The organism is Calidifontibacter indicus, assembly GCF_003386865.1.
In the GTDB taxonomy this organism is placed as follows: Bacteria; Actinomycetota; Actinomycetes; order Actinomycetales; family Dermatophilaceae; genus Yimella; species Yimella indica.
Genome location: NZ_QTUA01000001.1, coordinates 1758267 through 1814596, shown reverse-complemented (window position 1 = coordinate 1814596; position 56330 = coordinate 1758267). Strand labels below are relative to the sequence as shown.

The 56330-nt window shown below is 68.8% G+C and carries 58 protein-coding genes, 1 pseudogene and 1 riboswitch (2 of these 60 cut by a window edge); of the genes and pseudogenes, 19 read left to right on the top strand and 40 right to left on the bottom strand.

Translation table 11 applies throughout. The annotated features are described in order from the left end of the window. The 4 genes from nusA to DFJ65_RS08645 form a co-directional block, all read right to left on the bottom strand. Positions 1-199: the beginning of a transcription termination factor NusA gene (gene nusA, locus DFJ65_RS08660; RefSeq protein WP_115922681.1), read on the bottom strand. The gene continues 830 nt to the left of window position 1, outside the view; only the first 199 of its 1029 coding nucleotides appear in the window; the start codon lies at positions 197-199; the stop codon falls past the left edge of the window. Further along, positions 199-807 carry a ribosome maturation factor RimP gene (gene rimP / locus DFJ65_RS08655; protein WP_115922680.1) on the bottom strand — a complete coding sequence of 203 codons (609 nt, stop codon included), beginning with the start codon at positions 805-807 and terminating at the stop codon, positions 199-201. Before rimP ends, nusA begins: the two co-directional genes overlap by 1 nt. A gap of 117 nt (positions 808-924) precedes the next feature. Further along, the gene (locus DFJ65_RS08650) at positions 925-1629 is read right to left on the bottom strand and encodes a phosphoadenylyl-sulfate reductase (RefSeq protein WP_115922679.1); all 705 of its coding nucleotides are present in this window, start codon (positions 1627-1629) and stop codon (positions 925-927) included. Beyond that, positions 1626-3269, bottom strand: a complete 1644-nt coding sequence (locus tag DFJ65_RS08645; RefSeq protein ID WP_245950125.1) for a nitrite/sulfite reductase — start codon at positions 3267-3269, stop codon at positions 1626-1628. The genes DFJ65_RS08650 and DFJ65_RS08645 overlap by 4 nt, the downstream gene beginning before the upstream one ends. Positions 3270-3382: 113 nt before the next feature. Here DFJ65_RS08645 and DFJ65_RS08640 point away from each other — a divergent pair, with 113 nt between their 5' ends. Both DFJ65_RS08640 and DFJ65_RS08635 read left to right on the top strand, forming a co-directional pair. Continuing rightward, a complete protein-coding gene (locus DFJ65_RS08640; protein WP_115922677.1) occupies positions 3383-4402 on the top strand; it encodes a hypothetical protein in 1020 nt (339 codons plus the stop codon). Between the two features lie 34 nt (positions 4403-4436). Continuing rightward, the gene (locus DFJ65_RS08635) at positions 4437-5333 is read left to right on the top strand and encodes an aminoglycoside phosphotransferase family protein (RefSeq protein WP_115922676.1); all 897 of its coding nucleotides are present in this window, start codon (positions 4437-4439) and stop codon (positions 5331-5333) included. 15 nt (positions 5334-5348) lie between these two features. Here the strand turns inward: DFJ65_RS08635 and DFJ65_RS08630 are convergent, their stop codons facing one another. The 6 genes from DFJ65_RS08630 to DFJ65_RS08605 form a co-directional block, all read right to left on the bottom strand. Beyond that, the gene (locus DFJ65_RS08630; protein WP_115922675.1) at positions 5349-6110 is read right to left on the bottom strand and encodes a DsbA family protein; all 762 of its coding nucleotides are present in this window, start codon (positions 6108-6110) and stop codon (positions 5349-5351) included. A 78-nt stretch (positions 6111-6188) separates the two neighbouring features. Beyond that, positions 6189-6686, bottom strand: coding sequence for a MauE/DoxX family redox-associated membrane protein (locus DFJ65_RS08625; protein ID WP_115924209.1), 498 nt, complete (start codon positions 6684-6686; stop codon positions 6189-6191). Positions 6687-6754: 68 nt separating this feature from the next. Next, the gene (locus DFJ65_RS08620) at positions 6755-7543 is read right to left on the bottom strand and encodes a sulfite exporter TauE/SafE family protein (RefSeq protein ID WP_115922674.1); all 789 of its coding nucleotides are present in this window, start codon (positions 7541-7543) and stop codon (positions 6755-6757) included. A gap of 100 nt (positions 7544-7643) precedes the next feature. Next, a complete protein-coding gene (locus DFJ65_RS08615; RefSeq protein WP_115922673.1) occupies positions 7644-9416 on the bottom strand; it encodes a proline--tRNA ligase in 1773 nt (590 codons plus the stop codon). A gap of 117 nt (positions 9417-9533) precedes the next feature. Beyond that, positions 9534-10475, bottom strand: a complete 942-nt coding sequence (locus DFJ65_RS08610) for a DUF559 domain-containing protein (protein ID WP_147301361.1) — start codon at positions 10473-10475, stop codon at positions 9534-9536. A 134-nt stretch (positions 10476-10609) separates the two neighbouring features. Continuing rightward, positions 10610-12274, bottom strand: coding sequence for an acyl-CoA dehydrogenase family protein (locus DFJ65_RS08605; protein WP_115922671.1), 1665 nt, complete (start codon positions 12272-12274; stop codon positions 10610-10612). 86 nt (positions 12275-12360) lie between these two features. Between DFJ65_RS08605 and DFJ65_RS08600 the strand changes: the two genes are divergently transcribed. The 4 genes from DFJ65_RS08600 to folP all read left to right on the top strand — a co-directional run bounded on the left by DFJ65_RS08600 (position 12361) and on the right by folP (position 15771). Then, positions 12361-12780, top strand: coding sequence for a Fur family transcriptional regulator (locus tag DFJ65_RS08600; protein ID WP_115922670.1), 420 nt, complete (start codon positions 12361-12363; stop codon positions 12778-12780). Between the two features lie 54 nt (positions 12781-12834). Further along, on the top strand, positions 12835-14376 hold the full coding sequence (locus tag DFJ65_RS08595) for a catalase (protein ID WP_115922669.1): 1542 nt from the start codon (positions 12835-12837) through the stop codon (positions 14374-14376). After that, positions 14373-14759 carry an ankyrin repeat domain-containing protein gene (locus DFJ65_RS08590; RefSeq protein WP_115922668.1) on the top strand — a complete coding sequence of 129 codons (387 nt, stop codon included), beginning with the start codon at positions 14373-14375 and terminating at the stop codon, positions 14757-14759. Before DFJ65_RS08595 ends, DFJ65_RS08590 begins: the two co-directional genes overlap by 4 nt. Positions 14760-14829: 70 nt before the next feature. Next, positions 14830-15771, top strand: coding sequence for a dihydropteroate synthase (gene folP, locus DFJ65_RS08585; protein WP_115922667.1), 942 nt, complete (start codon positions 14830-14832; stop codon positions 15769-15771). 19 nt (positions 15772-15790) lie between these two features. On the opposite strand, the gene DFJ65_RS08580 is transcribed toward folP, so the two are convergent. Next, the gene (locus DFJ65_RS08580) at positions 15791-16633 is read right to left on the bottom strand and encodes a GNAT family N-acetyltransferase (RefSeq protein ID WP_245950123.1); all 843 of its coding nucleotides are present in this window, start codon (positions 16631-16633) and stop codon (positions 15791-15793) included. Positions 16634-16714: 81 nt separating this feature from the next. On the opposite strand from DFJ65_RS08580, the gene DFJ65_RS08575 reads away from it, so the two are divergent. After that, positions 16715-17272, top strand: a complete 558-nt coding sequence (locus tag DFJ65_RS08575; protein WP_115922665.1) for a ribonuclease FAU-1 family protein — start codon at positions 16715-16717, stop codon at positions 17270-17272. A 96-nt stretch (positions 17273-17368) separates the two neighbouring features. Here DFJ65_RS08575 and ispG read toward each other — a convergent pair whose 3' ends face one another. The 17 genes from ispG to DFJ65_RS08490 form a co-directional block, all read right to left on the bottom strand. Beyond that, entirely contained in the window at positions 17369-18511 is a 1143-nt protein-coding gene (gene ispG / locus DFJ65_RS08570) for a flavodoxin-dependent (E)-4-hydroxy-3-methylbut-2-enyl-diphosphate synthase (RefSeq protein ID WP_211308512.1), read from the bottom strand. Between the two features lie 93 nt (positions 18512-18604). Next, a complete protein-coding gene (locus tag DFJ65_RS17180) occupies positions 18605-18898 on the bottom strand; it encodes a hypothetical protein (RefSeq protein WP_147301360.1) in 294 nt (97 codons plus the stop codon). Between the two features lie 167 nt (positions 18899-19065). After that, positions 19066-20403, bottom strand: coding sequence for a M50 family metallopeptidase (locus DFJ65_RS08560; protein ID WP_115922663.1), 1338 nt, complete (start codon positions 20401-20403; stop codon positions 19066-19068). A gap of 55 nt (positions 20404-20458) precedes the next feature. Continuing rightward, entirely contained in the window at positions 20459-21640 is a 1182-nt protein-coding gene (gene dxr, locus DFJ65_RS08555; protein ID WP_115922662.1) for a 1-deoxy-D-xylulose-5-phosphate reductoisomerase, read from the bottom strand. A gap of 4 nt (positions 21641-21644) precedes the next feature. Next, positions 21645-22364: a hypothetical protein gene (locus tag DFJ65_RS08550; RefSeq protein ID WP_115922661.1), complete on the bottom strand. Its 720-nt coding sequence runs from the start codon at positions 22362-22364 to the stop codon at positions 21645-21647. Then, on the bottom strand, positions 22361-23641 hold the full coding sequence (locus tag DFJ65_RS08545; protein WP_115922660.1) for a hypothetical protein: 1281 nt from the start codon (positions 23639-23641) through the stop codon (positions 22361-22363). Before DFJ65_RS08545 ends, DFJ65_RS08550 begins: the two co-directional genes overlap by 4 nt. Then, positions 23638-23934: a hypothetical protein gene (locus tag DFJ65_RS08540; RefSeq protein WP_115922659.1), complete on the bottom strand. Its 297-nt coding sequence runs from the start codon at positions 23932-23934 to the stop codon at positions 23638-23640. Before DFJ65_RS08540 ends, DFJ65_RS08545 begins: the two co-directional genes overlap by 4 nt. Positions 23935-24094: 160 nt before the next feature. Further along, the gene (locus tag DFJ65_RS08535) at positions 24095-25546 is read right to left on the bottom strand and encodes an NAD-dependent succinate-semialdehyde dehydrogenase (protein WP_115922658.1); all 1452 of its coding nucleotides are present in this window, start codon (positions 25544-25546) and stop codon (positions 24095-24097) included. Between the two features lie 81 nt (positions 25547-25627). Beyond that, entirely contained in the window at positions 25628-26119 is a 492-nt protein-coding gene (locus DFJ65_RS08530; RefSeq protein ID WP_147301359.1) for a protein kinase family protein, read from the bottom strand. Next, positions 26112-26369, bottom strand: a complete 258-nt coding sequence (locus DFJ65_RS08525; protein WP_115922656.1) for a hypothetical protein — start codon at positions 26367-26369, stop codon at positions 26112-26114. Before DFJ65_RS08525 ends, DFJ65_RS08530 begins: the two co-directional genes overlap by 8 nt. Continuing rightward, a complete protein-coding gene (locus tag DFJ65_RS08520) occupies positions 26366-27004 on the bottom strand; it encodes a GPP34 family phosphoprotein (RefSeq protein WP_147301358.1) in 639 nt (212 codons plus the stop codon). The genes DFJ65_RS08525 and DFJ65_RS08520 overlap by 4 nt, the downstream gene beginning before the upstream one ends. Positions 27005-27175: 171 nt before the next feature. Continuing rightward, positions 27176-28417 carry a saccharopine dehydrogenase family protein gene (locus tag DFJ65_RS08515; protein WP_115922654.1) on the bottom strand — a complete coding sequence of 414 codons (1242 nt, stop codon included), beginning with the start codon at positions 28415-28417 and terminating at the stop codon, positions 27176-27178. Between the two features lie 2 nt (positions 28418-28419). After that, positions 28420-29226, bottom strand: coding sequence for an ABC transporter permease (locus tag DFJ65_RS08510; protein WP_115924207.1), 807 nt, complete (start codon positions 29224-29226; stop codon positions 28420-28422). A 38-nt stretch (positions 29227-29264) separates the two neighbouring features. Then, positions 29265-30122: an ABC transporter permease gene (locus DFJ65_RS08505; RefSeq protein ID WP_115922653.1), complete on the bottom strand. Its 858-nt coding sequence runs from the start codon at positions 30120-30122 to the stop codon at positions 29265-29267. After that, entirely contained in the window at positions 30119-31264 is a 1146-nt protein-coding gene (locus DFJ65_RS08500; RefSeq protein WP_115924206.1) for an ABC transporter ATP-binding protein, read from the bottom strand. The genes DFJ65_RS08505 and DFJ65_RS08500 overlap by 4 nt, the downstream gene beginning before the upstream one ends. Next, a complete protein-coding gene (locus tag DFJ65_RS08495; protein ID WP_245950119.1) occupies positions 31264-32448 on the bottom strand; it encodes an ABC transporter substrate-binding protein in 1185 nt (394 codons plus the stop codon). Before DFJ65_RS08495 ends, DFJ65_RS08500 begins: the two co-directional genes overlap by 1 nt. Before the next feature lie 223 nt (positions 32449-32671). Continuing rightward, on the bottom strand, positions 32672-34114 hold the full coding sequence (locus DFJ65_RS08490; protein WP_211308400.1) for a gamma-aminobutyraldehyde dehydrogenase: 1443 nt from the start codon (positions 34112-34114) through the stop codon (positions 32672-32674). Positions 34115-34323: 209 nt separating this feature from the next. On the opposite strand from DFJ65_RS08490, the gene DFJ65_RS08485 reads away from it, so the two are divergent. After that, positions 34324-34851, top strand: coding sequence for an O-acetyl-ADP-ribose deacetylase (locus DFJ65_RS08485; RefSeq protein ID WP_115922651.1), 528 nt, complete (start codon positions 34324-34326; stop codon positions 34849-34851). 13 nt (positions 34852-34864) lie between these two features. Continuing rightward, positions 34865-35899, top strand: a complete 1035-nt coding sequence (locus tag DFJ65_RS08480; protein ID WP_115922650.1) for a DUF3533 domain-containing protein — start codon at positions 34865-34867, stop codon at positions 35897-35899. 92 nt (positions 35900-35991) lie between these two features. On the opposite strand, the gene DFJ65_RS08475 is transcribed toward DFJ65_RS08480, so the two are convergent. Next, positions 35992-37365 (bottom strand): L-serine ammonia-lyase, encoded by a 1374-nt coding sequence (locus DFJ65_RS08475; protein ID WP_115922649.1) that lies wholly within the window; start codon positions 37363-37365, stop codon positions 35992-35994. A gap of 116 nt (positions 37366-37481) precedes the next feature. Here DFJ65_RS08475 and DFJ65_RS08470 point away from each other — a divergent pair, with 116 nt between their 5' ends. Both DFJ65_RS08470 and DFJ65_RS08465 read left to right on the top strand, forming a co-directional pair. Then, positions 37482-38726, top strand: a complete 1245-nt coding sequence (locus DFJ65_RS08470) for a saccharopine dehydrogenase family protein (protein WP_115924204.1) — start codon at positions 37482-37484, stop codon at positions 38724-38726. Beyond that, entirely contained in the window at positions 38723-40129 is a 1407-nt protein-coding gene (locus DFJ65_RS08465; RefSeq protein ID WP_115922648.1) for a hypothetical protein, read from the top strand. The genes DFJ65_RS08470 and DFJ65_RS08465 overlap by 4 nt, the downstream gene beginning before the upstream one ends. 2 nt (positions 40130-40131) lie before the next feature. Here DFJ65_RS08465 and DFJ65_RS17450 read toward each other — a convergent pair whose 3' ends face one another. Continuing rightward, entirely contained in the window at positions 40132-40272 is a 141-nt protein-coding gene (locus DFJ65_RS17450; RefSeq protein ID WP_170144040.1) for a hypothetical protein, read from the bottom strand. 166 nt (positions 40273-40438) lie between these two features. On the opposite strand from DFJ65_RS17450, the pseudogene DFJ65_RS08460 reads away from it, so the two are divergent. After that, positions 40439-40738, top strand: a pseudogene (locus DFJ65_RS08460) (VOC family protein); the annotation flags it as partial. Between the two features lie 145 nt (positions 40739-40883). Further along, the gene (locus DFJ65_RS18055; RefSeq protein ID WP_170144039.1) at positions 40884-41060 is read left to right on the top strand and encodes a hypothetical protein; all 177 of its coding nucleotides are present in this window, start codon (positions 40884-40886) and stop codon (positions 41058-41060) included. 29 nt (positions 41061-41089) lie between these two features. Here DFJ65_RS18055 and DFJ65_RS08455 read toward each other — a convergent pair whose 3' ends face one another. The 4 genes from DFJ65_RS08455 to thiD form a co-directional block, all read right to left on the bottom strand. Next, positions 41090-41488 carry a hypothetical protein gene (locus DFJ65_RS08455; RefSeq protein WP_115922647.1) on the bottom strand — a complete coding sequence of 133 codons (399 nt, stop codon included), beginning with the start codon at positions 41486-41488 and terminating at the stop codon, positions 41090-41092. Continuing rightward, the gene (locus DFJ65_RS08450) at positions 41482-41661 is read right to left on the bottom strand and encodes a hypothetical protein (RefSeq protein WP_115922646.1); all 180 of its coding nucleotides are present in this window, start codon (positions 41659-41661) and stop codon (positions 41482-41484) included. The genes DFJ65_RS08455 and DFJ65_RS08450 overlap by 7 nt, the downstream gene beginning before the upstream one ends. 51 nt (positions 41662-41712) lie before the next feature. Beyond that, positions 41713-43629: an acetate--CoA ligase gene (locus DFJ65_RS08445; RefSeq protein WP_115922645.1), complete on the bottom strand. Its 1917-nt coding sequence runs from the start codon at positions 43627-43629 to the stop codon at positions 41713-41715. A gap of 104 nt (positions 43630-43733) precedes the next feature. Continuing rightward, positions 43734-44537 carry a bifunctional hydroxymethylpyrimidine kinase/phosphomethylpyrimidine kinase gene (thiD, locus tag DFJ65_RS08440; RefSeq protein ID WP_115924203.1) on the bottom strand — a complete coding sequence of 268 codons (804 nt, stop codon included), beginning with the start codon at positions 44535-44537 and terminating at the stop codon, positions 43734-43736. Positions 44538-44578: 41 nt separating this feature from the next. Continuing rightward, a riboswitch (TPP riboswitch) is annotated at positions 44579-44688 on the top strand. On the opposite strand from thiD, the gene thiC reads away from it, so the two are divergent. The 4 genes from thiC to DFJ65_RS08420 all read left to right on the top strand — a co-directional run bounded on the left by thiC (position 44686) and on the right by DFJ65_RS08420 (position 49127). Beyond that, entirely contained in the window at positions 44686-46383 is a 1698-nt protein-coding gene (gene thiC, locus DFJ65_RS08435; protein WP_115924202.1) for a phosphomethylpyrimidine synthase ThiC, read from the top strand. It overlaps the preceding riboswitch by 3 nt. Beyond that, positions 46380-47690, top strand: coding sequence for an MFS transporter (locus DFJ65_RS08430; RefSeq protein WP_115922644.1), 1311 nt, complete (start codon positions 46380-46382; stop codon positions 47688-47690). Before thiC ends, DFJ65_RS08430 begins: the two co-directional genes overlap by 4 nt. Continuing rightward, complete coding sequence (thiM, locus tag DFJ65_RS08425; protein ID WP_115922643.1) at positions 47680-48465, top strand: hydroxyethylthiazole kinase; 786 nt, start codon at positions 47680-47682, stop codon at positions 48463-48465. Before DFJ65_RS08430 ends, thiM begins: the two co-directional genes overlap by 11 nt. Further along, the gene (locus DFJ65_RS08420) at positions 48462-49127 is read left to right on the top strand and encodes a thiamine phosphate synthase (RefSeq protein ID WP_115924201.1); all 666 of its coding nucleotides are present in this window, start codon (positions 48462-48464) and stop codon (positions 49125-49127) included. The genes thiM and DFJ65_RS08420 overlap by 4 nt, the downstream gene beginning before the upstream one ends. Here DFJ65_RS08420 and DFJ65_RS08415 read toward each other — a convergent pair. Beyond that, the gene (locus tag DFJ65_RS08415) at positions 49093-50271 is read right to left on the bottom strand and encodes an AAA family ATPase (RefSeq protein ID WP_115922642.1); all 1179 of its coding nucleotides are present in this window, start codon (positions 50269-50271) and stop codon (positions 49093-49095) included. The genes DFJ65_RS08420 and DFJ65_RS08415 overlap by 35 nt on opposite strands. 122 nt (positions 50272-50393) lie before the next feature. Here DFJ65_RS08415 and DFJ65_RS08410 point away from each other — a divergent pair, with 122 nt between their 5' ends. Continuing rightward, positions 50394-51500: an LOG family protein gene (locus tag DFJ65_RS08410; protein ID WP_115922641.1), complete on the top strand. Its 1107-nt coding sequence runs from the start codon at positions 50394-50396 to the stop codon at positions 51498-51500. A gap of 55 nt (positions 51501-51555) precedes the next feature. Here the strand turns inward: DFJ65_RS08410 and DFJ65_RS08405 are convergent, their stop codons facing one another. Genes DFJ65_RS08405 through pyrH form a run of 5 tightly spaced genes read right to left on the bottom strand, consistent with a single transcriptional unit; the run spans position 51556 to position 55597 of the window. Beyond that, the gene (locus DFJ65_RS08405; RefSeq protein WP_115922640.1) at positions 51556-52059 is read right to left on the bottom strand and encodes a mycothiol transferase; all 504 of its coding nucleotides are present in this window, start codon (positions 52057-52059) and stop codon (positions 51556-51558) included. 38 nt (positions 52060-52097) lie between these two features. Next, a complete protein-coding gene (gene rlmN / locus DFJ65_RS08400) occupies positions 52098-53261 on the bottom strand; it encodes a dual-specificity RNA methyltransferase RlmN (protein ID WP_115922639.1) in 1164 nt (387 codons plus the stop codon). Between the two features lie 3 nt (positions 53262-53264). Continuing rightward, positions 53265-54218 (bottom strand): phosphatidate cytidylyltransferase, encoded by a 954-nt coding sequence (locus DFJ65_RS08395; RefSeq protein ID WP_115922638.1) that lies wholly within the window; start codon positions 54216-54218, stop codon positions 53265-53267. 34 nt (positions 54219-54252) lie between these two features. Further along, the gene (gene frr, locus DFJ65_RS08390) at positions 54253-54813 is read right to left on the bottom strand and encodes a ribosome recycling factor (protein ID WP_115922637.1); all 561 of its coding nucleotides are present in this window, start codon (positions 54811-54813) and stop codon (positions 54253-54255) included. A gap of 52 nt (positions 54814-54865) precedes the next feature. Beyond that, positions 54866-55597 carry a UMP kinase gene (gene pyrH, locus DFJ65_RS08385; RefSeq protein WP_115922636.1) on the bottom strand — a complete coding sequence of 244 codons (732 nt, stop codon included), beginning with the start codon at positions 55595-55597 and terminating at the stop codon, positions 54866-54868. A gap of 216 nt (positions 55598-55813) precedes the next feature. Between pyrH and DFJ65_RS08380 the strand changes: the two genes are divergently transcribed. Further along, positions 55814-56330, top strand: partial view of an LGFP repeat-containing protein gene (locus DFJ65_RS08380; RefSeq protein ID WP_115922635.1) — the 5' portion only. 503 nt of this gene lie beyond the right edge of the window; the window shows 517 of its 1020 coding nt (coding positions 1-517); it begins with the start codon at positions 55814-55816; its stop codon lies off the right edge, out of view.

Sequence of the window (56330 nt, the reverse complement as noted above, 5' to 3'; positions counted from 1 at the left end):
CGTCGACCTCGCCGTCCTCGCGCGCCCAGACCACGACGTGGCCGGTCTTGCGGTCGAGTTCGACGCGGGCGTGCCGAAGCGCGCCGTCGACGCGGTGGTATGCGGTCAGCAGAGCCTGCTCGATGGCGGGCACGATGACGTCCATCGGAATCTCGCGCTCGCGTTCGAGCGCGCGGAGTGCGGCCATGTCGATGTCCATCAGTGCTGCCCTTCCTTCGTGGTGTCGGTGGTGTCGTTCATGTCGGTGCTGTCGGCTGGGTCGGCTGGATCGGCGCGGTTGAACTCCACGTTGACCTTGCCCTTGGTGACGGCGTCGTAGCCGAGGGTGATCACGCTCGCCGCACCGGCTTTGCCGGCCTGGGGTTTGCCGCCCTCGGGCCGCAGGTCGAAGTCGTCGGCGCCGGCGCGCACGAGGCGCCCCGTGGTCTCGCCGCCCTCGGGCCGCTGCACGGTGACCAGCCGGCCGATGTTGCGTCGGTAGTGCCGCGGCTGGGTCAGCGGACGGTCGACGCCCGGTGAGGAGACCTCCAGCACGTAGGGCTGCTCCCCCATCGCGTCGGTGGCGTCGAGGGTGTCGCTGATCGCCTTGGTGAGGTCGCCCACGGTGTCGAGGTCGAGCGGTTCGATGACCGACGTCTCGTCGGGCAGGTCGAGCGAGTCGAGGTCTTTGTCGACGAGCACCCGCACGATGCGGCGCTTGCCGGCGGGAGTCACGGTGAGGTCCTCGACGCGGGCGCCCAGCGGTGCCAGCGCGGCGGTGAGGTCGGCGTGGATCTGCTGGTGCCGATCCGTCGGGCTGCTGCTCATCGCCTGACTCCTGTGTTCTCGTGTGGGGTCATCCACTCTAAGTCAGAGCGTCTGCGCTGCACCAATCGCGAGCCACGACATGTCGTGGCCCGCGAGATCGAAGTTGGTGCAGGTGGGTCAGCCGGCGGTGTGGATGCCGCACTCGGTCTTGCCCGTGCCGGCCCAACGGCCGGCGCGCGCGTCTTCGCCCGCCAGCACCCGACGCGTGCACGGGGCACACCCGATGGACGGGTATCCCTGGGACAGAAGCGGATTCATGATGACGTCGTGCTCACGCACGTAGGCGTCGACATCGTCGTCGGTCCACGCCGCCAGCGGCGCGAGCTTGATGAGGTCGCGCCGGTCGTCGAACGAGACCACCGGCGTGTTCGCCCGCGACGCCGACTCCGCCCGACGCAGACCGGTCGCCCAGGCGGCCCGGCCGTCGAGCGCCTCGTCGAGCGGGTGGGTCTTGCGCAGGGCGCAGCACAGGTCGGGGTCGCGGTCGTGCAGCTTCGGGCCGTACTGCGCGTCCTGCTCGGCGACGGTCTGCCGTGGGGTGATGTCGAGCAGCCGCACGGGGTACTCCCGGGCCACCCGGTCACGCGTGGCGAGCGTCTCGGGGAAGTGGTAGCCGGTGTCGAGGAAGACCACCTGCACGCCGGGCACCACCTGCGAGGCGAGGTGCACCAGCACGGTGTCCTGCATCGATGCGGCGACCACCAGGCCGTCACCGAAGGTGTCGCCGGCCCAGCGCAGGATCTCCTGCGCGGGCGCGTCGGCGAGCTCGACGGCGGCCTGCTCGGCGATGCGCTGGAGGTCTTCGGCGACGGGCACTGTCATCGCAACGCCTCGTCGTCGGCGCGGGCGACCCAGTCGGCGAACCGCTCGCGGTCGGTGCGCTCGCGGGCGAAGTTGCCGACGATCCGCTCGACGTAGTCGCCGAGCTCGGCCGAGGTCACCTTGTGCGCGCGCAGCTTGCGGCCCCAGCCGAGTTCGAGGCCGAGCCCACCACCGAGGTGCACCTGGAAGCCTTCGACCTGCTCGCCGTCGGCCGTCGTCACGATCTGTCCCTTGAGACCGATGTCCGCGGTCTGGATGCGGGCGCAGGAGTTGGGGCAGCCGTTCAGGTGGATGGCCACCGGCACATCGAGGTCGAGGTGTCCCAGGCGCTGCTCGAGTTCTGCGACGAGGTCCATCGAGCGCTGCTTGGTGTCGACGATCGCCAGCTTGCAGAACTCCAGGCCAGTGCACGCCATCGTGTATCGGCGCCACTGCGACGGCTCGGCTTCGAGGCCGATGGCCCGCATCTGGGTGATCAGCTGCTGCACCCGCTCGGGGGCGACATCGAGCACGAGGAGCTTCTGGTGCGGTGTGAGGCGCACCCGGTGCGAGCCCACGCCCTCGGCGAGCGCGGCCACGCGCGACAGGATGTCGCCGCTGACGCGTCCGGAGATCGGGGCGAAACCGATGTACTTGTTGCCGTCGGTCTGGTCGTGCACGCCGACGTGGTCGTAGCGGGTCTCCTCCACGATCGCGGCGGGGCCGTCGGGCAGCGCGCGGCCGAGGTACTCGTTCTCGATGACCTCGCGCACCTTCGCGGCGCCCCAGTCGTCGACGAGGAACTTCAGCCGGGCACGGGCCCGCAGCCGGCGGTAGCCGTAGTCGCGGAAGAGGCGGACGACGGCGTACCAGACCTCGGGGACCTCCTCGAGGGTGACGAACGCGCCGAGCCGCTGTGCGAACTTCGGGTTCGTCGACAAGCCACCGCCGACGAGCACGTCGAAGCCGGGGCCGAGCTCGGGGTGCACGACGCCGACGAACGACACGTCGTTGATCTCGGGCACGGTGTCGGGCAGCCAGGAGATCGCGGTCTTGAACTTGCGCGGCAGGTTGGAGATAGACTGGTCGCCGATGTAGCGGGCGATGATCTCGTCGATGGCCGGGCTGGCGTCGAGCACTTCCTCGGCGCTCACGCCGGCGACCGGCGAGCCGAGCACCACGCGGGGGCAGTCACCGCAGGCCTCGGTGGTCTGCAGGCCGACGGCCTCGAGACGCTGCCAGATCGTGGGGACGTCCTCGATGCGCACCCAGTGCAGCTGGATGTTCTGCCGGTCGGTGATGTCGGCGGTGTCGCGACCGAACTCGGTGGAGATCGCGCCGATGACCCCGAGCTGCTCGGTGGTGAGGGCGCCACCGTCGATGCGCACCCGCATCATGAAGTACTCGTCGTCGAGTTCCTCCGGCGGCAGCGACGCGGTGCGGCCGCCCGGGATGCCTTGGCGACGCTGGGTGTAGAGGCCCCACCAGCGCATGCGACCGCGCAGATCGTCACCGGGGATGGAGGCGAAGCCCTCCTGGGAGTAGATCTGCTCGATCCGGGCACGAACGTTCAAGGCGTCGTCCTGCGCCTTGAACTCCTCGTTGTGGTTCAGGGGCTCACGCTGGTGCAGCGCCCACTGACCTTCGTTCTTCGTCGTCACAGCGGTCACAATCCATAACTGTCCATTAGGTTTTGATTAACTCCAAATGATGCACCCTTGAGTCTCGGACGGCGAGACAGCCACCCCGATGAGCGCGTGCGAGACTGGCGCCCATGCCCGGCCGCTCCAACCACCCGACCCGTCGGACCCTCCTCCTCGCCGGGTTGGCACTCCCCCTCGCCGGCTGCGGCATCCGGGTGGAGCGGGACGCCCCCGAGATCCTCGGCATCCCCACGCTGCCACCGCCTGCCGACAGCACGGTCATGCAGGACACCGTCACCAGGCTCCGACAGGTGGCCGGCGCGCTCGCCGGTCAAGACCCGGCCGCGTGGACGGCGCCGTTGCGTGCTCTGCACACCGACCAGGCCGACCGGCTGACCCGCATCGCGGCGTCCGCCGGAATCGAGATCAGCGCTCCCGCGACATCCTCCAGCAGCAGCACGTCCACGAGTTCGCCGCAGGCCGGCACCACCGCACCCACCACCGTCACGACCGACCCCGCGCCGACGTCCGCCTCCATGCCCGGCGGATCGGCCACCTCCTCGGGCGCGACCGCGAGCACGGTCACCGTCCACCCGGCGAGCACGACCGAGACCGCGGCCTTCACCGCGAGCGCCGTGGCGGCTGCCGCCGCCGCGACCGGCGAACACCGCCCGGCACTGTTGGCCACGCTTGCCGGACACCGCTGCGGCGCACGGGTGCTCGGAGCGACCGACCTGCCGGTGTCGGTGGGCCTGCCGAGCGCATCCGCCGCCGCGGTGCTCGAGCCGGTGCGTCTGGCGGTCTACGTCGCCGAGACGCTGATCGCCAAGACCGCGGCGAAGGACCGCACCGAACTCTCGACCCTGCTCTCGCTGCTCACCGCGGAGCGGATGCGCCTCGGCACAGAGGCCGGCACCGCGGCGAAGCCCGAGCAACTCAGCTATGCGCTGCCCAGCGGCACCGACGACCCGGCACACACCCGCACGACCATGGCCCGGCTCGTGCACGACTGCGCCACCGCGGTTGCCGCCCAGTCGGGCACGGCCACCACCACGGGCGCGGCGACCCGACTGGTGCAACTGTGGGGAGATCTGACCGCCGCGGGGTGGCAGTGGGGCCAGGCACCCGACACCTTCCTCGGGCTCCGTTGAGCGCCAGCGGCCACGTGAACAGGGTGGAGACCCCGTGATCGCCGCGATCGAGGTGCCGGCGCCCTTCGCCGAACGGATCGCCGGACGCGCTCCCGAACCGACCGTCAGCGGCGACGACTGGCTGCGGCGCCTGCCCGCCCTCGCCGCCGACGTGCTCGACGACTGGCACCTGCGGGTCACCGGCGACCCGATGTACGGCGAGTGCGCGCTGGTGCTGCCGGTCACCGGGCCCGACGGCGACGCCGTCCTGAAACTCACCTGGCCGCACGCGGAGGCCGCGACCGAACACCTGGCGCTGCGCGCGTGGGACGGCATCGGCGCCGTCCGCCTGCTGCGGGCCGACCCACGACGCTGGGCGCTGCTGTTGGAGCGCTTGGAGAACCGCGACCTCACGACCGTCTCCGTGCTGGAGGGGTGCGAGGTGATCGGCGGGCTGATGGCGCGACTCGATCGTGCGGCGCTGCCCCAACTCGACCGACTCAGCGACCTCGCGCCCCGCTGGGCCGACCTGTGTCGGAACGGATCACCGAACGTGCCCCGCCGGTTCACCGAACAAGCCGCCGCCCTGCTCGGTCACCTCGCCGGCGACGACCTCGACCGCTCGTTGGTGCACCAGGACCTGCACTTCACCAATGTGCTCGCCGCCGATCGCGAACCGTGGCTGGCGATCGACCCGAAGGCCCTCGCCGGCGAGTGGGAATTCGCCGTGGCACCGGTGCTGTGGAATCTGCCCGAGCTCACCCGCGCCGCCCACAACCCTCGCACTCACCTGCGGCTACGACTCGGATTGGTCTGCGAGAGCGCAGGATTGGACGAGGATCGGGCGGCGGCCTGGACCTTCGTGCGGGTGGTGGTCAACGCGCTGTGGGGCGCCGACTCACCCGAGTGGGTCACCCGGATGGTCACCGTCGCGAAGGCGATGACCGACTGACCGACCGACTGACCGTCAGCTCTTCTTCGCGTACTGCTCGACGACGGTCTTGAAGGAGTTCTGCTGCTGGGTCAGCTGCGTCAACGCCGTGTTGTCGTTGGCGGTGCTGTGCCCGTTGACGATCAGGGTCGGCGTGCCGTTGACGCCGTTCTTGCCGCTGCGCTGCTCGGTCGCGGTCACGTAGCTCTTGTACTTGTCGTCCTTGACGCAGGTGTTGGAGGTGTTCAGCGCCGTGCCGGTGATACCGACCTTCTGGGCGACCGTCTGGTAGATGGAGGTCGGATAGCCGGCACCCTCCTGGGCCGGCTGGTTCTTGAACAGCTCGGTGTGGAACTGCGGGAACTTGCCGGCATCATCGGCGCAGAACGCGGCGTTCGCGGCCTGCTTGGAGGAGTTGTTGCCGAGGTTGTTGTCGAGGAACGACATCACGTGCACGGTGAGCTTGATGTCACCCGCCTGCGCCATCTGCATCATCTGCTCGCCGTTCGCCTTCTCCAACTCGTTGCAGATCGGGCACTGGTAGTCGACGTACAACTGCACGTCGGGCACTGCGGCCTTCGCCTTGCCCGGGTAGACCTGCAGGCCGTTGCCGTCACTGATGGAGTTCGCCGGGCCGGTCGCTTTGGTGGTGCTGTTGCCCGAGTTGGTGAGGATGACGGCGGCGAACCCACCGACGACCAAGGCGAGCACCAACCCGACCGCGATCCAGAGTTGAAGCTTGCCGTTGTCCTTCGGCTTGGTCGCGGCGAGCTTGGTGGATGCGTCCGGGCGAGGCATGCGAGTTCCTTTGACAGATCGATAACTACTACAGAGCCTAGTCGTTACACGCGGGGCGCGTCGGCCGGGCCCGATGACTCAGCCGAACAGTCTCCGGTCGAGCGAGAACCGCGACCCCGGCCGGACGACCAGCCAGAGTCCGTGGGCAAGCAGCGCGACGTCGCGCAGGAGTTCCTGGAAGTACTTCGGGTCGGCCGTCGCCCCGCCGCCACCGAAGCAGCCGCAGTCGATCTTGATGCCGCGCGCCCAGACCGACGCGATCCCGATGATGAACGCGATCATCAGCAGCGTTGCGATGACCGCCGACAGTCTCGTCATCAGGCCGAGGATGAGCAGCAACCCGACGACGATCTCGACGAACGGCATCATCGCGCCCCACGCGTTGGCGAGGTCGTAGGGCAGCAACTGGTAGGCCCGCGTCGCCTGTTGGGTCTCGGGGATGTTCGTCGCCTTGGTGAGGCCGGCGTAGAGCATGACGCCGCCGAGCAGCAGGCGGCACCACAGGCCGACCCAGTCGGCCCAACCGGTGCGCCGGAGGCCGGGCTCGGTGGCACGTTCCGTGCTGCGCGCGGTCATCGATCGCTCTCCCGTCGTCGGTTCTCGGGCACCGTACGTCATCTCGTTGTGTGCGCCGCCCAGCCGGCTCACAGCACCCCGAACTGGGTGAGCACGTCGTAGCCGATGCGCAGGATGAAGGCACTGACCACCACGACGAACACGATCCGGACGAAGTTGGCGCCGGCCGCGACCGCGGTGCGCGCTCCGACATAGCCACCGGTCATGTTGGCCGCGGCCATCGCGATACCGAGCTTCCAGAAACCCGCGCCTTGCGGGATGAAGATGACCAGCGAGGCGAGGTTGGTGGCGAAGTTGGCGATCTTCGCCTTTGCCGATGCCTCGAGGAAGGCGTAGCCGAGCAGGCCGACCAGTGCGAACACCAGGAACGACCCCGTGCCGGGGCCGAGCGCGCCGTCGTAGATGCCGATCAGGAATCCGGCGAGGCCGGCGAGCGCGACGTGCTTGCGGCCGGTGAACCGCAGCGCCGTCGTCTGACCCATCGCCGGCTTGGCGAGCGTGTAGAACATCACGACGATGAGCGCCACCAGGATCACCGGGTTGAACGCGCTGCGCGGTAGGTGGGACGCGATCAGCGCGCCCAGCAGCGACCCCGCGAACGCCGGCACGGCGAGCGCCAGCGCCGTCCTCGGGTCGGGTCTGACCCGGCGCCAGTAGGTGACACTGCTGACGGTGGTGCCGGCGATGGAGGCCATCTTGTTGGTGGCCAGCAGATGCACCGGCGCCGCCGACGGGAACGCGATGAGCAGCCCGGGCAACTGCACCAGTCCCCCACCGCCGACGACGGAGTCGACCCAGCCGGCGGTGAGCGCGGCGAGCACCAACAGGATAAAGACGGTGGTGCTGATGTCACCCATCAGCGGCACCCTGCGATGTGCCGACCGATGTGGCCGGCGATGTGTCGGGCGACCTCATCGAGGGCGACCGCCTCGGGTCGCACGCAAGCGGCCGGAGCGGTCACGCGTCCTGCGCGACGTCGTGCTGACCGACCTCGCGCAGCACCTCGGCCACCGCGTCGTCGACGGCAACCTCGCGCCGGTCTCCGCTGCGGCGGTCCTTGAGCTCGACCACACCGTCGGCGAGTCCGCGCCCGAGCACCAGGATGGTCGGCACACCGATGAGTTCGGCGTCCTTGAACTTCACACCCGGCGACACCTTCACCCGGTCGTCGTACAGCACCTCCAGGCCCTTGGCCTCGAGCTCGGCAACAATCTCGGCGGCCTTCACGAAGACCGCGTCGTCCTTGCCGGTGGCGACGACGTGCACGTCGGCCGGAGCAACCTCGCGGGGCCAGATGAGGCCGAGCTCGTCGAGGTTGTCCTCGGCGATCATGCCGACCGCGCGGGTGACGCCGACGCCGTAGGAGCCCATCGTGACGGTGACGAGCTTGCCGTTCTCGTCGAGCACCTTCAGGCCGAGCGCCTCGGCGTACTTCGTGCCGAGCTGGAAGATGTGGCCCATCTCGACGCCGCGCGCGAGGGTGAGGCCCTTGCCGTTCGGTCCGAGGTCGCCCTCGCGGATCTCGGCGGCCTGGATGGTGCCGTCCGCGGTGAAGTCGCGGCCGTACACCAGGTCGAGGACGTGCTTGCCGTGCTCGTCGGCGCCGGTGACCCAGGCCGATCCCTGCGCGATCGTCGGGTCGAGCAGGTAGCGGATGCCGCTGGCCTTCTCCTCGCCGAGCACGCCGGGGCCGATGTAGCCCTTGGCCAGCATCGGGTACTCCTTGAAGTCCTTCTCCTCGAAGGCCTCGACTTCGGCCGGAGCGACCTTGGTCTCCAGGCGCTTGGCGTCGACCTCGCGGTCGCCGGGCACACCGATCGCCAGCGGGGTGCGCGTGCCGTCGGGGTGGGCGAGCATCACGATGACGTTCTTGAGGGTGTCGGCGGCGGTCCACGCACGGCCGTCGGCGCGCGGGTGGTCGGCGTTGAGCGCGTTCACCAGCGTCTCGATGGTCGGGGTGTCGGGGGTGTCCTCGACGTGCGCCGGTCCGGCGGTGATCTCGACGGGGGCTGCCTGGGGCACCTCGACGGCCTCGACGTTGGCGGCGTAGCCGGAGTCGTCGCGCACGAACGTGTCCTCGCCGTGCTCGCTGACCGCGAGGAACTCCTCGGACGCCGATCCGCCCATCGCGCCGGAGTCGGCCTGCACGATGACGTACTCGAAGCCGAGCCGGTTGAAGATCTTGATGTAGGCGTCGCGGTGCGCGTCGTACGACTTCTGCAGACCCTGGGAGTTGATGTCGAAGGAGTAGGAGTCCTTCATCACGAACTCACGGCCGCGCAGGATGCCCGCCCGCGGACGCGCCTCGTCGCGGTACTTCGTCTGGATCTGGTAGAGCGACAGCGGGAGGTCCTTGTACGAGGAGTACATGTCCTTCACCGCGAGGCAGAACATTTCTTCGTGGGTGGGGCCGAGCAGCATGTCAGTCTCGCGGCGGTCCTGCAGGCGGAACAGGTTGGGGCCGTACTCGGTCCACCGGTTCGTCGCCTCGTAGGGCTCGCGCGGCAGCAGCGCCGGGAAGAGCACCTCCTGGCTGCCGATCGCGTTCATCTCCTCGCGCACGATCGCCTCGACCTTGGCGCGCACCTTCATGCCGAGCGGCAGCCAGGTGTAGATGCCGGGCGCCACCCGGCGCACATAACCGGCGCGCACCAGCAGCTTGTGACCCGGCAGTTCCGCATCGGCCGGGTCCTCGCGCAGGGTTCGCAGGAACAGGGTCGACATACGCATGGCCACGGGCTGATCTCCTCGGGGTTCGTGGGGTACGCGCACAGCCTAACGGCCGCGCCGCCACCCTCGAATCCGCGTGAGTTTGTGGGGTTCGTACCGCGTACGAACCCCACAAACTCACGCGGATTCGAGGCCGGAGCGCAGTGTTGCGAGGTCGAAGGCCTTCCACATACGCGTCCGCAGTGCGTCGGGCGCGCGATAGAGATCGTCAGCGGTCACCCGCACCACGGTGTAGTTCTCGCTCTCGAGCCGGGCGATGCGCGTGATGTCCTTGCGGAACTGCTGCTGATCGGTGCGGTGGCCGTCCCCTTCGTACTCAACGATCAGCCTCAGCTCACGCAACAGCAGGTCGGGACGCGCGAGGAAGGTGCCGTCGTCGTCCCACAGATCCGCATTGACCTCGAAATCGGGGAACCCCGCGTCGTCGAGGACCATCCGCAGGTCGGACTCCGGCGGCGAGGCCACGCCCGGTCGGAGCAGTTCGACTGCCAGGCGCAGCTTCCCGACGCCCACGCAGCCCTTCCACCGACGCACGGCCGCCAGCAGATCCGCGACAGGCACCGGAACGAACCCAGGCCGCCGGCCGACGTACGCGTCGTTCGTGCTGATCATCGCGTCGCCGATCCGGACGAGTTCTCGCAACGAGCACTCACGTGCGAGCGTGCACCAGGTGAGCGCCGGCGTGGTCACCCGCGTGCCATCCAGCTCGACCACGTCGAACAGCTCCGGCTTCAATTCACGGGTGATGACCCCACGCACGACGGAGCGGGTTCGACTCTTGGCGACAGCGATCGTGACGAAGCCTGGTCCAGCCGAGCGAGCCGGGATGGGCAGCCCCCAGAGGACGGCAGCCGACGGCCCCGTGAACGCGTGAGTTCCTGCGAGCCGCGGAGCGTAGGCCAGCGTGGCCGCGCGCGCAGAGTCGGGCTCGGCGGCCGCCCGCACACCGCGGAAGGGAGACACGAGGTCACCGCCGCGGAGTCGGTCGGAGCTGAGCCCGGCCGCCCGCGCCTGCCGAACGCTGAACGGGCCTGTAGGTACCGGGATGCGACCAGTCATGCCGCCGATCCTGGCGTACCCGGACAAGGTGCCTGCCCACTCATCCACAGGCACGAGAATCCGCGTGAGTTTGTGGGGTTCGTACGCGGTACGAACCCCACAAACTCACGCGGATTCTGGTGAGGTCGGTGGGCTCAGGCGGGGTCGGCGGGCAGCGCGCGGCGGGCGATCGCGGTCACGTCGGCGGACGCCGACAAGGTGCCGTAGACGCCGTCCCACTGGCCGGCGACCCGGCTGGCGACGAACGCGTCGGCCACCTCCGGGGTGGAGTGACGCACCAGCAGCGAGGCCTGCAACAGCACCGCCATCCGCGCGGTGAGCGAGCGGGCCCGGCCCTCGGCGCTGCCGAGGTCGGCGGCGGCCGCGTGGAGGTCGGCGAGCACCGCGTCGACGGCGCGGTCGAGCGCGGCGTGCTGCCCGGCGGCGAGCGTCACCTCGGCGCGCCAAGCCTCGATTGCCTCGGGCGAACGCGCCAGCACGCGCAGCAGGTCGAGGGCGTTGACATTGCCGCTGCCCTCCCAGATCGAGTTGAGCGGGCTCTCGCGCACCAGCAGCGGCATGCCCGATTCCTCGGCGTAACCGTTGCCGCCGAGGCACTCCATCGCCTCGACGGTCACCGTCGGGGTGCGTTTGCACACCCAGAACTTCGCCAGCGGCAGGGCCATCCGGCGCAGCGCCTTCTCCTGGTCGTCGTGCGGCGCCTCGACGGCGCGGGCGAGGCGCAGCCCGAGGTGGGTGGCGGCCTCGGCCTCGAGCGCAAGGTCGGCGACGACATTGGTCATCGCCGGCTGGTCGATGAGCGTCGCACCGAACGCCGCTCGCTGCGAGACGTGCCAACTCGCTTCTGCCACAGCGCGTCTCATCAACGAGGTCGACCCCAACACGCAGTCGAGGCGGGTCGCGGCGACCATCTCGATGATCGTGAGCACGCCGGCACCCTCGTTGCCCAGCCGGATCGCGTAGGCACCGTGGAACTCCAGTTCGCTGGAGGCGTTCGAGCGGTTGCCGAGCTTGTCCTTGAGCCGCACGATGCGCACGTCGTTGCGCGAACCGTCCGGGCACACCCGCGGCAACACGAAGCAGCTGAGTCCGTCGGGCGCCTGTGCGAGCACGAGGAACAGATCGTTCATCGGCGCCGAGGTGAACCATTTGTGCCCGGTGAGCCGGTACGACCCGTCGTCCTGGCGGTCGGCGCGGGTCACGTTGGTGCGCACGTCGGACCCACCCTGCTTCTCGGTCATGCCCATGCCGGCGAGCAGGCCGCGCTTGGTGTGCGGTTCGCGCAGCCCGAAGTCGTAGCTGGTCGAGGCCAGGAGGTCGGTCCATTCCTTGGCCAGCGCGTCGTCGGAGCGCAGCGCCGGCACCGAGGCGTACGTCATCGTGATCGGGCACCCGTGGCCCGGCTCGAGCGGGGTCCAGGCGATGTAGCCGGCCGCGCGGCGCAGGTGCGGCAGCGGCTCGTCGCTCACCCACGGCGTCGCGCCGAGACCGTGGGCGATGCCGCGACTCATCATGTGGTGCCAGCTGGGGTGGAACTCCACCTCGTCGATGCGGGTGCCGAACCGGTCGACCGGGCGCAGTGCGGGCGGGTGCTCGTTGGCGAGCATCCCGTGCTCGCGGGTTTCGGCCGACCCCGCCTCGAGCCCGAGTTCGTCGAGCGAGTCGAGCAGCGCGTCAGCCTGCTCGCCGGCCTGGGCGCGCACCGCGGCGACGAGACCTGCATCGCCCCGGACGCCGTTGTGCCCGACGAGCGGGCGCGGCTGGTTGATCGGGTTGCGCTGGAAGACATCGGTGCTCACCCTTCGAAGGGTAATTTGCCCGCCGCGCCGTCCACGCCTCGGGACTTATTCTTGACTCATTCCAGAAAACTTGAAAGGTTCGTGTCATGTCCACCCCGACCGATATGCTGCGCGATGCACAGTTGCGTGTCACCCGTCCGCGGGTGACCGTGCTCGAGGTGCTGCGCGACCATCCGCACGCCAGTGCGGAGGCCGTGGCACAGCAGGTGCGCGCGGCGATCGGCACGGTGTCGACACAGGCCGTCTACGACGTGCTGCACGCGCTGGAGGGTGCGTCGCTCATCCGCCGGTTCGAGCCGGCCGGGTCGAGTGCGCGCTACGAGTTGCAGGCACACGACAACCACCACCACCTGGTCTGCCGCAACTGCGGCACCATCACCGACGTCGAGTGCGGCACCGGCCGCGCGCCGTGCATGGACGCCCCCGACGACCACGGGTTCGTCATCGACGAGACCGAGGTGACCTACTGGGGGCTCTGCCCCGACTGCAGGTCGAACACCCCCTGATCCGCTCGAGTTATCAACTGCCGCAACACGATTGCGCAACCAAGGAGAGATGGAATGACCGTCGAAGGACCCCGGCAGGACGCCGGCAACACCAAGCCGTTGACCACCGTCGCCGGTGCACCGGTGTGGGAAAACCAGAACAGCCTCACCGCGGGTGCCCGCGGCCCGCTGCTGCTGCAGGACGTGTGGTTCCTGGAGAAGCTCGCCCACTTCGACCGCGAGGTCATCCCGGAGCGTCGCATGCACGCGAAGGGTTCGGGTGCGTTCGGCACATTCACCGTGACGAACGACATCACCAAGTACACCGGCGCGAGCATCTTCGCCGAGGTGGGCAAGAAGACCGAGATGTTCGCCCGCTTCTCGACGGTCGCCGGTGAGCGCGGCGCGGCCGACGCCGAGCGCGACATCCGTGGTTTTGCGTTGAAGTTCTACACCGACCAGGGCAACTGGGACCTCGTCGGCAACAACACCCCGGTGTTCTTCTTCCGCGACCCGCTGAAGTTCCCCGACCTGAACCACGCGGTCAAGCGCGACCCCAAGACCAACATGCGTAGCCCGGAGAACAACTGGGACTTCTGGACCAACCTGCCCGAGGCACTGCACCAGGTGACCATCGTGATGTCCGACCGCGGCATCCCCGACGGCTACCGGCACATGAACGGCTTCGGCAGCCACACCTACTCCTTCTACAACAAGGAGGGTGAGCGCTACTGGGTGAAGTTCCACCACCGCAGCCAGCAGGGTTTGAAGAACCTCACCGACGACGCCGCGGCCGCGATCGTCTCGGCCGACCGTGAGTCGAGCCAGCGTGACCTGTTCGAGGCGATCGAGCAGGGCGACTTCCCCAAGTGGAAGCTGTACGTGCAGATCATGCCGGAGGCCGACGCGGAGAAGGTGCCCTACCACCCGTTCGACCTCACCAAGGTGTGGCCGAAGGCCGACTACCCGCTGATCGAGGTGGGCGAGTGGGAGCTCAACCGCAACGCGGAGAACTACCACACCGACGTCGAGCAGGCCGCCTTCAGCCCGGCGAACGTCGTGCCCGGCATCGGCTTCTCCCCCGACCGCATGCTGCAGGGTCGTCTGTTCTCCTACGGTGACGCCGCCCGGTACCGCCTCGGTGTCAACCACCACCAGATCCCGGTGAACTCCCCGAAGGGCGCGCCGCACGTCAACTCCTACCACCGCGACGGTGCGATGCGTCTGTCGGCCGAGCCGACCCCGGGCATCAACCCGAACAGCTACGGTCGCTGGGAGGAGCAGCCGCAGTTCCGCGAGCCGGCTCTGAAGATCGACCCGCTCGCCGACCGGTTCGACTTCCGCCAGGACGACGACGACTACTTCAGCCAGCCGGGCCAGTTGTTCCGCAGCTTCACCGACGCGCAGAAGCAGCGCCTGTTCGAGAACACCGCGCGCGCGATCAGCGGTGCCTCGGCCGAGACCATCGAGCGCCACATCGGCAACTGCACCAAGGCCGACCAGGCCTACGGTGACGGTGTCCGCGCGGCGATCGACGCGCTCAACGCCGGTGAGGCCCCGAAGGCCGGCACCGAAGACCTCGAGTACGGCCCGGAGTTCGACGGAGACCTGCTCTGAGCCAGCGGGGACTCACGCCGCAAGAGCGCGAGCGCGTCGTTGCGCTCGCGCTCGACCTGGCGCGTGCCGGACGCGGTGACGAACTCCTGGAGTTCGTCGACCACGGCCTGCCGATCGACGTCGTCGACGGCGACGGCAACACCCTGCTGATGCTCGCGGCCTACCACGGTCACGCCGACACCGTCCGCCGGTTGTTGGCGGCGGGCGCCGACCCGAACCTGCGCAACGGACGCGACCAGTCGGTCGTGGCCGGCGCGTTGTTCAAGGGCGAACGCGAGATCGTGCGTCTGCTCGTCGAGGCCGGCAGCGACCTCGACGCCGGCACCCCGACCGCCCGCCAGGCGGCCGAGATGTTCGGTCGACAGGCCTTGCTGGACGGCTGAAGTCGTGCCGACGAACGCCCACCCGGTCTTCGGGTGGGCGTTCGCTGTGTCCGGGTAGGTTGATCCGGCGATGACTTCCCACTCCCCCGCCCCCTTGCGCCTGCGCGGCCACACCTTCGACGCGTCCCGCCCGGCGGTGATGGCGATCGTCAACCGCACGACCGACTCGTTCTGGGCCGGCAACCGCCACTCGTCCTTCGAGTCGGCGCTGCAGGCGGTCGATTCTGCGGTCGAAGCCGGCGCCGACATCGTCGATGTGGGTGGGGTGCGCGCCGGCCAGGAGGGCGACTGGGTCGACGACGCCGCCGAGATCAAGCGGGTCGTGCCGTTCCTGCGAGCCGTGCGCGAACGCCACCCGGAGCTGGTGCTGTCGCTGGATACGTGGCGGTCATCGGTGGCCCGGGCCGCGGCCGGCAATGTCGACCTCGTGAACGACACCTGGGCCGGACACGACCACGAACTCGCTTCCGTCGCAGCCGAACTCGGCGCCGGATATGTCGTCTCGCACACCGGCGGGCTGCGGCCGCGCACCGACCCGGTCGGCATCCGTTACGCGGCCGCGGGCGCCGGGCGGGCCGCCGAGGACGACGCCGCAGTGGCGTCGGTGCTGCGTACCCTGGCGGACGGCGCCCGCCGGGCGCTCAAGGCCGGTGTGCCGGCCGATCGGGTGCTCGTCGACCCCACCCTCGACTTCGGCAAGACGACCCTTCATTCACTGGCCGTGCTTCGTGCGACCGGTCAGGTTGTGGCGCTGGGATTCCCTGTGTTGCAGGCGCTTTCGCGCAAGGACTTCGTCGGCGAGACGCTCGACCTCCAGGCCGACGACCGACTGGAGGGCACCCTCGCGGCGACCGCGGTCGCCGCGTGGTCGGGTGCCACGGTGTTCCGCGCTCACGACGTGCGGGCCACCCGCCGGGTGGTCGACATGGTCGCGTCGATCCGCGGTGACCGTCCGCCGGCGGTCGCCGTCCGTGGGGAGCCGGGCGAGGGGCCGAGCATCCAGCTCGGCTGAGCCGTGTGCCGGCCGGTCGTCAGAGGATGACGGTGGCGAACGTGTCGTGCTGCTTGAACCCGACGCGGTCGTAGGTGCGGATCGCGGCGGTGTTGAAGTCGTTGACGTAGAGCGACACCGTGCCCGCATGGTCGGCGAGCACCTGCTGCGCGACAGCCTTCATCGCGGGTGCGGCGATGCCGTGCCCGCGCAACGCCGGCTCGACCCACACACCCTGGATCTGACCCACCCCGAACGCGAGAGAGCCGATGTCGGCCTTGAAGATGACGCGGCCGCCCTCGACGATGACGTAGGTGTGGCCCTGCCGGATGAGCGCCGCCACCATCCGGCGGTACTCCCGGTCGGAGCCGTAATAGGGCGGGTAACCGATCTCGCCGGTGAACATGTGGGCAGCGGCGGGCACGACGAGGTCGAGTTCGTCGAGCACCGCGGGCCGCACCCGCGGGTCGGCCCCGACCGCGTCGTTGAGGTCGTCGACGGTCGCCGCCATCAACGGCTGGGCGTGACGCACCGATCGTGGTCTGCCCCAATGCTTCTCGAGCCGCTCCCAGAGCGGCAGCACCTGGGTGGCGAGCCCGAAGACCGAACTGCTGCGTCGACGGTGCCGACGCAGCCGGGCGGCGTATCCGTCGAGTTCGCTCTCGTGCACCCCGATCGGCACGACGTTCGCCGACGTCCAGCACATCGACCGCAGGGTCGGGCCCTCGGTCATCGCGATGATGTTCTGGGTGGCATACGAACCGGCCGCCGCCATGCGCGCCCCGACGAAGACGTTCGCTATCGGGTCACTCGCCACCAGCCGCCGCGCGGCGTCGAGGTCCTCAGCCCTGAGCGTGGCCGGCGGCCGAAACGTACGAAGCACCCCCTCAGCCTGCCATTGCGCAGGGCGCGAGGCGGGCATTTGGCCTGAGTGACCAATCGATTGCCTCGTAGGCTGGCCGTCATGGACTCCGCTCAGCCCGACGCACAGACGCCGATCGGCACCCCGGTGCACCTCGACTTCCGCAAGTACGACGGCAGCGAGCACTGGCAGGAGCACTACTCGCTGCTCGGGGTCGACGACTTCGGCGTGTGGCTGGGCATGGAAGCGGGCACTCCGTTCGCCCGACCGGGGATGTCTGTCGTGGCGCGCACCAACACGGTCCGTCTGCTGCCGCCGGGCGCTCGTTGGGCGGCGTGCTTCAACGCACCCGACCCCGGGAGACTGCTCAAGGCGCACATTTACGTCGACATCACCACTCCCGTGCAGTGGTCGCACGACGCCGAGGGATTCCACGCGCGGATGGTCGATGTCGACCTCGACGTCGTCGAGCGGTTCAGCGGCGAGTTGTTCATCGACGACGAGGACGAGTTCGCCGATCACACAGTCGAATTCGGCTACCCCGCCGACCTGGTCGAGGCGACCGAGGCGGCAGCCCGCGATGTGCTCGCAGCGGTGCGTGAGCGCCGTCCGCCCTTCGACGGCACCGGCGACTCCTGGCTCACCCGCATCCGGCCATAACCGCAAACGCTGCGGTTCTCCGCAGGTGCTGCTGTTGCGACAGCAGCGTCTGCCGGGAACCGCAGCGTGTGCGGGTGAGCGGGCGGGTGGAGACGGTCAGCCGACGGTGACGGTCGGCGAACCGGCGCCCTCCTCGTCGATCGGCTCGCCCATCTCCTCGGCGATGCGCATGGCCTCCTCGATGAGCGTCTCGACGATCTGGCTCTCCGGCACGGTCTTGATGACCTCACCCTTCACGAAGATCTGGCCCTTGCCGTTGCCCGACGCGACGCCGAGGTCGGCCTCCCGGGCCTCGCCCGGTCCGTTGACGACGCAGCCCATGACCGCGACGCGCAGCGGCACAGTGAGGCCTTCAAGCCCGGCGGTCACCTGGTCGGCGAGGGTGTAGACGTCGACCTGCGCGCGACCGCACGAGGGGCAGGACACGATCTCGAGCTTGCGCGGCTTCAGGTTGAGGCTCTGCAGGATCTGGTTGCCGACCTTCACTTCCTCGACCGGCGGCGCCGACAGGGAGACGCGGATGGTGTCGCCGATGCCCTTGCTCAGCAGCGAGCCGAACGCGACCGAGCTCTTGATGGTGCCCTGGAACGCCGGGCCGGCCTCGGTGACGCCGAGGTGCAGCGGCCAGTCGCCGCGCTCGGCGAGCAGCTCGTAGGCCTTCACCATCACGACCGGGTCGTTGTGCTTCACCGAGATCTTGAAGTCGTGGAAGTCGTGCTCCTCGAACAGCGACGCCTCCCAGACGGCCGACTCGACGAGCGCTTCCGGGGTGGGCTTGCCGTACTTCTCCAGCAGCCGCTTGTCGAGCGAGCCGGCGTTGACGCCGATGCGGATCGAGACCCCGGCCGCCTTCGCGGCGTCGGCGATCTCCTTCACCTTGTCGTCGAACTGCCGGATGTTTCCCGGGTTGACGCGCACCGCCGCGCAGCCGGCGTCGATCGCGGCGAAGACGTACTTCGGCTGGAAGTGGATGTCGGCGATCACCGGGATCTGCGACTTCTTCGCGATCGCCGGCAGCGCGTCGGCGTCGTCCTGGCTCGGGCAAGCAACACGGACGATGTCGCATCCGGTGGCCGTGAGTTCGGCGATCTGCTGCAGGGTCGCGTTGATGTCGGTGGTGGGCGTCGTGGTCATCGACTGCACCGAGATCGGCGAATCGGAACCCACACCGACCGACCCGACCTTGATCTGCCGGGTCTTGCGCCGCGGTGCGAGCACCGGGGCCGGGGCGGAAGGCATGCCGAGCGAGATCGGGATAGAGGTCATGTCGCCCATTATCAACCCGCGCTGGTCACGAACCGAATCCGCGTGCCACCCGGTGCGCTCGTACAGTCAGTGCTCGTCAAGCAGATCGCGCACGAAGACGAAGACACGCACCTTCGTCGGTCCCTGGGCGGCCGCCCATTCCTCGACGGCGGGCACGGGGTGTGAGAGTTGTACGACGACGACATGCCCGTCGTCCGCCGGCGAGACACCGATGCTCACCAACTGGTCCGCCGCCGGTGCCTCGAGCGCGACGGCGTTGGCGACCTCGAGGTCTACGCCTTCCCCGCCCTGCTGGGCATCCCACGCGTCCGGTCGCTCATCGTGGACTGCCGACTCGACCGACAGCCGGCCGTCGACCAACCGTCCGGTCAGTCGAACGGGCAGACTCCGAAGGGTTTCGAGGGGCGAATCAGAACGGCTGATGGTCAGCTCCGGCGCACCAGTCTCCACCTCAGGCGGGGTCGACGCGACGAGTCCGGGATCGCGAAGCCATCCCGTCACGACCACCCGTTTTCCGGCAGCCACCATCAGTTGCCCAGCTTCACCGGGTTGACGATGTCGGCGTAGGCCAGCAGCACGAACATCACGATGAGCACCAGCGAGACGCCGTACGCGATCGGCATGCCCTTGGCCGCGTCGGCGTAGATGCGGCCGGTGACACCGCGGGCGCGCTGGATCGGACGCTTGACCGCCTCCCACAGCGCCGTGGCGATGTGGCCGCCGTCCAATGGCAGCAACGGCACCAGGTTGAACACGAACAGCGCCATGTTCAGCGCGGCGAGCATCATCAGCAGCATCGCGAACTTGTCCATCAGCGTGATCTGCTGGATGTCGGCCACCTCGCCGGCGATGCGGCCGACGCCCACGACGGAGACCGGCCCGTTGACATCGCGTTCACCGCTGCCGAACGCGGCGGAGACGACTCCGACCATCTTCTGCGGGATCTTCACGAAGACAGATCCGGTCTTGACGAAGGTGTCCCAGGTGATGGCGGGTGCATCGGTCAGCGGACGGCGTTCGTCGACGACCTTCGCGGCACCGATCGACGCGCCGATGACACCGACCTCGGCGCGCTCGCGCTGCCCCTTCCAGTTGAGGACGGGGCTGCCCTCGGCGTCGATCTTGTCCATCGTCTTCAACACGGGGGTGACGGTGATCGACACCTGCTGGCCGCCGCGCAGGACCACCACCTCGACGGGCTGGTTGCCGTGGGCACGGATGGTGTTGATCGCCTCGGTACCGGTGGTAACCGGCTTGCCACCGACCGAGACGAACTGGTCACCGTCCTTCAGACCCGCCTTGGCCGCCGGCGATCGGTCGGCCTCGGCACACGTGGTCGCCGTCGTCGTGAGGCAGGGCTGCACGGTGTAGATCTTGGCCGCCTTCACCGCGGGCAGGCCGATGCCGCAGGCGACGATGGTGAGCAGCACGCCGGCGATCACGAGGTTCATGAACGGTCCGCCGAACATGATGATGACCTTCTTGTACGTCGGCAGGTCGTAGAAGACGCGGTGTCGGTCGGCGGGCGACACCTCCTCGTACGCGGCGCTCCGCGCTTCGTCGACCATCTGGCTGAACCGGCCGGTCGAGGATGCCCGCACCCGCACGGTGCCGTCGGGCAGCACTTCGTCCTCGGGCCGCGGCGGGAACATGCCGATCATCCGGATGTAACCGCCGAGCGGGATCGCCTTCACGCCGTACTCGGTCTCGCCCTTGCGCTTCGACCAGAGCGTCGGCCCGAAGCCGACCATGTACTGGGTGACCTTCACCCCGAACTTCTTGGCCGGGGTGAGGTGGCCGATCTCGTGCAGGGCGATCGAGGCCCCGACACCGAGCACCATGAACAGAACGCCGAGCAGGAACATCACGCGCGGAAGTGTCTCACGCGAGGTTGTGCGTGCCCTGCGGCGAACGGTCGGATCAGTGCTGGGCGAGCAACTCGTCCGCGCGACCGCGCGCCCAGGTCTCGGCGGCGAGCACCTGCTCGACGGTGAGATCGCCCGCGTCCGGGGTGTGTTCGTCGACCACCTCGGCGACGGTGTCGACGATGTCGGTGAACGCGATGCGGCCGGCGTGGAAGGCCTCGACGCACTCCTCGTTGACCGCGTTGTAGACGGCGGGGTACGTCGCGCCGGCCCGGCCGACCGTGCGGGCGAGCTGCACGGCCGGGAAGGCCTCGTCGTCGAGCGGGGCGAACTGCCAGGTCGACGCCTTGGTCCAGTCGATCGGCGTCTCGACGTCGGGCACCCGGTCGGGCCAACCCATGCCGAGCGCGATCGGCACCATCATCGTGGGCAGCCCGATCTGGGCGACGACGGCGCCGTCGACGAACTCCACCATCGAGTGGATGTACTGCTGCGGGTGAACGACGACGTCGATGTCGTCGATCGGCACGTCGAACAACAGATGCGCCTCGATCACCTCGAGCCCCTTGTTGACGAGGGTGGCCGAGTTGGTCGTGATCACCTTGCCCATCGCGAAGTTCGGGTGCTTGAGTGCTTCGGCGGGCGTCACCTTCTTCAGGTCGTCGCGCACCATGCCGCGGAACGGCCCGCCGCTGGCGGTGACCACGAGCTTGCGCACCTCGGAGCGCCTGCCGGCGAGCAGCGACTGCGCGATCGCGCTGTGTTCGCTGTCGACCGGCACGATCTGACCGGGTGCAGCCAACGCCTTCACCACGGGGCCACCGACGATGAGCGACTCCTTGTTCGCCAGCGCCAACGTCGACTTGGCTTCCAGCGCCGCGATCGTGGGGCGCAACCCGATCGAACCGGTGATCCCGTTGACGACCACGTCGGCGCCACAGCCGGCCACGATCTGCGCGGCGCGCTCCCCCACCACGACCTCGGGCGTGAGCTTCTTGCCCGTCGTCCGCATCACTTCGAGGATCAAACCGACCAGATCGTCACGGTCGCCGCGTGCCGCCCCCACCAACGGCACCTCGAACTCGACGGCCTGGCGGGCGAGCAGTTCCAAGTCGGATCCGCCGGCGCTGAGCGCGACGATCGTGAACCGGTCGGGGTTGTCGCGGACGATCTGACACGCCTGGGTGCCGATCGAGCCGGTGGAGCCGAGCAGGGCGACGGTGCGTGGTGAGGTCACGCGGTCATTGTGCCGCGCCGTGCCCGGCGTCCGCCGTGCACCCGGCGAGCACCGCGGACGGCGCGAGCGAGAGCAACCGTCGCACCAACCCGTCGAGGTCGGTGGGTTCGAGTTCGATCTCGCCGGGCGTGCCGGGTTCGACGTCGGTCAGCCAGGTGCCGGCCGATCCGCCGAGCGCCCCGATCAGCCGTCCGCGCGGCCGGCCGCGGCGGTGCACGGTGGCGTCGAGGCGAAACCTCAGCTCGCCCCAGGGCTCCCCCAGCCGCGAGACCGGAATCGGACCTCCTTGGGCAGCAATGGGTTCCAGTGGGGCGACCCAGTCGTGCACAAGGCCAGGGAGAGTGTGCGGTTCGACGAACTGGAAGGTGTGCAGGCCGTCCGACCCGACGTCTTCGACGAGCAGCAGGTCGTCGATACCGATGAGGTAGCGGCCGGTCCAGCACTCGCGCCGCAGGTCGGTGCCGGTGAGCGCGAACACCGTCTCGGCGTCCTGCCGGGCCTGCACGAGATCGAGCAGATGACCCGGCACCCGGATCGCACCGTCGTCGCCGACGGCGTCGTGCGAGATGAGCGAGCGGTAGGCGACCGCGATCGCCACCGAGCGTTCGGACTCCTTAAGTCCAGCGAGGAACGGCAGCTCGACGGCAGGGTGCTCCGCTCCGAGCAGCACGAGCTCCTCGTCGGTGAGCCGCAACCGGGGTGTTGAGGTCGCAGTGACGCTCACGGCGTGACCACCTGGCGTCGACGTTCGTGCACCCAGGGCGACATAGGCGCGGGCGGTCCGTACTGCATCGACCGGGTGAATCCGCGGATGTCGGGATGGAAGACCGGGTTGTACGGCGCGGGCTGCGGCGGCGGCAACTCGGCGATCCTGCGGCGCAGCGCCGGGTCGATCTCGGCGCGACCGTAGTAGGGACCGAGCGAGCCCACCTTGCGGGCGGCGGCACGCAGCGCCGGTGCGGCAGGCACGTTCTGGTCGATCTGGTCATTGATGACCTTGGGCAGTTCCTTGTTGATCCAGTCGTCGTTGTCGTGGATGGAGTTCGCGCTCTTCCAGACGATCCACGCACCGATCGCGGTCGCCCCGGCGACCCGGGTGTAAGGGAACCGCACCAGCACGACACCGGACATCTGTGCGATGCCGGCCACTCGGGTGCCGACATCGCGCCAGCCGGTGTAGCCGCCGCCGGTTCTGAGGTCCTTCCAGCCCGGCTTCACCGACTCGTAGAGGAAGTACAGATTGGCCGCCGGCCCCGCGAGTGCGAGGCCCTTCTCGACGGCGCCGCCGGAGAGCTTGTTCACCCACTTCTTGTCAGCGAGCCCGCCGAGGATCCCGCGCTGCAGTTTGCGACTGGCCGCCGCATGTTTGGTCGCCTGCTTCTCGGTGAGCACGGGTTTGCGTTCCAAACGCAAGACAGTGACAACCGCTTTGCCCTTGCCGAGCGCGGTGACGGTCGTCTTCGCCAGGCCGATGCGTCGGGCGCCCTCGTGCCACAACCGTTCGGGCGGGTGGGTGCGGTCGAGTGCCGCGCGGAAGGTGACGAGGCTGCGGCGGTGGCGGGTCCACAGTGCGTCGTGGGCGTTGCGGGTGGCGCGCATGCGGCTCAGCGCATCGCGCAGGTCGTTGTCGGTCTGTGCGGCGGTGACCGGGTTGGCGGCGATCCGTTGCTCGCGGCGCAACACCCGCACGTGGTGGTCGGCGCCCAACAGTTGCTTGCGCAAGGTGCGGTCTTCGCCCTGGTGCCGTTCGAGATCGTCGGCGAAGGTGCGCACCGCCCCGGCCAGGGCGCGCAGCGCGGACGCGTTGCGGTCGACGTCCATGCCGTAGGTGGCCATCGTGCCGCCGAAGGCCATCGACGCGCTGCCGTCCCACTGGGCGAGCGCGGCGTGCCGCACGCGGCGACTGTCGCCGCGGTGGGTCGCCAGATCAGCCGCGGCCGCTTCGATCGACCCCGCGGCGCGGCGCAGCGCGGTGGGGTCGCCGGTGATCGGTGTGGTCACGAGGCGACCTTCAGCGCGGTGACGACAACGCGTTCGTTGTGGCTGTACGCGCCGCCGGCGGTGCCGAGGCTCTCGACCAGGCTGGCTCCCCCGTCGACGAGCATGCCGAGCGCGAGCTGCCACTTCACCGCGAGATTGCTCGCGAGCCCGCCCGCCGCACTGTCGCCGCAGGTGTCGCCCACGGTCAGTAACGCCAACCGCACCGCGATCGGAACCCGGCCGACAAGGTTTGTGGAGCGTTGCAGCGCACGCGAATTGGCGATCAGGTCGTCGGGATCGACGGTGTAGCTCATGCGGGGTCCCCTCTCGTGCGGATGGGAAGGGACAGTAGGCCGATCGGGCGAATCGTGTTCGAGTTATCCCCAGGCGCCAAGGCGAGGACGCCGCTACAGACGAGCGACCGCCGCCCGTGCTGTCACGGACGGCGGTCGGTGCTGTGTCGCGGTGCGTCTGTCAGAGAGCGAGCCCGACGTACTTCGTCTCGAGGTACTCCTCGATGCCCTCGAAACCGCCTTCGCGGCCGAAGCCCGACGCTTTCACACCGCCGAACGGAGCGGCCGGGTTGGACACGATGCCCTGGTTGACGCCGACCATGCCGTATTCGAGCGCCTCGCTCACCCGGATGGCACGGGAGAAGTCCTGGGTGAAGAAATACCCGACAAGTCCGAACTCGGTAGCGTTGGCGCGCGCGATGACGTCGTCCTCGTCGGTGAAGGTCTGGATGCCGGCGACCGGGCCGAAGATCTCCTCGGCGGCCATCCGGGCGTCGCCGGGGACGTCGGTGAGCACGGTCGGGGTGAAGAAGAAACCCTTGCCCTCGACCGGCGTGCCACCGGTGACCACCTTCGCGCCGCGCGAGGTGGCGTCGTCGAGCAGTTCCTGCACTCCCGCGACGGCTTTCGCGGTGATCAGCGGGCCGACGGTGACACCGTCGTCCATGCCGTTGCCGACGGTCATCTCGGCCATCTTCTCGGCGAACTTCTTGCTGAACTCGGCGGCGACCGACTCGTGCACGAAGAACCGGTTGGCGGCGGTGCAGGCCTCGCCGATGTTGCGCATCTTGGCGAGCATCGCGCCTTCGACCGCCTTGTCGATGTCAGCGTCGTCGAAGACGATGAACGGCGCGTTGCCACCGAGCTCCATCGAGACACGCAGCAGCTGCTCGGCGGACTGTTCGACCAGGTTGCGTCCCACGTTCGTGGAACCGGTAAAGGTGAGCTTGCGGGCGCGCGAATCGCGGATCAGCGGCTCCATGACGCCACCGGAGTCGGAGGTTGTGATCACGTTGAGGACGCCCGCAGGCACCCCCACCTCCTGCACCAGCTCGGCGAGCGCGAGCATCGTCAGCGGCGTCTCGGCGGCGGGCTTGACCACCATCGTGCAGCCGGCGGCGAGCGCCGGGCCGATCTTGCGGGTGCCCATCGCCAGCGGGAAGTTCCACGGCGTGATCATCAGGCACGGCCCCACCGGCTGCTTCATGGTGACCAGGCGGGTGGCGCCGTTGGGCGCGGTCGACCAGCGACCGGAGATGCGCACGGCTTCTTCGGCGAACCAGCGGAAGAACTCCGAGCCGTAGACCACTTCCCCCTTGGCCTCGGCGAGCGGCTTGCCCATCTCGAGGGTCATCAGCTCGGCGAAGAAGTCGGCGCGTTCGGTCAGCAACTCGAAGGCCTTGCGCAGCATCTCGCTGCGGTCGCGCGGGGCGGTCTTCGCCCAATCGGCTTGCGCCGCAGCGGCGGCGCTGAGGGCGGCGGCGCCGTCGGCGACGGACGCGTCGGCGACCGAGGCGAGCACTTCCTCGGTCGCGGGGTTGTGCACGTCGAGCGTTCGTCCCCCTTCGGCGTCGCGCCACTCGCCGCCGATGAACAACTGGGTCTTGACCTTCGAGGCCGCGGTTTCACTCATGTGCCCATTATTGCGCCGACGTGACCGCGGTTACACATCGCCCGACACCCCGACTGCGCACCGAGTCGCGTCAGGCGCGACTTACTCGGGCGTATCGCGCCGAACCGGCGAGTAAGTCGCGTCCGACGCGAGTTTGTGCGCCGGGTCGGGTCGCTGGTCTGCGCGGTCGCTGCGATCGAAGTCCGCCGCGCGCAGCCCCAGGACTCGTGGAAGGAAACGCTCCGGCAGCCCGGTGGCCACCCGCCGACCTTTGCGCGCAAGTTCGATCTCGACGCCGTAATTGCGCGCCTCGACGGCAACGATCTGATGCCACGGAATCGGCCTGAACCGGCCCAGCGTGCGCACACCTCGCTCGTCGACCCGCAGCCCGCGCCAAAGCCCGCTGACCTGCACGGCAGTCGTGACGCTCAAACACAGGTTCATCAGGGCATGGAACCACCGCCCCTCTGTGAGGTATGCGATGCCGAGCATCCCCGCGCCGAGCGGTCCGAGCGCGATGAGCGCCGGCCACACCCGCGAGCCGTGCGCATCGAGCGCGTCGCCCTGGTCCACAACACGGTCGACGTCATACATCGGGATCGTCGTTTCGCCAGCGGTAGAGCCATTCGCCGGCAAGGTTGATCCCCACCAGGACGATCCCAGGTGGTAAATACCGCACGGGGTCAACGCGCGGCCAGATGAGCATGAACACGGCCGTCACGGCGGCCACTACCACGATCCCCTGCACAAGCATGCGCAGCAGTGACCGACGACGCGGCGCCCCCTTCGCCCCACTCGGGTCGTTCATCGTAGATTGGTCGATCATCAGGTTCCCCACGATCACCAGATCAACCGGAGCGGAACGACACTCGTCGTGTACGCGATCGCCTCGGCCAGGGCGGTCGCCAGTGGGTCGTCGTCGAACAACCCCTCGACGTGCGCGAGCACCGAGTGGTCGGTGAGGAACATCGACTCGCTGAGTCCGGTCTCGACGCCGTCGGCGGCCCAGAGCGCCATGAGCAACAGGCGGTTGTCGTGGTCGAGGCGGTCGGGAGCACTCAGTGCCACGCGGCATCGTTCGACCACTTCCCGGCGCACGGTACGGCCCCGGTCGGAGAAGCCGAACTCATCGGGGAACACCCGTCGGCTCCGCCGAGTTGTGAGCCCTCGTCGGTGCAGTGACTCGGCCACGTCGTCCCAGATGGGGTGGATCTCGTTGAGTGCGTACGTGATTCGCACCAGATCGCCGTCGGCGGTGGACGTGACTCGTTCCCATGCCTGCCGCAACAACGGGTCGTGCGGTGCGGGCTCGACCGGACGCATTCGCGACCCGATGTTCTCGACCGCACCGGCGTCGAGCAGGTCGAGAAGCGCCGCCGCGGTCGCCGCGACTCCGAGGCCCATCTCTCGCGGACGGCCGGTGTTCGCGGACGCCAGCATCAGCCACACCCGCTCGGCCAGCATCAACCGTTCTGCCACGTTCAACTCCCCCTGCGACCCCTTGTTCGTAGCCAAGCTACTGCGCGAACACCGTCCGCGAAGCTCTCGTGTCAACACGAAGTCGCGTCGGGCGCGACTTACTCGGGCGTATCACGCCGAACCGGCGAGTAAGTCGCGTCCGACGCGAGTTGGTGCGCCGACCGGTGCCGATCAGCCGACCGGCTTCTCCTGCATCCCCCAGGGCGACCCGTAGTCCTTCAACAGGTCGAGAAACGGGACGGCGTCGAAGGCCTCCGGCCCCAGCACGCCACTGCCCGACCACATGCCGGTGGCCAGAAGCTCCAGTGCGACAACGGGATTGATCGCGGTCTGCCACACCACGCACTGGGCGTCGTAGTCGCGCATGGTGTCGGCGTTGTCGACGACGTGGTAGAGGTACGTCGCGCGCGGCGCGCCGTCCTTGCCCTTGCCTGTCACGTAGAGGCCGGCGCAGGTCTTGCCGGACATCCGCGGGCCGAGGGTGGCCGGGTCGGGCAGGACAGCAGCCACGACGTCGCGCGGAGAGACCTCGACCCCCTTCACCCGCAATTTCTCGGTGGAGTCGAGCCCGAGCGTGTGCAGCACCTTGAGGATGTTGATGAACTCCTCCCCCAGGCCGTACTTGAAGGTGGCCCGCCGACAGTCGACCCAGCGCGGCATGAGGAGCACTTCCTCGTGCTCCACGTTGACGCACTCGACGGGCCCGATGCCTTCGGGGAAGTCGAAGACCTCCGGCTCGGAGAACGGCGGGGTCGTGAACCAGCCGCGTTCCTTCTCCCAGATCACCGGCGGGTTGAGGCACTCCTCGATGGTGGTCCACATCGAGAAGCTCGGCGCGAAGATCTCGTTGCCGTCGTCGTCGCGCACCACGAGGTTCGCGCCGTCGCGGGTGCCGAGTTCGTCGATCTCGCTGAACAGGTGGTCGGCGGCGTACCGCGCGAAGACGTCCGACAAGCCCGGCTCGACCCCGATGCCGACGAGCGCAAGGCGCCCCGCGTCGGCCCACTGCTGAGCCTTGGCGAACTGCGCGTCGCCGAGCTTCTCGCCGCACTCGATGTAGGGCGCGTCAGGGTGCTTGTGCGACAACGACATCGCCATGTCGAGGTAGTCGGCACCGGCCGCGAACGCGCCGTCGAAGATCGGCATGTCGAAGATCGGGTCGACCGCATTGAACACATGCGTGGCCCCGTGTTCGCGAGCCAGCACAGCGACCGCGTCGGCATCGGACGCGTCGATCTGCGCCGCGCTGACCCTGCTCTCCCCCGCGCGCCGGGACGTGGCCGCCTCGGCCGCCGCCGTCGCCCGGGCGGGGTCGTAGTCGGCGATCACGAGCGCCTCGAAGAAGTCACGTTCGACGAGGATCTTCGCCGCTGCCGACCCGACTCCGCCGGCGCCGATCATCAGGATGCGCATGGTCAACTCCTCCGCTTGCTGCTGATCACTTGGCCGGCGATGACGAGCAACACCGCGATGAGGAACATGGAGAAACCGATCACGTTGGCTTGAGCCGGAATTCCACGCAGGTAGGACACGTAGACGAACTTCGGGAAGGTCGTCTCGTCACCCGACACGAAGTTGGTGATGATGAAGTCGTCGAAGCTGAGCGAGAACGCCAGCAACGCCGCCGACACGATGCCGGGCAGCACCAGCGGGAAGGTGACCCGCCAGAAGGTCGTGCCCGGCCCGGCGTACAGGTCTTGCGCCGCCTCCTCCAACCGTGGATCGAGGCTCTGCAGACGGGCTTTCACGGTGACCACCACGAAGCTGATGCAGAACATGATGTGGGCGATGACGATCGTCCAGAAACCGAGCTTCATGAAGGTGAAGCCCTGCACGAAGATCGTCAGCAGGCTCGCGCCGAGCACGATCTCGGGTGTGGCCATCGGCAGGAACACCAGCACGTTTCCGGCGCCGCGTCCGCGGAAGTTGTGCCGCACCAACGCGAACGCGAGCGCCGTGCCGATGATCGTGGCGATCAGGGTGGCCAGGAAACCCACCTTGATCGAGGTTTGCAACGCGTCGCACACTCCCGGTGCACCGCACGGGTTCTCCCAGTGCTTGAGGGTGAAACCGCTCCAGGTGATGTTCGACTTGCGGTAGTCGTTGAAGGAGAACACGAACGTGTACGCCACCGGTACGAACAGGTAGAGCAGCACAGCGATCGCGATGATCACCGCGATGCGGTCGGCGATCCAACGCTGGACGCGGGTCAGCGGGGACATCGCGGCAGTGCCTGCCGCGCCGGTCTTGGCAACAGCGCTCACAGCACCTCCTCCGTTCCGAACTTACGGACGTAGACGAACACCATCGCGAGGATCATCGCCATCAGCGTGAACGACAGCGCGGCAGCGATCGGGAACCCGCCGGGCACCTTGAAGAACTGGCTCTCGATGACGTTGCCGACCATCTTGGTGCTGCGGTCGGACCCGAGCAGGTCGGCGTTGACGTAGTCGCCGGCGGCCGGGATGAAGGTCAGCAGGGTGCCGGCGATGACGCCCGGCATGCTCATCGGCAAGGTCACCGTGCGGAAGGTGGTGAAGCCGTTCGCGTACAGGTCTTGCCCCGCCTCGATCACCCGGTGGTCGGCGCGCTCGAGCGAGGCGTAGATCGGCAACACCATGAACGGGAGGAAGTTGTAGGTCAGGCCGGCGACGACCGCGATCCAGGTCTCGGTGAGCCGCCCGCTGGGCATGAACTGCAGGACGTGGAAGAAGTTCAACACCTTCGCCACCGGCCCCTCGTCGGCGAGGATCTGTCGCCAGGCGACGGTGCGCAGGATGAACGAGGTGAAGAACGGCGCGATGACACACACGAGCATCACGTTGCGCCACTTGCCGACCTTGAACGCCATCGCGTACGCCAACGGGTAGGCCAGGCAGAACGCGAAGAACGTGGCCATGCCGGCGTAGAGCAGCGAGCGCCCGAAGTGGCCGGCGAACTGCGTCCACGCGTCCCAGAAATTTCCGAAGTTGAGGTCGCGGTAGTAGTAGCCCGGGTAGCCAGGGAAGCCCGACTGCAGGCTCACCGACGCCAACTGGATCAGCGGCACGATGAAGAACAGGGTCAGCCAGATGAGACCGGGCAGCAGGAGCAGATAGGGCGTCCAGCGCCGACTCATGACGCGGCTTCCTCGTCCAGCAGTGCCCGCTCGCCGTCGTCGACGATGAATGCGTGCTGCGGCGCCCAGCTCACCCAGACGTCATCGCCGGGCTTGAGGTGCTGCGGCTCGACGTCCATGTTCTGCTCGTAGATCGCCCAGGTGTTGCCGGCCGGCGACCGCACCAGGTAGTTGGTCGCCACGCCGATGAACGACACGTCGAGCACGGTCGCCGGACCCATCACGCTGCGCTGCTCGGTCGACGGCCCGGGGTTGGTCTCGTGCACCCGGCATTTCTCCGGGCGGACGCCGAGCAGCACCTCCCCGCTCGTCTTCGCCGCGCGGGCGGCAGGCACCCCGAACCGCTCCTGCGCGTAGGCGAAGGTGACCCAGTCACCGTCCTTGGACGCCGTGCCCTTGGTCAGGTTGGACTGCCCGAGGAAGGTCGCGACGAACGCGGTCTTCGGCAGGTCGTAGAGGGCCTCCGGGGCACCCATCTGTTCGATGCGTCCGGCATTCATCACCGCGACCGTGTCGGCCATCGTCATGGCCTCCTCCTGGTCGTGGGTGACGTGGATGAAGGTGAGTCCGACCTCGGTCTGAATGCGCTTGAGCTCCACCTGCATCTCGCGACGCAGCTTGAGGTCGAGGGCACCGAGGGGCTCGTCGAGCAACAACACCTCGGGCTGGTTGACCAAGGCCCGGGCCACCGCGACGCGCTGTTGCTGACCACCGGAAAGCTGCTGCGGCTTGCGCTTGGCCAGGTGCGTCAGCTGCACCAGATCCAGCGTCGAATCTGCTTGTGCAAGAGCGTCTTTCACGCCTCGACGCTTCGGCCCGAAGGCCACGTTGTCGCGCACGGTGAGGTGCGGGAACAGTGCGTACGACTGGAACACGGTGTTGACCGGGCGCTCGTAGGGCCGACTGCCGGTGAGGTCGGTGTCGCCGATGAGCACGCGGCCCGAGGTGGGCTGCTCGAGTCCGGCGACCATGCGTAGCGTCGTCGTCTTACCGCAGCCCGACGGGCCGAGCAGCGCGAAGAACGAGCCGCGTGGCACGACGAGATCGAGGGAGTCGACCGCCGTGAAATCGGCGAACTCCTTGGTCACCGACTCCAGTCGCAGGTCACCCGTCGCCTTGCGCAGTGCATCCGATGCGCCCATCAGTTGCCCACCACCTTTGCCCACAGGGCGCTGTAGTCGGCGTCCTCGGACGCGCTCAGCGCACGGAATCCCTGAATGTTGTGTTGCTTGATGTAGCTCTCGGTCGGGAAGATGAACGGGCTCTGGGCGAGCTCCTTGTCCAGCTTCTCCATCTCCGCCTGAGCGCCCTCCACCGGACACACATAATTGACATAGGCGGCCACTTCGGCCGCCACCGCCGGGTCGAAGTAGTAGTCGATGAGCTTGTGCGCGTTCTTACGGTGGCGTGCGGTGATCGGCAGCATCATGTTGTCGCTCCACAGCGTGCCGCCGGAGTCGGGGATCACGAACTCCCAGTTGTCGTTCCCGGTCTCGGCACGCAGCACGAACATGTCGCCCGACCACACGATGCCGGCCACGGCGTTGCCGGCCTTGAGGTCCTCCAGGTAGGCGTTGCCCTTCACCCGACGGATGTTCCCGTCGCTGATCCGCTTGCTGATCTCGTCCATGCCCTTCTCCACCTGCGCCTTGGTGAAATCCTTGGAGATGTCGACGCCCTGGCTCTGCATGATCAGCCCGACGGTGTCGCGGAACTCCGACAGCACCACGACCCGACCCTTGAGGTCGCTGCGCCACAGGTCGGCGATGGCCTTGACCGGGCTGGTCTTGGTCTTGTCGTAGGCGAGCCCGGCGAAGCCGGACTGCCAGGTGATGGAGTGCTGCCGGCCCGGGTCGAACGACACCTCCTGCAGCGAGGGACGCAGCCGCCACACGTTCTTCATCGAGATGAGGTCGAGCGGCTGCACGAGCTCGTCGCGGATGACGCGGTTGGCCATCCAGTCGGTGAGCACCATGATGTCGCGGTTGATGTCCTGCTTCGCGCGCAGCTGCGGCGCCACCTTGTTGACGTAGGTGTCGTTGTCGTCGATGTCCTCGGAGTAGGACGCCTTGATGCCGGTCTCCTTGCTGAAGGCCTCCAGCGTCGGGTACTTCTTCGTCTTGTCGTCATAGTCGAGGTAGGCCGTCCAGTTGGCCCAGTTGACGATCTTGTCGGTGTCGGAGACGTCGACCGGAAGCTGCACCTTGGCGGCAGCACTCCCGGCCGGCGGCTGCGGCGGGGCACACGCGGCGGTGACCGCGGCGAGCGCGCCGGCCCCGGTCATGCCGAGCAGTGCGCGGCGCGAAAGGCCCGCCTGCTGGGCCATCCGCACGAGGTCACGGACCGCTGGGTCCGCAGGAGGCTGTCGCCGTGTCATCCCGCTGCTCCTTACACTTTCTGGGCACGTTCTGGGTGAGCCGCGCAGGGGGCCGGGCAACCGATGGTTGCCCGGCCCCCTGCCGTGTGGCGAGAGACTACTGGCTACGAGACGAACCACTCACCCGTTTGCGACGATTCGTTACAAAACGGCTGGGCGCTTCGCGCGGTGCTCAGGAGTCGAGGTTGGCCATGACGTGCTTGACGCGCGTGTAGTCCTCGAAGCCGTACATCGACAGGTCCTTGCCGTAGCCGGAGTGCTTGAAGCCACCGTGCGGCATCTCGGCGACCAGCGGGATGTGGGTGTTGATCCAAACGCAGCCGAAGTCGAGCGCGTTCGAGACGCGCATCGCCCGCCCGAAGTCGCGCGTCCAGACCGAGGAGGCCAGGCCGTACTGCACGCCGTTGGCCCACTTGATGGCTTCGTCCTCGTCGGTGAACTGCTGGACGGTGATCACCGGGCCGAAGATCTCGTCCTGGATGACCTCGTCGTCCTGCTTCAGACCCGACACGACGGTCGGCTCGAGGAAGTAACCGTCGCCGAGCGCGGTCACGCGGTTGCCGCCGGCGGCGACGGACGCGTGCCCGGGGAGGCGCTCGAGCATGCCGGTGACGCGCTGCAACTGGTTGGCGTTGTTGACCGGGCCGAAGAGGGCGTCCTCGTCGTCGGGCGTGCTGACCTTGGCCTCGTTCTTGGCGTATTCGGCGAGTGCTGCGACGAAGTCGTTGTGGATGCCGGGCGCGGCGAGCACGCGGGTGGCGGCGGTGCAGTCCTGACCGGCGTTGAAGTAACCGGCGATGGCGATGCCCTCGACGGCGGCCTCGATGTCGGCGTCGTCGAACACGATCACCGGCGCCTTGCCGCCGAGTTCGAGGTGCACCCGCTTGAGGTCCTTGGACGCCGACTCCGCCACCTGCATGCCGGCGCGCACCGAGCCCGTGATCGCGACCAGCTGCGGGGTCTTGTGCTCGACCACCAGGCGGCCGGTGTCGCGGTCGCCGGTGACGACGTTGAAGGTGCCGGCGGGCAGGAACTCCGAAGCGATCTCGGCCATGAGCAGTGTGGTCTCGGGGGTCGTGTCGCTCGGCTTGAGTACGACGGAGTTGCCTGCGGCGAGCGCCGGCGCGATCTTCCACATCGCCATCATCATCGGGTAGTTCCACGGAGTCACCTGGCCGACGACACCGATCGGTTCACGACGGATCCAGCTGGTGTGACCCTTCATGTACTCCGCCGACGCGCGACCTTCGAGCACCCGCGCGGCGCCTGCGAAGAAGCGCAGCTGGTCGACCATCGGCGGGACCTCTTCGGAGGTCGTCAGGGCGTAGGGCTTGCCGGTGTTCTCGGCCTCGAGCTTCACGAACTCCTCGGCGCGCTTCTCGATCGCGTCGGCGAACTTCAGCAGCGCCTGCTGCCGCTCGCTCGGCGTGGTCTGCCCCCACTCCCCCGCGAACGCCTTGCTCGCGGCGGCGTAGGCGGCGTCGACGTCGGCCTCGGTGGAGATGGGTGCCTTAGCCACCACCTGCGCCGTCGTCGGGTCGATGATGTCCTGCGTCGCATCGGTCTGCGCCTCGACGTACTTGCCGTCGATGAAGTTCTTCAGTTGCCTGACCACAAGGGCCCTCCTAGCTGGCGATTCGGTACGCGTCCGAGCCTATGTCCCCGGGCGCGGTGCTGTGAGCCAGGTCGCAGATTCAGTGGCGGTCTCCGCCATCTTCCGCGAGGCGTCTCGGCAGCCGGTCAGCGGTTTCCCGACCGGCGCGGTGCAGACGGGCCCCACACCGGGTCCTTGCGGGATGACACAAGGGTTGCGACAGTGGCGCCATGGCCAGCGAAATCACGTGTGTGCAGGGCGACATCACGGTCGAGCAGGTCGACGCGATCGTCAACGCCGCCAACTCGTCCCTGCTCGGCGGGGGCGGCGTCGACGGCGCGATCCACCGGGCCGCCGGACCCCGCCTGCTGCAGGCGTGCCGCGAGTTGCGCCGCACCCGGCTGCCGGACGGACTACCGGTCGGTGACGCCGTCGCGACCGAGGCCTTCGATCTGCCGAGCCGATGGGTGATCCACACGGTGGGCCCCAATCGCCACGCCGGACAGACAGATCCGGCACTCCTGCGGTCCTGCTTCACTCGTTCGCTCGAGGTCGCCGCAGACCTGCATGCACGCTCGATCGCATTTCCCGCGATCAGCGCCGGGGTCTACGGTTGGGACGCGGAAGAGGTGGCCCGCATCGCCTGGTCGGCGGTGACCGGGGCCGACATGGAGTTGGAAGAGATCCGCTTCGTCCTGTTCAGCGAGCGACTACAACTGGCCTTCGAACGAGCGCGCCCTTCATCGGGCGCGAAATGAGGAGAGACGACAAATGAGCATTCGAGCCGACCTGCGCGAGGCGTTCACCCCCAACAGACTCGCCCTCGTGGCCGGGGTCCTCCTGATACAACTCGCCTTCATCTGGTCGTACGTCGGGGCGTTCCACTCGCCGAAGCCCAGTGACATCCCGGTGGCCGTGGTGGCCCCCGCACAGCAGGCCGACCAGATCGCGGCCCAGCTCGAGAAGATCGACGGACACCCCGTCTCCCCTCAGGTGGTCGAGTCCCGCGACGCCGCCGTGGCGATGGTCAAGGACCACCGCGTCGACGCCGCCTACGTGCTGAACCCCAGTGGGAAGCAGGACACGCTGGTGGTCGCCGGCGGTGGCGGCTCAGGCATCGTGAGCGCCACGGAGGAGATCTTCGCTCAGGTCGCCCAGAAGCAGGGCCGCACGGTCGTCAGCGACGATGTCGTGCCGCTGGAGGCAGGCGACGCCCGTGGCCTGACCGGCTTCTACCTCGTGGTCGGCTGGATGGTCGGCGGCTACCTGCTCGCAGCCGCGCTGGGAGTCCTCGCCGGCCACCGCGCCCAGTCGTTGCACCACCTGGTCATCCGCTTGTGCGTGGTCGCGTTCCACGCGGTGGTGTCGGGTCTGGGTGGTGCATTGATCGTCGATCAGCTGCTCGGCGCCCTCACCGGCCATTTCCTGCAGCTGTGGGGAATCGGCGCGCTCGTGGTCTTCGCCGTGGCGGCCACGACCATCGCGCTCCAGGCGTTGTTCGGCCTGATCGGCGTCGGCCTGGCGATCCTGCTGTTCGTGGTCCTGGGCAACCCGAGCGCGGGCGGCGCCTTCCAGCCGCATCTGCTGCCTACCTTCTGGCGGGCGATCGCCTACGTGCTGCCCAACGGTGCCGCCACCGATGCGGTTCGGCGCATCGTCTACTTCGGCAGCCACGGCGTGGGCGGCCATGTCCTGACCCTCGCCCTCTGGGGAGTGATCGGCACCGCCGTCGCGCTCGCCGCCACCAACTTCTTCAACCGGCGTCGGCCGCCGGTCGTGGTCGGCCGCCACAAGGCCGCAGCCTGACCGCTGCGGGAAGACCCGCGTCGGTCAGCCGCTCCGTCCGACAAGTGATTCGCCCCGGTGCCCTGGCGCCAGGGCGAACCGTTTCGCCGTGCTCAACACTCGATGACGTTGACCGCGAGACCACCGCGCGCGGTCTCCTTGTACTTGATCGACATGTCCCGTCCGGTGTCGCGCATCGTCTTGATCGCCTTGTCGAGGCTGACGTGGTGAGTGCCGGAACCGTTGAGCGACAGGCGTGCTGCGTTGATCGCCTTCACCGAGGCGATGGCGTTGCGCTCGATGCACGGGATCTGTACAAGTCCGCCCACCGGGTCGCAGGTGAGCCCGAGGTTGTGCTCGATGCCGATCTCCGCGGCGTTCTCGACCTGCAACGGGCTGCCGCCGAGCACCTCGCACAGCGCACCGGACGCCATCGCGCAGGCCGAGCCCACCTCGCCCTGGCACCCGACCTCGGCGCCGGAGATCGACGCGTTCTCCTTGAACAGGATGCCGATCGCCGCCGCGGTGAGCAGGAACCGCACGACGCCGTCGTCGTCGGCGCCCTCGACGAAATCGCGGTAGTAGTGCAGCACCGCCGGGATGATGCCGGCCGCGCCGTTCGTGGGTGCCGTGACGACCCGTCCGCCCGAGGCGTTCTCCTCGTTGACGGCGAGCGCGTAGAGGTTCACCCAGTCCATGACGTGCAGCGGATCCTTGCGTGAATCCGACTGGCCCAGCTGGCGGTAGAGCCCGGGCGCGCGGCGCGGCACCTTCAGACCGCCGGGCAGCACGCCCTCGCGGCCGAACCCGTTGCGCACACATTCCTGCATCACCGACCAGATGTGCAGCAAGCCGTCGCGGATCTGCTGTTCGCTGCGCCAGACCTGCTCGTTGCGCATCATCACCTCGCTGATCGACAACCCCTCGCGCTCACAGATCGCGAGCAGTTGTTCACCGGTGGTGAAGTGCAGCGGCAGCGGCGTGTCGTCCTGCACGACGCGGTCGGCACCCGTGGCGTGCTCGTCGACGATGAAGCCACCGCCGACGGAGTAGTAGATCTTGCTCTCGATCACCTCGCCCGCCGCGTCGAAGGCGTCGAACTGCATCCCGTTCGGATGGGTGGGCAACGACTTGCGCCGATGCATCACGAGGTCCTTGTCCGGGTCGAAGGCGACGACATGGCTGCCCCCGAGACGCACCAGTCGGCGCACCTTCATGTTCTGCACCCGGGCGTCGGCGGAGTCGACGTCGACGGTCTCCGGATCCTCGCCTTCCAGCCCGAGCAGCACCGCCTTGTCGGAGCCGTGGCCGTGGCCGGTGGCGCCGAGCGACCCGAACAGCTGTGCGTGCACGCGCACCACGTCGTCGGTGCGACCCGACTCGGCCAGTCCGTCGACGAACATCTTGGCCGCCCGCATCGGGCCGACCGTGTGGGACGACGAGGGTCCGATGCCGATCGAGTAGAGGTCGAAGGTGCTCAGCGCCATGGTGTGTCGGCTCCTGGGTCGGTGGTGCGAGGTCGGGTGCGACCTGAGTCACAGTCTATGAAGAGCCGCCGGGCGGTTCGGTCCGCCCCGTGCCGATGCGGCTCTACGGTGGGCTCATGATTTCCCGTGATCGCGAGTTCGACATCGTCCTGTTCGGCGCCACCGGGTTCGTCGGCGAACTCACCGCAGCCCACCTGGCCACGCACGCGCCGAGCGGCACGCGCATCGCCCTGGCAGGACGCAACGAGCACAAACTGCAGGACGTCCGCGCCGACCTTCCGGCCGCCGCGCGTGAGTGGGACCTCGTCACCGCGGATTCGGGCGATCCGGCCTCGCTGCGGGCCATGGCGGAGCGCACAAAGGTGGTCATCACCACCGTCGGCCCCTACGCCTCGTACGGCCTGCCGTTGGTGGAGGCCTGCGCCGACGCCGGCACCGATTACGTCGACCTCACCGGCGAGGTGCTGTTCCACCGCGACGCGATCGACGGCTTCGACGAGCGGGCGAACGCCACCGGTGCGCGCATCGTTCCCTCCTGCGGCTACGACTCGGTGCCGTCGGACATCGGGGTGTTCGTGCTCGCCGACGCGGTGCGTGCCGCGGGCGACGGCGAGCTGGGCGACACCACGACGTACGCGTCGCTGAAGGGCGGGGTGAGCGGCGGAACCATCGCCTCGATGATGGGTCAGGTCGATGCGATCAAGGCCGACAAGGAACGCCGCAAGGTGGTGACCGACAAGTTCGGCCTCTCCCCCGACCGTGCCGCCGAGCCGGCCGGCGAGTGGAAGGACTCGGCCGCAGTCCGGGAGGACGGCGAGATCGGCGCCTGGACCGCGCCCTTCGTCATGGCCACCTACAACACCCGCGTGGTGCGTCGCAGCAACGCGCTTTCGGCACACTCCTACGGGCGCTCGTTCCGCTACCGCGAGGTGATGAAGACCGGCCGCGGCATCAACGGGCGACTCACCGGCTACGCCGTCGCCGGTGGCCTGGGCGCGGCGCTCGGCGCGATGAACGTCGGCTTCCTGCGACCCCTCGTCAAGAAGGTCGTGCCGGCGCCCGGCACCGGGCCGAGCGAGAAGGCCCGCAACGAGGGCTTCTTCAAGATGGACATCCGCACCACCACGACCACCGGACGCAAGTGGCACTCGGTCGTCTCGGCTCAGGGCGACCCCGGGTACGCGGCCACCTGCGTGATGCTCGGCGAGGCCGGTCTGGCTCTCGCCCTGCAACGCGACGACCTGCCGCTTCCAGAGGGCCGCCAAGGCGGATTGCTCACTCCGGCAACGGCATTGGGAATGCCGTACGTCGAGCGCCTGCGCGCCCGGGGGTTCGTGATCGAGGCCGAGCCACTGGCGTGAGCGACCCGCTGGACGAGCTGGTCGCGATCCTTCGGTCGCAGGAGGCCGACCGTCTGCGTGGGCGGAAGGTCATCGTCTTCGCACCGGTGCTCGCCGCCACGGCCACCCGCGTCGAGCACTATCGGCAACTCGGGGTGACGGCACAGTTGGTCCTCACCTTCGGCGACGGCACCGGTCCACTGCCGTCGGGCGACGACCTCACCGTCGTGCGCACCGGCTACGGCGCACCCGTACGTTCGGCAACGGACGAACTCTCGGCGTGGACGCGCCTGCTCGACGACCCGCCGGTCGAGGTGCTGGAGGCCGTCGAGCGGTTCGATCCGACCGGCGCGGCTCTGGTCATCTCCACGACGCCCACGGCGTCCCCCCGGCTCATCTTCGGACGAGCTTCGTTCGGTGGGCGGTCAGCCGCCGACGAGGCGCTCGAGGACAAGACCTTGTGCGGCCCGATCTTCACTGCCGCCGGGCTGGCGACGGCACCGGAGGAGATCGTCACCGCAGACCGTCGATCGCTGCGCGCCGGCGCTGCCCGACTCGATGAAGGTGCCGGCGTCGTCATCTCCGCCGACGCCTCCCACGGTTTGAACGGCGGCGCCTCGAAGGTTTGGTGGTTGCGGCCCGGCGCCGAACCCGAACCGATCTTGGAACGCGTCTGCGCCTCCGGGCGGACGGCGCGGGTCATGCCGTTCCTCGAAGGGCAGCCGTGCAGCATCCACGGAATCGTCACCGACCAAGGCGTACTCATCCTGCGCCCCGTGGAACTGTGCATGTTGCGGCCGGTCGGCGGCACAGGGTTCGTGCAGGCCGGCATCTCCAGCTGGTGGGACCCGTCGGCGGCGCAACGGCACCAGATGCGCGCCGCCGCACGCGCCACCGGCGAGGTGCTCGCGCGTGTTCACGGTTATCGAGGCGCGTTCGGCATCGACGGCATCCTCACCGCCGAGGGCTTTCGTGCCCACGAGCTCAACCCACGGTTCTCCGGCGGCATCAGCGCGCTCGACAAGGGCGTCGACGTGCCGCTGAACCTGCTCGATCAGACGGTGCGTTCCGGCGTTCACCTCGACTTCGATGCCGACGCCGTGGAGCAACGGCTGCTGGACGAACTCGACGCCCACCGCTTCGGCACCGCCTACCTGTCGACGGGGTCGGTGTCGCCGTCCGAGACCACGACCGTGCTCGTTGCCGGCACGCCTGACGAGCTGCGGCCGTGCGACGACGAGGGGGCGGCGGTGGGCCGCCTCGAGCTCGGTCCGGCCGCAATGGGCGGCCTCGTGCGCTTCACCCCCCACCGATGTACGCCCGGCACCCGCCTCACGCCGTGGGCCGCCGCCGCGTTGGAACTCGCGGATTCGTTGTGGCACACTGATTTCGGCGCAATGGAGCAGCCCGTCGAGTGGCGGTGAGGCTACTCGACCTCGCCCGTCGACGCCGGCGTGCCGTTGCCGGGGTCGCGTTCCTCCGCCGGGCCCGCAGCGGCCTCCTCCGCCTGCTTCACGTCCTGGTCGACCGATTCCTCGTCGGTGTTCGGGGTGCTCTCGTCGGTCATCGCTCCACCTCCGTGTGTTGGTCGATCACCCGACTCACGCTACGCCGACCGCACGCCGCAGCGGCCGGACGCGTCGGCGCAGGGCCGGAAATCACACCTCGGGGTGGGCACCTCGATCCACGTAAATCGGTTGTCCCACGCAGACCCCCGGTGGTGGGCTTCGGCCATGAGCTGCTTCGTCTCACACACCTCCGTCGACTGTCGCAATGCCTACGAACTCAGCGAGTTCTGGAAGAAGGTGCTCGACTACGTCGACGTCTGCGACGACCCCAACGAGCCGGGCCACGAGGAGTGCATGATCCTCGACCCAGACTCGGGACACCACATCCTCTTCATCGAGGTGCCCGAATCCAAGACTGTGAAGAACCGTCTGCACTTCGATCTGCGTCCGCGCACCGGCACCCGCGACGAGGAGGTCGAGCGACTGCTCGGCATCGGCGCTGTGCAGGTCGGCGACCACCGCGGCATCCGCGGCCCCGGCAGCGGATGGGTCATCTTGGCCGACCCCGAGGGCAACGAATTCTGCAATCCCGCGCTCGGAGGCCGAGCTGGCCGCGTCCGTCGGCTGAGCGGGCACGGTGCACAGGAATTGGTGCGCGTACGGGAGCTGGTTGCCGGAGCGGGAGGAGCATCTCCCGTTCACCCATCCAACTCCCAACCGAGGCACCGACGACAACGCGACGTGGGGCGAGGAGCATCCCGGCCGGCTCACGACCTACCTCGACGCCGGTTTTGAGATCGTGCACCGTCCGTCGAAACGGCGCGCGGTCGTCGCGGTCGAGTTCTGACCCGCTCGAGCGGGTCAGAACGAACCGGGTCAGGCAGGCCCACCCGAGCGGCGCCGCACGAAGTCACGCAGGTCGGCCGACTGTTGCACCCGAGACGGCTCGTGCACGTGCATCATGTGACCCGCCGGGTAGTAGTGGTGTTCAATGTCGTCATGGCGCTCCCGCGCGATGGCGAGGTGCGCGAGCGAATCCTCCGCGGCGGTGAACGGCGTTGCGCCGTTCAGCATCAGCCCGTTGAGGTACATGCCGTCGTCCTGCAGCAGCTGCGCGAGCCCGGCAGCACGGGTCGTGCCGTACGACTCCCCGATCAGGAATTTCGTTGAGAGCCAACGACCTTGGTCGCTCACCCACTGCCGGATGATCTCGGCGACCGATTCGAGGTCGGCGGTGAAGCCGTGGAACCCCGAGGGCTTGCGCCCCTTCAACACCCGCGCTGCGCGACGGGTTCGCGCCCCTGCCAGACGTCGTCCTTGACCTCGTCCTTCCAGAGCACGACCCGCCCGGTCTGCGCGGTGTAGGGCAGCTCGCCGTCCGGCGTCACCGGCACGTGCTCGGTGGTGACGAGCTCGTCGGTGACATCGGCGGCGTCGGCCGGGGTCAAGCTTGCAGTCGGGCCGGGAAAGGGGACGGAGTGTCACTCACCCTTGTGACACTAGCCCTGTGAAGTGCCCTCTCGCCCGAGGATTCTCGCGAGCGCGTCGAGCACCGTGGCGTCCTCGATGGTGGAGGGCACCGGCGCCTCCTGACCGTCGGCCATCTGACGCATCGTCTTGCGCAGGATCTTGCCCGAACGGGTCTTCGGCAACGCTGCGACGACGTCGACCTGTTGCAGCGTCGCAATCGGCCCCACCTCCTCGCGCACCCGCCTGCCGAGTTCACCGCGCAGCTGCTCCAGGGCTGCGTCGTCGAGGTCGGCCCACTGGTCGCCGGCCTTGAGCACGACCAGCGCCCGGGGCACCTGCCCCTTCAGCGGGTCGGCCACACCGATCACGGCGCATTCGGCGACGGCGGGATGCCCGGCGAGTGCTGCCTCGATGCCGCCGGTCGACAGCCGGTGGCCGGCGACGTTGAGCACGTCGTCAGTGCGGCCGAGCACGAACAGGTAGCCGTCGTCGTCGAGGTAGCCGCCGTCGCCGGTGAGGTAGTAGCCCGGGTAGGCCGACAGGTACGACGACTCGTACCGCGCATCGTCCTGCCACAAGGTCGGGAGCGTCCCCGGGGGCAAGGGCAGCTTGATGCAGACGGCGCCCTCGGTGCCGGCCGGCGCCTGCTGCCCCTGGCTGTCGAGGATCTGCACGTCGTAGCCCGGCACCGGCACGGTGGCCGAACCCGGTTTGATCGGCAACGGCTCGAGGCCCACCAGGTTGGAGGCGATCGGCCATCCGGTCTCGGTCTGCCACCAGTTGTCGATGACCGGCACGTCGAGCTTGTCGGTGGCCCACTGCCAGGTGTCGGGGTCGAGCCGCTCACCGGCCATGAACAGGGTGCGGAACCCCGACACATCGTGCCCGGCCACGAGTGCGCCGTCGGGGTCTTCCTTCTTGATCGCACGGAAGGCGGTCGGCGCGGTGAACAACGCCTTCACGTCGTTCTCGGCGATGATCCGCCAGAAGGTGGAGGCATCGGGCGTGCCGACGGGCTTGCCTTCGAACAGCACCGTGGTGCACCCGGCGATCAGCGGCGCGTAGACGATGTAGGAGTGCCCGACGACCCACCCGACGTCGGACGCGGTGAACCACACCTCCCCAGGCGACATGCCGTAGACGTTGGTCATCGACCACTGCAGCGCGACCGTGTAGCCGCCGTGGTCGCGCACGATGCCCTTGGGCTTACCGGTGGTCCCGGAGGTGTAGAGCACGTAGAGCGGGTCGGTCGCGAGCATCGACTCACAGCCGGCCGGCTCGACCGCGCCGGGCTTCATCGCCGTCGCCCAGTCGATGTCGCGCTCGCCCATCTCGGCCTCGAGCTGCGGCCGCTGCACGAGAAGCACCCGCTCGGGCTTGTGCTGCGCGCGCTCGATCGCATCGTCGACCATCGGCTTGTACGGCACCACGCGGGAACGCTCGACCCCGCACGAGGCGGTGACGATCACCTTCGGTTGAGCATCGTCGATGCGGGTGGCGAGTTCGGCCGGTGCGAAGCCGCCGAACACCACCGAATGCACGGCTCCGATGCGAGCGCACGCGAGCATCGTGACGATCGCTTCGGGCACCATCGGCAGGTAGACCACGACACGGTCGCCGCGCTCGACACCGAGTGCGCGCAGCACTCCTGCGGCACGACCGACGAGGTCGAGCAGTTCGGCGTAGGAGTAGCTGCGCTTGGTGTCTGTGACGGGGCTGTCGTAGATGAGCGCTGTGCGGTCGGCGTCACCCTTGATCACGTGCCGGTCGAGCGCGTTGTAGCAGATGTTGAGCTGCCCGTCGGGGTACCAGCGGTAGAACGGCGGCTGCTGGTCGTCCAGCGCCTTCTTCGGCTTGCGGAACCAATCGACCGCCTCCGCGGCATCCAGCCAGAACCCCTCCGGGCCGGACATGCTGCGCCGGTACTGCTCCACGTACGAACTCATGGCGCGATTATGGCCCGGCTGTGGCCCCGGTCACCATGACGTCGTCGACGAACCCGCCGACCGGCCAGGCGGGTGCGCCGAGCGGTCGGGCGGCGCCACTGACCTCACCACCACCGGTGCAGGTGGTGCACCGGGCCCGCACCCGCCCCGATCTCGAGCCGATCCGCCTGGCGCAACGCCTCGGTGAGCCAGGTCTTCGCCGCCGCGACGGCCTGCGACCACGACCCCAATTGCGGATGCATGGTGGCGAGCGCCGCCGACAGCGCGCACCCCGTTCCGTGCGTGTTGCGCGTCGCGACCCGCTGCTGCGCAAACCGCTCCACCGTGTCCGCGCTGATCAGGACGTCGACCGGGTCACCCGCCAGATGGCCGCCCTTCATCAGCACCGCCCCGACGCCGAGGTCGAGCAGCCGCCGCCCCTGCGTCACCATGGCCCGCTCGTCACCCGCCTCGGCCTCGCCGAGCAGTGCGGCCGCCTCGGCCAGGTTGGGCGTCACGATGCTCGCGCAGCCGACCAGACGCCGCATCGCGTCCAACGCGTCCGGAGCCATGAGGCGATGCCCACTGGTCGACACCATCACCGGGTCGACGACCACGCACGTTCCACGCGACAGGCCCGATCGCACGAACTCGCAGACGACGTCCGTGACGGCGGCCGATGCAAGCATGCCGGTCTTCACAGCGTCGATACGAACATCAGTGACCAGTGAATCAAACTGCGCTGCAACGAAATCGGCAGGAACAGCGTGAACGGCGTCGACACCGTGGGTGTTCTGCGCGGTCAACGCGGTCACCACCGCCATTCCGTATCCACCGAGTGCGCCGATGGTCTTCAGGTCGGCCTGCAGACCGGCGCCGCCGCTGGGGTCGCTGCCGGCCACGGTCACCACTGCCGGGGGACGTCGCATGACCCCACCGTAGAACGCTCCCCCGATCTGGGTTACGTTGATCACACCCACACGGGAGCCCTCGGCAGAGGGCTGAGATCGAGTTGATGCCACTCGGACCGTCCGAACCTGCCCGGGTCATGCCGGCGAAGGAAGTGAGGATTTCTCGATGTCCGAGATCCATCCCAAGCATCATCTGCACCACCTCGTCGAGGGCGACATCCGCGTGCCCGTCACTGCGATCAGTCTCGACGACTCCCCCGACGGACCCAATGCCGACGTGCACGTCTACCGCACGGCGGGTCCGGGCAGCGATCCGTCCGTCGGGCTGCCGGCGCTGCGTGCCGACTGGATCGCCGACCGCGACGACGTGGTCGAGTACGGCGGGCGCGAACGCACGCTGCACGACGACGGCCGGTCGGCGGTGCGGCGCGGGGCGGCGTCCGACGAATGGCGCGGTGCGAAGCGAAAGCCGTTGCGCGCCATGGACGGCCGCACGGTCACCCAGATGCACTACGCCCGCCAGGGCAGGGTGACCCCGGAGATGCGCTACGTCGCGCTCCGCGAGAACGTCGACGTCGACCTCGTGCTGCGCGAGGTGGCCGCCGGGCGCGCGATCATCCCGGCGAACGTCAACCACCCCGAGTCGGAGCCGATGATCATCGGCCGACGGTTCCTCACCAAGGTCAACGCCAATATCGGCAACTCCGCGGTGACCTCCTCGATCGAGGAAGAGGTGGCCAAGCTCAGTTGGGCGACCCGGTGGGGCGCCGACACGGTGATGGACCTGTCGACCGGCGACGACATCCACACCACCCGGGAGTGGATCGTGCGCAACTCGCCCGTGCCGATCGGCACGGTGCCGATCTACCAGGCGCTGGAAAAGGTCGACGGACGCGCCGAGAACCTCAGCTGGGAGGTCTTTCGGGACACGGTGATCGAGCAGGCCGAGCAGGGCGTCGACTACATGACGATCCACGCCGGGGTGCTGCTGCGCTACGTGCCGCTGACCGCGCAGCGCGTGACGGGCATCGTCAGCCGCGGCGGTTCGATCATGGCCGGTTGGTGTCTCGCGCACCACGAGGAATCGTTCCTTTACACCCACTTCGACGAGCTGTGCGAGATCTTCGCGCAGTACGACATCGCGTTCAGCCTGGGCGACGGTCTGCGCCCCGGCTCGGTGGCCGACGCCAACGACGAGGCCCAGCTCTCCGAGTTGCGCACCCTCGCCGAACTCACCCGTCGCGCATGGACCCACGACGTGCAGGTCATGGTCGAGGGGCCGGGCCACGTGCCGCTCGATCTTGTCCCGGAAAACGTTCAGCTGCAGCAGGACTGGTGCGACGGCGCGCCGTTCTACACGCTAGGACCGTTGGTCACCGACATCGCACCCGGCTACGACCACATCACGTCGGCGATCGGCGCCGCCGTGATCGCCCAGCACGGCACCGCGATGCTCTGCTACGTGACGCCGAAGGAGCACCTCGGACTGCCGAACCGCGACGACGTGAAGACCGGCGTCATCACCTACAAGATCGCGGCCCACGCGGCGGACGTCGCGAAGGGACACGCGGGCTCACGCACGCGCGACGACGCACTGTCGAAGGCGCGCTTCGAATTCCGGTGGCACGACCAGTTCGCGCTCTCACTCGACCCGGACACCGCGATCGCGTTCCACGACGAGACCCTTCCGGCCGAAGGCGCGAAGACCGCGCACTTCTGCTCGATGTGCGGGCCGAAGTTCTGCTCGATGCGGATCAGTCAGGACATCCGCGACAACCACGCCGGCCTGCTCGAGGGGATGGCTGCGAAGTCGCGGGAGTTCGTCGAACTCGGTGCATCCGTCTACGTCCGTCCGCCGCAGTGAGCCCGGCCGGGAACGGCCACGCAACGACCCCCGAAGCTTGCCCGCAGCGCCTCGCCGCGCTGCGCGGAGGCATCGTCGGCAACTTCGTGGACCAGGTGCACATCTTCCTTCCGCTGGTCGCACTCGCACCAGCGCTCCCCCGGCTCGCCGGACCGCACGCGGCGGCCGGCAGCGCGACGCTCGTCGTCATGGCGATGCTTCTCGGTCGCCCGGTCGGCGGCTGGGTTTTCGGGCGGATCAGCGACCGGTTCGGCCGCGCCCGCACGACGCGGTGGGCCATCGCGGGTACGGCGCTGTGCAGCCTCGGCATCGCGGCGACGCCGCCGTACGCGGTGGTCGGGGCCGGGGCGATGTGGTGGATCCTCGCGCTGCGTTTCGTCGCAGGTGTGTTCATCGCGGGCGAGTATTCCGCCGCAATCCCGTTGGCGATGGAGTGGTCGCCCGCGCGCCGACGCGGCCTCGTCTCCGGCCTGATCATGGCGATGGCGCCACTCGCCCAGGCCACCATCGCCCTGCTCACCTGGGCAGCACTGCGCATCGATCCCGACGCGTACGCCGCTTGGGGTTGGCGGATCGCATTCCTCGGCGGTGCGATCGCCTCCCTCGGAATGCTCGCCTTCTACCGGCGCCAGGTCACCGACCGTGAGGCGCCCGGCATCGAGCGGATCGGGCTGCGCGCCCTGCTCGTCGGTACGAGTGCGCGCACGTTCTGGCAACTCTTCGGGCTGATGAGCGGGCTGTGGATCATGACGAACCTCGTCGTCGTGGCCCTGCCGGCCGGGCTCGGCGGAGCCGGGTTCGACCCCACGCAGGTCGCTCTCATCGCCGGGGTCGCCGCTGTGGGCCAGGCGGCCGTCATGGCCTGCACCGGACACCTGTCGACACTCGCCGGCCGGCGCCGCTTCTTCGCGGGTTGGGGCGTGCTGGCCGCGTTGGCCGCACCGCCGATCTGGTTGGCGCTCAACGCAACCGGATCACTGCTGTCGGCGCTGCTGGCAGCGACTGCCTTGCAGGCAGTTACCGTGTGCGGCTACGGACCGGTGGGCGCCTACCTCGCGGAGGGATTTCCGGCGGGAATCCGCTCGACCGGCTACGGCACCGCGTACAGCCTGTCGATCCTGCTGCCCGCGCTGAACCCGTTCTATCTCCCCCAGGTGCAGGACGCGGTCGGTCGGCGGACGGCGGTGGTCGCGTTGCTGGTGCTCGCGGGCGTCCTGGTCGCGTGGTGCGGCTCGCGCCGTACACCGGCCACGACGCTGCAGCCCGCCGAGCCGCTCGTGCCGAAGGAGGTCGTCGGTGCAGCCTGAGACCATCGCCGCGGTGATCGAGAAGACCCGCGGGCGTGATCCGCTGGTGCACTGCATCGTCGGGCCGGCGGTGGCTCAGTTGGTGGCCGACGGGCTGCTGGCTGCCGGCGCCCGGCCGTTGATGACCGCCACGCTAGCGGAGGCGCCGGCCCTGGTCCAGGGCACCGACGCATTGCTGGTCAACCTCGGCATGCTGTCCGACGAGGCCACGCGAGCCGTGCTGCCCACCGTCGCCACGGCTCGCGAGAAGCACCTGCCGTGGGTGCTCGACCCGGTGGCGGTCGGTCCGGCACCGGTGCGAACCACGCTGGCGCTCAACCTGATCCGGCATCGACCGACGATCGTGCGCGGTAACGCATCGGAGGTGTCCGTCCTGGCCGGAGGTGACGGCGGGGCGACCGGCCCGGACAGCGTGTTGGGCTCGATGGAGGTGGAGTCGGCGGCGCAGCTCGTGGCCGCACAGGCCGGTTGCACGGTCGCAGTGTCCGGCCAACCCGACGTGATCACGGATGGGTCGCGCGTGGTCAGGGTGCACAACGGGGTGCCCCTGCTCACCCGGGTGACCGGCACGGGTTGCCTGCTCGGTGCGCTCACGGCGGCCTGCTCCACGGTGGCCGACCCCTTCGATGCGGCGTTGACCGCGACCGTCTGGCTGACCGTCGCCGCCGAACACGCAGCGGCGACCGAGCACGGTCCCGGGTCGTTCCGGGTGGCGCTCGTCGACAACCTCCACACCCTCGACGCGACAACGATTGCGCGGCAGGCGAAGTGGTGACGAGACGTCTGCTCGACCTGCGGTGTTACCTGGTGACCTCGGGCACCGACCGACGCACCGTCGAGGTGGCTGCGGCCGCTGCGGCCGCTGGGGCCGGGGTGGTGCAGGTGCGCGCGAAGCAGCTCGACACCCGCGCACTGCTTGCTCTGGTGGTGACGATCGCGGACGAGGTGCATCGGGCGAACGCAGCGACGACGGTGCTGGTCGATGACCGCGCCGACGTCGCGTTCGCCGCGGCGCGCACTGGTGCCCCGGTGCACGGCGTGCATCTGGGCACCGACGACCTGCCCGCCGACGCGGCCCGGGCCATGCTCGGGCCGGACGCCGTCGTCGGGCTCACCACGGGCACCGTCGAGCTCGCACGGTGGGCGGACCTCCAGGCCGACCACATCGACTACATAGGCGCGGGACCGTTTCGACGTACGCCGACCAAGGACTCCGGCCGCGAGCCACTCGGGCTCGCGGGCTACCCGCCGATCGTCGCGGCCACCGGCCTTCCGGTGGTGGCGATCGGCGACGTCACCCCCGACGACGTGGCCGACCTGATGTCGACCGGCATCGCCGGGGTGGCGCTCGTGCGGGCGATCATGCAGGCAGCCGACCCGGCGGAGGTGGTTCGGCGCGTGCTCACCGGCTGCCCCACTCCCACGCCGGCTTGCTGAGCCAGCCGAACCCGCGCACCAGCGACTCACCGAGGTCTTTGTAGAGCTCGATGAGCAGGCGCTCCTCGATGGGTTCGTCAGGCTCGAACGGGGTGGGGTCGAGTGCCCGGATCAGCTCGTCGCTGTGGGTCACGACCACGACCTGGGTGGCCTCGACCGTGCCGCGGATCAGCCGTCCGAGCGCGGGCACGAGCGAGGGATGAAGAGAGGTCTCCGGCTCGTTGAGCACCATGAGGGTCGGCCGGTCGACCGAGGTCAGCGCCGCGGCCCAGAGCAGGAATCGCAGTGTGCCGTCGGAGAGTTCGGTGGCCCGCAGGGCACGCAACATGCCGGGTTGGCGCAGCGCGATCTGCAGGCGTCCGTCGTCGTAGACCTGGAGTTGCAGTTCGCTGCCCTCGAATGCGTCGGCGACCGCCTCGGGCAACCCCGCGAACCCCGCCTCGAGCGTCGTGGCGACGGTGGCCGCCAGATCGTGGCCGTCGCCGGAGAGCACCGGCGTGCGCGTCGCCACCTGCGGGGCACGCGCCGGCGCGTCGGCGTCGGTGCGGAAGCCGTCGTAGAAGCGCCACCGGCGCAACTCGTGACGCATCGCGGCGAGTTCGACGAAGCGGTGCGGATCGGCGAACTCGGTGAGCATCGAACGGTGGCTGGGTAGCTGCCCGACCTCGGCCCAGGACCGCCCCTCACGCTGCTCGACCAGTCGGCGTTTGCGCCGCACCAAGGTCGTCGCCGGACGCATCACCGGGCCGGTGAACACGGCCTCACGTTTGATCTCGGGGTCGCGGGCGAACACCGACTGGGAGTCCTGCGGGATGCCGAGATCGACGAGATAGCCGAAGTCGTCGGTGGCACAACCCAATTGCAGACTGATCGGCTTGCCGCCGCGCATGATGCCCTGCACGGGAGCTCCGCGGCGCGCGGCGGTGAGCGTCGCCGGCCCGGCCCACAGCGCCGACTGCAGACCACCTTCGCGAGCCAGCGATCCGATGACGTCGCCGGTGCCGCAGTCGGCGAGCAGGCGCAGCGCGCGGTAGAGCGAGCTCTTACCGGCTCCGTTGCCACCGGTCACGACCGTCAGCCCCGACAGCGGCAGTGCGACATCGCGGAACGAGCGATAGCCGGCGATCGCAACGGTCGAGATCATGCCGGCAGGCTATGCGGTGGCTCCGACAACCGGCACCGACAACCGGCACCGACAGCCGGCACCGACAGCCGGCACCGACAGCCGGCGGCGCACGCATCCACCGAGTGCCGTCGTGCAGCAGGATGGGCCGGGTGACCCCGCCCGAAGTCGAATCCCTCGCCGTCCTCGACCGGCTGTTGCACGGCCCCGACGACGCACTGCGCCACGCGCGGTTGCAGAACCTCGACCTGGCCGCCCGCGAGTCGGAACTGCTGGACCACAAGGACTTCCACGGTGTCGTCGTGCTCGGTGGCAACCTCACCACCGATCTCGAACGCCACATGCGCAAGCACGGCGCGGTGGTCTTCATCTCCGATCCGAGCACCCCGGTCTCGTCGTTCCGTAGCGAGCTCTACGACTACACCGAGCTCTACGCGGGGCTGAACGACCGCGGGTACGCGCAGACTCCCGACGCGTCCGCCTACCGGTGGAGCCGCGACGCGCGCAGTGAGCACGACGCCTACGCCACCCTGCAACGAGCCGTGCACGACGACTGCATCTCCGACGCACTGCACGAGTGGGTCGCGGGCCGCCGCGTCGCCGGGGTCATGGGTGGGCACGCCGTACGGCGCGGCACGCCGGGTTTCGCGGAGGCGGCCGGGCTCGGCGCCCACCTCGCCAACGCCGGGCTCAGCGTGGCCACCGGCGGCGGTCCCGGCGCGATGGAGGCGGCGAATCTCGGTGCGCTGCTTGGGGATTCACCCGACCTGCAACGCGCCCTCACCGATCTGGCGAAGGCGCCTGATTTCCACGACGTCGACGCCTGGGCGAAGGCTGCGTGGGCGGTGCGCGAGCGGGTGCAGCCTGTGTCGGATCATCGCTCGCTCGGTGTGCCGACCTGGTTCTACGGGCACGAGCCGCCGAACCTGTTCGGTTCGGCGATCGCGAAGTACTTCAGCAACGCCCTGCGCGAGGACGTGCTGCTCGCAATCTGCAACGCCGGAATCGCCGTGCTGCCCGGTGCCGCGGGCACCGTGCAGGAGATCTTCCAGGTGGCGACCCGGCTGTACTACGCCACCGAGCCCGGCCCGCCGTTGGTGCTGGTCGGCCGCGACCAGTGGACGGTGCGGGTGCCGGTGTGGGCCGCGCTCGAGGCACTCGGCGCGAAGTCACCGCTCGGCGCGTCGATCCACCTCGTCGACACGGTCGACGAGGCAGCCACGGTGCTGCTCGACGGTGCCACCCGATAGGCAACTCGGCGCACCGACCGGGCGCCCCGGTGGACGGCGCCGACCCGAGCCCGGATCAGCCGACCAGGCTGCGCACGTAGGCCGCCTGCCCGGCGTGCTGGGCGGCGTCGTCGACGATGCTCACCAGCCGCACCGCACGGGTCACCGGCGGATCCCACGATTCGTCGATCACCTCGTCCCAGTCGTCGTCGCCGAGGGAGGCGAGGTAGCGGCCGGTGGCCGCGACGGCCGCGTCCAGATAGCCGGTCAACAAGGCTGGGTCGTCGACCCGCACCTTCGCGACGTCGTCGGCGGTGTGGCCGTATCCGGTGGAGTCGGCCGGCAGATCGAGCCCGAACTTCTCGGCCCAACCGTCGGCCAGCCAGACCTGGTCGGCGCCGGCCAGCGCCGCGATCTGCGCGTCCTGTTGCCGGGCAAGGTGCCAGACCAGCCAGGTGATCGAGTTGGCCTGCTCGTTCGGACGCCGGTTGAGCGTGTCGGCGTCCGACGCGTCGACAAGGGAGTGCGCAACCTGCTGGCTGCGCGCGATGCCTTCGAGGAGAAGCTCTTGCGGTCTCATGCCGCCAACGCTAACCCCGCGCAGCGACTCAGCTCGACTCAGGCGGTCGAGGCCGCCAACTGCCCGCACGCACCGTCGATGTCGGATCCGCGGGTGTCACGCACCGTCGTCGGGATGCCGTGGGCGCGCAGACGCTCGACGAACTGCTGCTCGACGCCCTTGCGGGACGCCGTCCACTTCGACCCCGGCGTCGGGTTGAGCGGGATCGGGTTGACGTGCACCCAGCCCTTGCCGCGAGCGGCCAGCTTCTCCCCCAGCAGGTCGGCCCGCCAGGAGTGGTCGTTGATGTCCTTGATGAGCGCGTACTCGATCGACACGCGGCGTCCGGTGGCCTTGTAGTAGCGGTACGCCGCGTCGAGCGCCTCGTCGACCTTCCACCGGTTGTTGATCGGCACGAGCTCGTCACGCAGTTCGTCGTCGGGCGCGTGCAGGCTGAGCGCCAGCGTGACCGGGATGCCCTCGGCCGCCAGCTTGTCGATCGCCGGCACGAGACCGACCGTCGACATCGTCAGGCCGCGGGCGCTCATCCCGAGCCCGGACGGCGGTGCCTCGGTGAGTCGGCGGATCGCGTTGACCGACTGCCGGTAGTTGGCCAGGGCCTCACCCATGCCCATGAAGACGACGTTCGACACCCGCAGCGGTGCCTCGCGGTCATCGGCGTCGCCGCCCGCGAGCTCGCCCGAGCGCAACATCCGCGCACCGGCGACGACCTGCTCGACGATCTCGGCGGTCGACAGGTTGCGGGTGAGCCCTTCCTGTCCGGTGGCGCAGAACGGGCAGTTCATGCCACAGCCCGCCTGGCTGGAGATGCACATCGTGACGCGGCCGGGATAACGCATGATCACCGACTCCACGAGGGCGCCGTCGAACAACCGGTGCACCTGCTTGATCGTGCGTCCGTTGTCGGCAACCAGCGACTTGATGGGCGTCAACAGCGGCGGCAGCATCGCCTGCACGAGTTCCTCGCGGCTCGCCTTCGGCAGGTCGGTCATCTGCTCGGGGTCGGTGACGAGGTGCTCGAAGTAGTGGGTCGACAACTGCTTGGCCCGGAAGCCCTTGTGGCCGAGCTTCTCGACGGCTTCCTTGCGGCCGGCGTCGTCGAGGTCGGCGAGGTGTGCCGGCGGCTTGCCGCGCCGCGGCGCGGTGAAGGTCAGCTGGCCCGGCACGGGACGGCGGGTGGTGGGGTTGGGCAGTTCAGTCATGTCTCAGTGCACCGCTACGAAGGGGGTCAGGATGGCCCAGGTGACCGGGGCGGCGATCACCAGGGAGTCGAGGCGGTCCATCAGACCGCCGTGGCCGGGAATGAGGTTGCTCATGTCCTTGATGCCGAGGTCGCGCTTGATCATCGACTCGCACAGGTCGCCGATCGTCGCGGCCACCACGACACAGCACCCCATGAGCGCCCCGACCCACCAGCGTCCGTCGAGCAGGAAGTGGACGGCGAGCGAACCGGCCAGCACGCACGACACCACCGACCCGGCGAAGCCCTCCCAGGACTTCTTCGGAGACACCGTGGGTGCCATCGGGTGCTTGCCGAAGAGCACTCCGACGGCGTAGCCACCGATGTCGGAGCAGATGGTCGTGAGGATGAACACCACGATCCGGCTGGGACCGTCGTCGGGGCTCACCAGCAGGATCGCGAACGACACCAGACTCGGCACGTACAACGTGGTGAAGAAGCCACCGGCGATGTCCCGTGCCGCGTCGCGGGTCGACCCGATCGAACGCCACACCAGGATCGCGACGAAGGTCAGCGCCACCGCGCTGGCGAGCGCCTCCGGACCGAACGCGTACGCCACCGGGGGGATGACGGCGGCGCCGACGAAGGTGGGCACCACCGGCGGGTGGATGTCGCCCTCGGCCATCGCACGCAGCAACTCCCAGGTCGCCACCACCGCGGCAACCGTGGCGACCACCACGAAGGCTTCCTTGCGGATGAACAACGACGCGAGCACGACGGCGCCGAGGAACACGCCGACGCCGACCGCGGCATAGAGGTTGCGACCGGCGCGCGGGGTCGGGTTGTGCGGCGCCGTCGCCGGCGCCCCACCACCGGCACGCGTCGACCCACGGGTCGACCGACGGGTGGCCTCGGGGGTGACAGCGGTCGCCGCAGCCGGATCGGGCTGCGGCGCACCGGTGTCGACGGGTTCGCTCATCGTGTGCAGAGATCGGGTCGCTGAACCTGGCGGCTCAGACCTCGAGCAGTTCGGCTTCCTTGCCCTTGAGCAGCGCGTCGACGATGTCGACGTGCTTCTTGGTGAGCGACTCGAGGTCCTTCTCGCCGCGCGCGCCCTCGTCCTCGCCGATGTCGCCGTCCTTGACCAAGCGGTCGATTTCTTCCTTGGCCTTGCGACGGATGCTGCGCACCGAGACGCGGGCGTGCTCGGCCTTGTCGCGCGCGATCTTGATGTAGTCGCGGCGGCGCTCCTCGGTCAGCTGCGGCAGGATGATGCGGATGACGTTGCCGTCGTTGCTCGGGTTGACCCCGAGGTCGGACTCGCGCAGCGCCTTCTCGATCGCGGCCATGGCCGACTTGTCGAACGGCTGCACGAGGACGGTGCGGGCCTCCGGCGTCTGGAACGACGCGAGCTGCTGCAGCGGGGTCGGCGCACCGTAGTAGTCGACGGTCAGCTTGTTGAACATCGCCGCGTTGGCCCGACCGGTGCGGATCGCGGAGAAGTCCTCCTTGGCCACCTCGACGGCCTTCTCCATCTTGTCCTCGGCCTCGAACAGGCTCTCTTCGACACTCATCGCGGGTGATGCTCCTTCAAATACGTAATGGGGGCTCGGTGGGTGCGTCCGGTCAGGCCGGGACGACCAACGTCCCGATCCTCTCACCTTGCAGCGCACGGGTGATATTGCCGTCGCCTTCCATCCCGAAGACGACCATCGGCAGCTTGTTCTCGGCGCCGAGGGCGAACGCGGTCTGGTCGATGACGCGCAGTTCGCGCTCCATCGCCTCCTGGTAGCTCACCTCGTCGATGAGCGTGGCGCTCGGGTCCTTCTTCGGGTCGGCGGTCATGACGCCGTCGACACCGTTCTTGGCGATGAGGACCGCGTCGCAGCGGCTCTCCAGGGCGCGCTGGACCGCGACGGTGTCGGTGGAGAAGAACGGCATGCCCATGCCGGCGCCGAAGATGACGACGCGTCCCTTCTCCATGTGTCGGATCGCACGCCGCGGGATGTACGGCTCGGCGACCTGACCCATCGTGATCGCGGTCTGCACTCGGGTCTCGATGCCTTCCTTCTCCAGGAAGTCCTGCAGGGCGAGGCAGTTCATGACGATGCCGAGCATGCCCATGTAGTCGGCACGCACACGGTCCATGCCGCGCTGCTGCAGTTCGGCGCCGCGGAAGAAGTTGCCGCCGCCGATCACCACGCAGATCTGCACGCCACGCCGGTTGGCCTCACCGATCTGGGCGGCGATGCGCTTGACGACGTCGGGGTCGAGGCCGATGTTCCCGCCTCCGAACACTTCACCCGAGAGCTTCAGGAGCACTCGCTTGTACGTCGGGCTGGTGGCGGAATCGGTCATACGTGCCTCCGTGGTCGAGCCTTGGTTGCGGTCGCCAAATAATTCCACATCGCAGGGGGTGCCACCGCCACGGTTGCGAACGCGGGCCACGACTGGCACTCTGTATCAGCCTTGCAATAACCCCATACGCCACTTTGGTCAATTTCTGTCACGGCGTGTCGTGAATTTCACGTCGCTGCGAAGGCCCCCTGACCGCCGAGCCCGGAGACCCCGCCGATGAACTTGCACCGCGCCCGAAGCCTCTGCCTGTCCACCGTCCTCAGCACCGCGCTCCTTGCGCCGTTCGCGACGTCCGCCTCGGCCGCCGACGGCGGCGCCTACGCCCCGAACGGCGTGCGGGTCGCGGGCGTGTCCAAGGCCGCCTGCGCGCGGTACCCGTCCGGCCGTGACATCAACGTCACCCGCAAGATGTACGAGATCGGCCAGAAGCGCAATGTCTCGTCCAAGGTGATGCTGGCGATGTTCGAGGCCGGCTGGGTGGAGTCGTGGCTGAACAACCTCAACTGCGGCGACGCCGACTCGCTCGGCATCTTCCAGATGCGGCCCAGCATGGGCTGGGGCACCCGCGCCCAGTTGCAGGACGTCACCTACCAGGTCAACAAGTTCCTCGACGTCGCGGTGCCGATCCAGAGTCGGTACGGCACCGCCGGCCAGCTCGCGCAGGCCGTCGAGCGCTCCGGCTACCCATACCGCTACGACCAGGCACAGGCCACCGCCCAGAAGTACATCAACG

Coding starts and splice junctions, on each gene's coding strand:
- thiC (WP_115924202.1), top strand. CDS start 44,686: ATGTCCGAGATCCATCCCAAGCATCATCTGCACCACCTCGTCGAGGGC.
- DFJ65_RS08575 (WP_115922665.1), top strand. CDS start 16,715: ATGGACTCCGCTCAGCCCGACGCACAGACGCCGATCGGCACCCCGGTG.
- DFJ65_RS08395 (WP_115922638.1), bottom strand. CDS start 54,218: ATGAGCGAACCCGTCGACACCGGTGCGCCGCAGCCCGATCCGGCTGCG.
- DFJ65_RS08405 (WP_115922640.1), bottom strand. CDS start 52,059: ATGAGACCGCAAGAGCTTCTCCTCGAAGGCATCGCGCGCAGCCAGCAG.
- folP (WP_115922667.1), top strand. CDS start 14,830: ATGACTTCCCACTCCCCCGCCCCCTTGCGCCTGCGCGGCCACACCTTC.
- DFJ65_RS08530 (WP_147301359.1), bottom strand. CDS start 26,119: ATGTATGACGTCGACCGTGTTGTGGACCAGGGCGACGCGCTCGATGCG.
- DFJ65_RS08560 (WP_115922663.1), bottom strand. CDS start 20,403: ATGTTCCTGCTCGGCGTTCTGTTCATGGTGCTCGGTGTCGGGGCCTCG.
- DFJ65_RS08650 (WP_115922679.1), bottom strand. CDS start 1,629: ATGACAGTGCCCGTCGCCGAAGACCTCCAGCGCATCGCCGAGCAGGCC.
- DFJ65_RS08485 (WP_115922651.1), top strand. CDS start 34,324: ATGGCCAGCGAAATCACGTGTGTGCAGGGCGACATCACGGTCGAGCAG.
- DFJ65_RS08595 (WP_115922669.1), top strand. CDS start 12,835: ATGACCGTCGAAGGACCCCGGCAGGACGCCGGCAACACCAAGCCGTTG.
- DFJ65_RS17450 (WP_170144040.1), bottom strand. CDS start 40,272: ATGACCGACGAGAGCACCCCGAACACCGACGAGGAATCGGTCGACCAG.
- DFJ65_RS08445 (WP_115922645.1), bottom strand. CDS start 43,629: ATGAGTTCGTACGTGGAGCAGTACCGGCGCAGCATGTCCGGCCCGGAG.
- DFJ65_RS08610 (WP_147301361.1), bottom strand. CDS start 10,475: ATGACTGGTCGCATCCCGGTACCTACAGGCCCGTTCAGCGTTCGGCAG.
- DFJ65_RS08535 (WP_115922658.1), bottom strand. CDS start 25,546: ATGAGTGAAACCGCGGCCTCGAAGGTCAAGACCCAGTTGTTCATCGGC.
- DFJ65_RS08470 (WP_115924204.1), top strand. CDS start 37,482: ATGATTTCCCGTGATCGCGAGTTCGACATCGTCCTGTTCGGCGCCACC.
- DFJ65_RS08625 (WP_115924209.1), bottom strand. CDS start 6,686: ATGACCGCGCGCAGCACGGAACGTGCCACCGAGCCCGGCCTCCGGCGC.
- DFJ65_RS08630 (WP_115922675.1), bottom strand. CDS start 6,110: ATGCCTCGCCCGGACGCATCCACCAAGCTCGCCGCGACCAAGCCGAAG.
- DFJ65_RS08640 (WP_115922677.1), top strand. CDS start 3,383: ATGCCCGGCCGCTCCAACCACCCGACCCGTCGGACCCTCCTCCTCGCC.
- DFJ65_RS08500 (WP_115924206.1), bottom strand. CDS start 31,264: ATGGGCGCATCGGATGCACTGCGCAAGGCGACGGGTGACCTGCGACTG.
- DFJ65_RS08540 (WP_115922659.1), bottom strand. CDS start 23,934: ATGAGCTACACCGTCGATCCCGACGACCTGATCGCCAATTCGCGTGCG.
- DFJ65_RS08510 (WP_115924207.1), bottom strand. CDS start 29,226: ATGTCCCCGCTGACCCGCGTCCAGCGTTGGATCGCCGACCGCATCGCG.
- rlmN (WP_115922639.1), bottom strand. CDS start 53,261: ATGACTGAACTGCCCAACCCCACCACCCGCCGTCCCGTGCCGGGCCAG.
- frr (WP_115922637.1), bottom strand. CDS start 54,813: ATGAGTGTCGAAGAGAGCCTGTTCGAGGCCGAGGACAAGATGGAGAAG.
- DFJ65_RS08515 (WP_115922654.1), bottom strand. CDS start 28,417: ATGCGCATCCTGATGATCGGCGCCGGCGGAGTCGGGTCGGCAGCGGCG.
- DFJ65_RS08410 (WP_115922641.1), top strand. CDS start 50,394: ATGGGCCGGGTGACCCCGCCCGAAGTCGAATCCCTCGCCGTCCTCGAC.
- DFJ65_RS08615 (WP_115922673.1), bottom strand. CDS start 9,416: ATGCGTATGTCGACCCTGTTCCTGCGAACCCTGCGCGAGGACCCGGCC.
- DFJ65_RS08600 (WP_115922670.1), top strand. CDS start 12,361: ATGTCCACCCCGACCGATATGCTGCGCGATGCACAGTTGCGTGTCACC.
- rimP (WP_115922680.1), bottom strand. CDS start 807: ATGAGCAGCAGCCCGACGGATCGGCACCAGCAGATCCACGCCGACCTC.
- DFJ65_RS08475 (WP_115922649.1), bottom strand. CDS start 37,365: ATGGCGCTGAGCACCTTCGACCTCTACTCGATCGGCATCGGACCCTCG.
- DFJ65_RS08415 (WP_115922642.1), bottom strand. CDS start 50,271: ATGATCTCGACCGTTGCGATCGCCGGCTATCGCTCGTTCCGCGATGTC.
- DFJ65_RS08505 (WP_115922653.1), bottom strand. CDS start 30,122: ATGAGTCGGCGCTGGACGCCCTATCTGCTCCTGCTGCCCGGTCTCATC.
- DFJ65_RS08620 (WP_115922674.1), bottom strand. CDS start 7,543: ATGGGTGACATCAGCACCACCGTCTTTATCCTGTTGGTGCTCGCCGCG.
- pyrH (WP_115922636.1), bottom strand. CDS start 55,597: ATGACCGATTCCGCCACCAGCCCGACGTACAAGCGAGTGCTCCTGAAG.
- thiD (WP_115924203.1), bottom strand. CDS start 44,537: ATGCGACGTCCCCCGGCAGTGGTGACCGTGGCCGGCAGCGACCCCAGC.
- ispG (WP_211308512.1), bottom strand. CDS start 18,511: ATGCCTTCCGCCCCGGCCCCGGTGCTCGCACCGCGGCGCAAGACCCGG.
- DFJ65_RS08495 (WP_245950119.1), bottom strand. CDS start 32,448: ATGGCCCAGCAGGCGGGCCTTTCGCGCCGCGCACTGCTCGGCATGACC.
- DFJ65_RS08480 (WP_115922650.1), top strand. CDS start 34,865: ATGAGCATTCGAGCCGACCTGCGCGAGGCGTTCACCCCCAACAGACTC.